This window comes from Leisingera sp. G5_S3_59_S7 (assembly GCF_054968485.1).
The window spans coordinates 1-56668 of sequence record NZ_JBQKUH010000020.1 but is presented as its reverse complement, the minus strand read 5'-3'; the positions used below and the strand labels follow the sequence as shown (position 1 = coordinate 56668).

Genomic DNA, 56668 nt, shown 5'->3' with positions numbered 1-56668 from the left:
AGATGCTGCGGCGGCGGCTTTGGCATGAATTGGGCCGCCCGTCCCGGGTGCCCGAGCATTTGGAATCCATCCGTATTGATACCCCGTCATGACCCGGGCGCGCGCCGGATGCCGCCAGTTGGCACGCGTCAGTCAATGGCCATGAGATGCTGTGACAGGGCCTGCGCCCCTGGGCCTTATGCCAGGTTCGCCAGCTCACGTGCTGCCTTCTGCAAGCATGGCAGAAAATCCGTCAGGTCCTGCAGGCTGCGACGCTGCACCGGTGCGTGGACCGAAAGCGTTGCAAGCAGCCGGCCGCGGGCGTCCCGCACGGGGACGGCGACGGCGACCATGCCGTCAATGAACTCTTCGTCGTCGGTGGAATAGCCGCGGCCGGCAATTGCGCCCAACTCCGCGGTGATCGCGTCCGGATCGGTGCAGGTCTTACCGGTCACCGCTTCCAACGGGCGGGCGCGCAGAACGGCCTCCAGCGTGCTGGGCTTGAGGGTGGAAAGGTACATCTTGCCGCTGGCGGTGCAGTGGAAGGGCACCTGGGTGCCGATCGGCAGCTGAATGCGCAGCGGCCACTTGGTTTCCACCCGGTCCAGATAGGTCATCCCCTCGCGGTCGGGGGTGGCAAGGTTGCAGGTCTCGCCCAGCTCTTCGGCGACACTTTTGAGGATGCTGAGGCGGCCGGTGCGCAGGTGTTCGGACGACACGGTGTTGAGCGCCAGCTGGCGCAGGCGGGGGCCGGGGCCGTAGGCCCGCCCGTCCAGATCGCGCTGCAGGAAGCCTTCCGCCTCAGCCGTCTGCATCAGCCTGTGAACGGTCGGCTTGGGCAGGCCCATCGCCTCGATCATCTCAGCCGGTTTCACCGCAACGCCGCGGCAGGCGACCTCCTCCAGCAGCACCAGAAGGCGCAGGTTGGTGGGGATCTGCCCCTCATTCTTGTCCAGCGTACCCGCTGCCATCGCCGCCTCACCGCTATTTATCGGGCAGCAGCACCAGGGCGAATTCGGGAACCAGAGAGACCAGGACCCAAACGCCGATCAGCGCTGCAAGGTAAGGGACCGTATAGCGAAGCAGCCGGAAATACGGAACACCGGTCACACCCGATGCGACATAGAGGTTCAGCCCGTAGGGCGGGGTGATGAAGCCGATGGAGGCGCCGACCAGGAAAATCACCGAGAAATGGATCGGGTCGACCCCCGCGGAGGCGGCGATGGGGGCCAGGATCGGCGCCAGGATGATGGTGACCGGCAGGCTTTCCAAGACCATGCCGGAGAAGAAAACGATCACCATCGAGGTGAACAGCACCGCGTGGTAGCCGCCCATCGAGGTGACAAACCCCCCGATCACCTGCTGAGCACCCAAGAGCGACAGGATTTGCTGCATGACCACGGAGATCGCAATCAGCGGCGCCAGGATTCCGGTGATCTGGGCCGAGCGCACCACGATCCCCGGGATTTGCGGGATGGTGAACCCTTCGACCACCAGCATTTCGGCATAGGATTTTTCTTCCCATGTCTTGCCGCTGCGGGCGCCGGTGATTTTGGTGACCACCCAGGACAGGACACCCGCGATAACGCAGAAACCGACAGTCACGCCCGCCGCCTCGGTGGGGGAGAACTTGCCGGTGTAGATGCCCCACAGCACCAGCCCGATGGCAAAGAAGCCCAGCCAGGCGCCGAAGGCGGTTTTCAGGACCCGGTTCAGCTGCAGCGGGATCAGGAAGCCCCAGCCGTTCTTGCGGCAGATGACCCAGCAGGCCAGCTGCATGCCGATGACCATCATCGCGCCGGGCAGGATGCCGGCCACGAACAGATCCGAGATCGGCAGGTTCATCAGGAAGCCGTAGACAATAAAGATGATCGAGGGCGGAATGATGATGCCGACGGTGCCGCCCGCCGCGGCGGTGGCGGCCGAGAACCGCTCGTCATAGCCGCCTTTGACCATTTCGGGGTGCAGCATTGAGCCGATGGTGGCTGTTGTCGCCGAGTTCGAGCCCGAAATCGCGGCAAACAGCCCGCAGGCGCCCAGCGAGGCCATCGCCAGCCCGCCCCGCATCCAGCCGAGGCAGGCATAGGCAAAATCCGAAAGGCGCCGGGCAATGCCGGACTGGTTGATCAGGTCGCCGGTCAGGATGAACAGTGGCATCGCCAACAGGGCAAAGCCCTTGTTGAACACGTTGAGAAGCTCGGCGCCCATGTTGTCGAGCGTCAGCCCCAGCACAAAGGAGCAGCCGATCACCCAATAGCCGATCACCAAAAGCACCGGCACCCCCAGCATGAACAGGAAGGTGACCCCAATCGAGATCAGCGTGACCCAGGTTCCCGTATCCATTACACATCCCCTCCGATCACGGCCTGTTTGATCAGCGGCGCGCCGCTGCGGTAGTTGCGGATGTCGTCGCCCAGGTTTTCGAACACCCGGGCGATCATCAGGACAAAGGACATCGGCGCGGTGATCAGGAACCACCATTGCAGCACGCTGTCGGTGCCCAGCACGATCTGGAAATTCGACGCCGACAGCGCGGTCAGCCGGGTGGTGGTGACAAAGACGATGACGGCAAAGCCGAACCACAGCACCGCGTCCAGTGCAAGGCAGCCCATTTGCGCCCAGCGGGGCATGATGGTGCGGAATTCGGAAAAGCTGAGGTGTGTCCGCAGCCGCACGTTAAAGGCGGCGCCGAACCAGGCCATGATCATGAACAGCAGGGGCGGGATGGTCGTGGACCAGGGCTGCTGGTTCTTGAACACGAAGCGGTCGATCACTCCCCAGAAGATGATGAAGGCAATCGCCAGGTAGCTCCACACCATGATGGAGCGCTCCAAGTGCCGGTCCAAAAGCGGCACCAGGCGGTAGACCAGCATCACCAGCAGGCCGCCAAGCGCGGCGGCAACGGTGCCCAGCACCCAGGCGGCATTGCTTTCCAAGGCATTGCGGATCTCCCAGCTGTCCTGGGACGCGAAGGCGCTGATGATGGCGCCGATGTCCGACCAAAGCTGCATCTGTTCCTCCCCTCATTGCCGCTGTGACCCCGCCGGATCAGCCCGGGCAAACAAGGCCGGCGCGTGCCTCTGGCGCCGGCCCTCTGCTCGCGGTTCAGGCCTGTATCAGCCCTTCCACCAGCGGCGCGGCTCCACGTTTTCGGGCTTCATGTCCTTTTCGACTTCGCGCGCGATGGTGTAGATCTCCTGATAGGTGTCGATGCCGCCGGCCCATTTGTTCAGGCGGTCGCGCCACTGTTCCCACAGCTGCGGCTGGAACTCGGGTGAGCACATTTCCTCGGCCATGCGGATTTCGCTGTCCGGCAGGAAAGCCGGGCGCACGCCGTTCTCCACAAAAATCGTGCCGGGCAGCTGCGGGTCGCTGAAACCAACGGTCTTGACCAGTGCCGCCTCGTTTGCGGCCTGCACATGGGCCTGCGCCCAGTAGGCGCTCTCCATCACTGCGTCCTGCAGGTAGCCTTCGAGGCCGTCAAAGACCTTGGCCGACATTGAGGTGTGCTCGGTTCCGCAGAAGAACTTGAGGTCGACCGACTGCGAGACCACCGGCGCCATGTTGGCATAGGCCACGGCGGAGGCCCAGGTTTCGGCGCCGTCGATCAGGCCCTGTTTCAGCCCGTCGAGGGTCTCTTCCCAGGCCACCGGCACCGGGTTCAGGTTCAGTGCCTTCATGGCGATCCGGCCCAGCTGGGTGCCGGTCACCCGGTTCTTGGTGCCGAACAGCTGTTCCAGTTTGGTGATGGTCGGCTGGTCCTTGTATTTCAGGCCCAGCTGGATGCCGCGCAGCTCGCAGTGGCTGAACAGGAACTTCAGCCCGTGGCGCTTCTCCAGCGGGTCGCGCAGGATTTCCTGGCTCTTGGGGTGATAGAGGAAATGGTACTGCGAGGCGCGGCCCGGGAACATGAAGGCATAATCCAGCACGTTCAGGTAAGGCGCGCCGCCAGCCGAATTCTGGGTCGATGCGGCGTAAATGTCGACGATGCCCTGCTGGGTTTTCTCCACACAGCTCAGCTGGCCGCAGATCTGATTGTCGCCGATGAATTCAATGCGGATTTCGCCGTCGGTGCGGGCCTCCAGGTCACGGGCGAATTCCAGCGCCCCTGCCCGTTCGATCAGCAAGTTGCGCGCGTTAAAGCCCGAGGCGCCGAACTTCAGCGTGTGCTTGGCGGGCTTGGCATAGCGCTTTTCATATGTCGATTCCGCCGCCGAGGCGAGATTCGCCAGGCTCATCGCGCCGCCAAAGCCGCCGGCGGCCAGCTGTGTCGAGCTCATCCCGTAAGTCCCTGCCACACGGAACAGATCCCGCCGCGAGATGCGGCTCAATTTGTTGGTCAGCCCCATAATTTTCCTCCCTAACATCAATTATTGAGACGTTTAGTATCAAAAAACGCTAGATCAATTTGCACATCCTGTATAGAAGTTTTTTCATCGAGGGATCGGGAGGGACGGTTTTGGAGGCGGATTTCATTGTCATCGGCGCAGGGTCGTCCGGCTGTGTTGTCGCAAACCGGCTGAGTGCGGATCCGCGCAGCAAGGTGGTTCTGCTGGAGGCCGGCGGGCGGGACATAAATCCCTGGATTCATATTCCGGTCGGCTACTTCAAAACCATGCACAACCCGTCCGTTGACTGGTGTTACAAGACCGAACCGGATCCGGGTCTCAATGGCCGTTCGATCGACTGGCCGCGGGGCAAGGTTCTGGGCGGGTCATCCTCGCTGAACGGGCTTCTTTATGTGCGCGGCCAGAAAGAGGACTATGACCGCTGGCGCCAGATGGGCAACGAAGGCTGGGGCTGGGAGGATGTGCTGCCATTGTTCAAGCGCTCCGAGGATCAGGAGCGCGGCGCTGATGAATATCACGGCACCGGCGGGCCGCTGGCGGTCTCCAACATGCGCATTCAGCGCCCGATCTGCGATGCTTGGGTCGCCGCGGCGCAGGAGGCCGGATACCCATTCAACCCGGATTACAATGGCGCCAGGCAGGAGGGCGTCGGCTATTTTCAGCTGACCACCCGCAACGGCCGCCGCTGCAGCGCGGCGGTGGCGTTTCTGAAACCGGCGCGGAGCCGGGCCAACCTGCAGATCATCACCCATGCCCTGGTGGAAAAGATCAACCTGGACGGGCGCCAGGCGACGGGCGTCACCTATCTGGACCAGGCAGGCCGGCGGCAGACCATTACAGCGCGCAAGGAAGTCATCCTGTCTGCTGGTGCGATCAACTCGCCGCAGACCCTGATGCTGTCGGGAATCGGACCAGCAGCGCAGCTGAAGGCCAATGGAATTGAACCTCTGGTCGATTTGCCGGGCGTTGGCCAGGGGCTGCAAGACCATCTGCAGGCGCGGCTGGTTTACAAGTGCAACGAGCCGACGCTGAACGACGAGGTGCGCAGCCTGTTCAATCAGATGCGGATCGCATTGAAATACGCGCTGTTCCGGGCCGGGCCGATGACCATGGCCGCGAGCCTTGCAACCGGCTTCATGAAAACCCGGCCTGATGTGGCCACACCTGATATTCAGTTCCATGTTCAGCCCTGGTCGGCGGACAGCCCCGGCGAGGGGGTCCATCCGTTCTCGGCCTTCACCATGTCGGTCTGCCAGCTGCGCCCCGAAAGCCGCGGCGAGATCCGGCTGAACGGGCCGGACCCGGAGAGCTATCCGAAAATCATACCCAATTACCTGTCGGCGGAGACCGATTGCCGGACTATTGTGGATGGTGTGAACATCGCCCGGCGGATTGCCCGCCACAGCCCGTTGTCCTCCAAGATTGCGGAAGAGTTCCGGCCCCATTCCAGCCTGGAGATGGAAGACTATGACGGCACGCTGGACTGGGCGCGCAGCAATTCCGTTTCGATCTACCACCCGACGGGAACCTGCAGGATGGGCCAGGGCCCGGACGCAGTGGTGGACGCCGGTTTGCGGGTGCATGGGGTCCGGGGGCTGCGGGTGGCCGATTGCTCAATCATGCCGGAAATCGTCTCCGGCAATACCAATGCGCCTGCGATCATGATCGGGGAAAAAGCCAGCGATCTGATCACCCAATAGCTGTTTCACTCTGCCCCGGAGCTATGCCTGGCCGTTCAGACCGCTACCGGTCAGTCCTGCCGCGTGTTCAAGAAGGCTTCATCTGCAATTTTCATTTAGCCCTCTGTTCTGCCGGTACGCGATCATGGCTTTCCGACGCTGCGCCCGCTCAGGACCGGGCGGCGGACCGGGCCGGACAGGGCGGGCAGGAAACCCGCGACGAAGGCCAGCCATCCCGCACACCAAAGCAGCGCTGCGGCAGTTATCAGGGTTTCGGCATGCGCAGGAAAAAGGGGAACCGCCAACCGGACCCACGCCGTGAGCCAGACCAGAACAACCCCGGCCTTGAATCCGGAACCGGCCCGCATTGTCCCGTCCGGGGCGTGGCAGGCGGCCCGCCCGGCAATGGCCATGATCAGCCCCGGCATGGCCCCGATGGTAATCGCGTGGACAGCCGCTGCCATTGGGTAGCCGGAAAAGCCAAGCCCGGCGGCCCCGATGGCCAGCGCGCCAAGCGGCAGCCAGAGAAAAGCCATGTGCTGCGCTGCCAGCAGCGGATTGCGAAGCGTCGCGCAGGTGCGCCAGCCCTTCATGGTCCAGAGCATTGTCACCGCTGACGCAATCAATGCTGCATGGGCCGCGCCGGAAAAGCCGGCCAGTGTCAGGACCACCACCAGTGCCAGCAGCCCCTGCGGCAAGAAGCACAGCCGCGTCCAGCCCTGCACCGGCGGGCCTGAATAGCCCTGCTGCGCCAGCCAGTTGCGCGTAAATGCAGGGACCGCTCGCGCGCCGGCGCTGAACATCAGCAGGATCAGGCCGGTCAGGATAATCCGGGCAAGCGCAAGGCAGCCCCATATATCGCCGGCGGCCGCTCCGGTCAGGAAAACGGCTTCGCCGGCGCCCAGGGCTGGAACTGCCGCGGCCAGCCCCAGCTTGCGATAGGCCTTGGCTGCGGCAATCTGCCGGCAAAGGAAGACGGAGAGGCCAAGGAAGAAAGCCGCATTGAGCAATAGCGGCACCGCAAACGGCAGCGCTTCGAAACCGGCAGTTGCGATCCGTGCCAGGACCCAGGCCAGCGTCAATGCCTTCAAACCTGTGCCGCGCAATGGCGGCTGCGCGGTCCAGCCGGGCAACGCCGTCAGAAGATAGCCGCCGATTGCCGCGGCGGTGAAGCCAAAGATCAGCTCATGGACATGCCACAAAACGGCAGTCGGAAAAGCCGGGGCAGGCAAGCCCAGTCGGACGCCCAATGGCCACCAAGCCACAGTCAGCAGTGCGCACAGGAACGCAGACAGGAAAAGCGGGCGGTGCGGCGCGTCCCAGAACGCGCTGAAATCCCGCCCCGAAATCAAGCCGAGGCCGGATCTGCGGACCAGGAGGCTCCGCACGGCCCTGTCAGGAACCCGTCGCTCAGCCGGATGTCCGGCGAGATTTTCCGGACCTCGCTGGCAAGAGCCCCGCGGGGCGACTCTCCGTTCAAACGCGCGCGGTAGGCTTGGCAAAGGCCGGAAAACCCGTGCGATTGCGGTGACAGGCGCAGGGCGGAAACCCCCGCTGCGGCCAGGGCCTCGATGTGGTAGTCCGCGCAGGCATAGCTGTCCGACAGGGTCTGCACGCCGTTCATGGCCATAAAGGGCTGACCCTCCAGCGTGCGCACTTCCAGCCCGTCCGGGTCCGCTTCGCAAGCAAACTGGCAGTTGTCTTTGGTCCGCTTGTGCAGGCGCGCGTGATAGCAGCGCCCGGATACCGCCAGCGGCAGCCGGCCATGGCCCCAGACCTCAATGGCTACACCCAGCCCGCTTGCCGCCCGGGCCAGCGTCTCAACCGAGGCGAGCGGCAATTCCGGCGGCAGGCAGACGCGTTTGGCCCCCAGCGACGCCAGCCAGGCCAATGTCCCCTCGTTATAGACGTTTATCAGCGGCCCGACGTGAAAACCGGTGCCCTGGGGCAAATTCGCCAGCGCTGTCAGGTCGTTGATTTCAACCGTCACCCCCATTTCCGCCAGTTCTGCGGTCAGCTTGCGCTCGCGCTTGAGGGTCACCAGCGCCAGGCTGGTCAGCACTGCCTCCTTGCCTGCATCAGCCAGGGCAGCCAGCGCCTCCGGGATGCGGTCCTGATAGAATGGCAGGCGTTTGGAGCACACCAGCTCACCCAGGACGACCCGGTCAACGGGGGTTCCGGCCAGTTCGCGGTAGAACGTGCTCCATTGTTCGGCCGGCCAGAAGAATTGGTTCGGCCCGACAGTCAGTTCCATGCTGTTATCTCCAGGTCTTCTTGTAGGCGCCGGTGGTCATGGCCTGACCCTCGGACAGGCGCGCCAGCATCCCCTGCGGCAGCGGCTGGCCTGCCTCCAGCGCATCAACGGCGGCGCGGAAGTTGCGCACGACTTGCGCCACATACGACTTGGAGCGCTGCCGCCCTTCGATCTTCAGCGCCGTGACACCGGCCTTGTGCAGCTGCGGGATCAGTTGCTCGGCATTCAGGCTTGCCGGGTCTTCAAACAGGTGGCCGGTTTGGCCGCCGGCGGAAAAGCAGCCTTTGCAGAGTGTCGGATACGGGGCAGGCTCATCCTTTGCCGCACGGTGGATCGTATATCCGCCAAGCTTGGCATCCAGCGCGCCGTTGTCGTTGTGATACTCCACATGGCTGGCGGGAGAGCAGACGCCGTTCATGTTCGGTGACAGCCCGGTCGCATAAGAGGACAGCGAACAGCGCCCCTCAGCCATCACGCACAGGCCGCCAAAGACGAAAACTTCGGTCTCGGCCTCTGTTTCGGCATTGATGGCGGCGATTTCCGGCACCGAGAGAACCCGCGGCAGCACCACCCGTTTCACACCAAAGGTCCTGGCATAGTAGTTGATAATGTCCGCATTGGCGGCGGCGGCTTGCACAGAAAGATGCAGGCGCAGGCCGGGGTGGGTGCGCGCGGCATAGTCCAGCAAACCCGGGTCGGCCAGGATGACGGCATCGGCTCCGGCGTTTTCGGCATCGTCGATGGCGCGGTGCCAGACAGGCTGATCGCCTGCGCGCGGAAAGGTATTGACCGCCACCAGGACCTTGGCGCCATGGCTGTGGGCAAAGGCCACGCCGTCGCGCATCTCGCTGCGGTCGAAGTTCAGCCCGGGAAAATTGCGGGCGTTGGTCTCGTCGTTGAAGCCGCAATAGACAGTATGCGCTCCGGCTTTGACCGCGGCCCGCAGCGCGGCGGGCGTGCCGGCCGGGCAGACGATTTCCATCACCATGCCGCGTCCTCCGCTGGACGGGCCAGGCAGACACCTGTGCGCCGCCCGGCAAACCCCGCGGCCTGCAGCAGAAGGCCGGAAAACGGCCCGGACATGGCAGCAATCTCCTGGGAAATATCCAGCTCAGCGTCATCCACGGCATTGCGGAGGGCCAGCGCCGCAGCGGTATCGCCTTCGATCACAAGATCACGCGAGAAAAACAGGGCGTCCCCGTCATAGGCACCGTGGACCAGTCCCAGCAGCGCTGCCAGCGGGCCGGAAATCCGGGCGGCTCCGTCACAGCTGCGGCGTGTGGCGCGGACCGACGGGAGGCCATCGTTCGGATCAAGGCAAAGAACAACGGGCAGGTCGGTGGGATCCAGGACAAACCGCGTGCGGCTGTGCTCTCCCAAGCGGCGGAACAGGCCGGGATGGCGCCTGGCGATACGGCGCGAGCAGGCCGTCAGCGAAAGGGACAATGGCCCGAGGGGCAGTATTCGCAGCAGGCGCGCAAGCGCTGCGGGACATTGGGGGATCCGGGTTCGGGTCAACAAAGAAATCCTTTTCCGCCGGTTACTTCGGTCGCTGGTGTGTTCTAGGCCCCGGTCCGCCGCCCAAGTTTGTCGTGCGTCAAATTCGCGGTGCGAAACTCTGCTAGGGCTCAGCGGAATTCAGCCTTGGAGCAGTCCCGTTCGCACGCATCCGCCATATCCCAGCCTGCGCCATTTCCTCGACTGGTGCGCTGCAACCGGCCAGTTCCGGCGGGTTCCGGATCCGGTTTCCGTGCGCCACCGGATGACGGCAGTGCACCGCGCAGTGCTGGAAGCCGGGGGGCCGGTGCTGCAATTCGACCGTCCGGTTTTGGACGATGGCCGGATTTCGGACATTCCGGTTGTGGCGAACCTCTTCGGGACCGCTGACCGGGCGGCCGCCGGGCTGGGGGTCTCTCAATCTCAGCTGGACGATCTGGGGGCCTTTCTGGCTGCGCTCAGATCGCCCGCCCCGCCCGATGGCCTGCGGGATGCCCTGTCGCGCTGGCCCATGCTGAAGGCGGCGCTGGCCGCCCGGCCGAAGATGGTGAAAACCGCGCCGGTGCAGGCCGTCATCCATGAGGGGCCGGAGGCCAGCTTGTCAAACCTTCCGGTGCAGACCCATTGGCCCGGGGATGCGGGGCCGCTGATCACTTGGCCGGTGGTGATCACCCGCCCGCACGGCAGCGCCCCGGAAAACGTCAGCAGCTATAATGCGGGCGTGTACAGAACCCAGGTGCTGGACCGCTCGCAGCTGATCATGCGCTGGCTGCCGCACCGCGGCGGCGCCGCGCATCACCGCAGCTGGGCAAGGCAGGGCGAACCGATGCCGGCGGCTGTGGTTCTGGGCGCAGACCCGGCCACGCTGATGTCCGCTGCGCTGCCGTTGCCGGAGACCGTGTCGGAACTGGCCTTTGCCGGGGCCCTGGGCGGCGCCCGGCCGCGCTTGGCCGCCTGCAAAACCATTCCCCTGATGGTGCCTGCCGATGCAGAAATCGTTCTGGAAGGCTGGGTGTCTCCGGATGAAACAGCGCCCGAAGGCCCCTTTGGCGACCACACCGGGTATTACAATCCGGCCGAGCCCTTTCCCGTCATGCAGGTCAGCGCGGTAACCTGCCGTGAGAACCCGATTTACCTGTCCACCTACACCGGCCGGCCGCCGGATGAACCCGCCATCATCGGCGAGGTTTTCAACCGGCTGGCGTTGCCCGCGATCCAAGCCCAGATACCTGAAATTCGCGACCTTTGGCTGCCGCCGGCCGCCTGTTCCTACCGCATTGCCATTGTCAGCATCGACAAACGCTACCCGGGCCAGGCCCGCAGGGTGATGATGGCGCTTTGGGGGATGCTGCCGCAATTCAGCTACACCAAGATAATGATTGCAGTGGACGCGGACACCGACCCGCGGAAATGGGACGACATCGCCTGGGTTCTGGCCACACGCATGGATCCGTCCCGCGATGTCATGATCCTGGAGAATACACCTATGGACTACCTTGATTTCGCGTCCCCGCAACCGGGATTGGCCGGCAAGATCGGCATTGACGCCACAACAAAAACCGGCAGCGAAACAAGCCGTGAATGGGGGCAGGTCATGCAGGGAGCGCCGCAGGACCAGGCCTTTGCCGCCGATTTGGTTGCCCGTTTGATGCCGGACTTGAAGGGGTGAGCGTGCGGCGGGTAGTGCTGGGCGTTTCGGGCGCCTCGGGGGCAATGCTCAGCCTGGCAGCAGCGCGGCATCTGGCATCAGCCGGAGTGGAGATTGACCTGGTGGCCAGCGCCGCCGCCAAGCGCACGCTGGCCGAAGAATGCGGCCCTGATGCAGTGGAAACGCTCATGGCCCTTGCCGCGCGCACCCACGCGGTCACTGACATCGGCGCAGCTATCGCCTCAGGTTCGGTTCCGGTGTCGGGGATGATCGTCGCGCCCTGCTCGATGCGCTCCCTGGCAGCAATCGCGCACGGGCTTGACGATAATCTGCTGACACGGGCCGCCAGCGTGCAGCTCAAGGAGCGCAGGCGGCTGATCCTGCTGGCACGCGAGACGCCGCTGACGCTTGCCCATCTGCGCAATATGGCCGCGGTGACCGAGATGGGCGCAATCGTTATGCCGCCGGTGCCTGCATACTATCTTGCCCATGCCACATTAGCAGAGGCCGCCAGCCAGACGGCTGCCCGTGCCGTTGACCTCTTGGCGCTGTCCGCCCCTCACGCGCAGGCCTGGCGGCCCAAGGCTGCAGGCTGACTGCCCGCTTGCCAGCGTGCGGCGGTCACCCGGCGGCTACTGCGCCGTCCAGCCGCCATCGACGGGGATCGACGTCCCCGTGACATTATGCGCCTCGCGCGCGCACAGCCAGAGCGCCAGCGCACCGATCTCGGAGGGGTCGGAGGTGCGGCGCGAGGGTTGTTTCTCGGCCAGGAGATCGGCGATCCCCGCAGCCCTGTCGCCGCCATGCAGGGCGGCGCGGGCCTGGACTTGCGGCTCGATGATTGCGGTTTCGGTCCAGCCGGGGCAGATGCAGTTGACAGTGATACCCCCCGTTTCGCGGCTGCCCTGGCCTGCGTATTCCAGCGCCGCGACCCGCGACAGCCCCACCAGCCCGAATTTCGACGCCACATAGGGCGCCTTGTTCACCGAAGCGACCAGCCCGTGGACCGAGGCAATATTGACGACGCGCCCGTATCCGCGCTCGGCCATTTTCGGCATCGCCAGACGCATCGTGTGAAAGGCCCCGGTCAGGTTGACGCCCAGAACCGCCTCCCAGGTGGCGGCGTCGGCCTCCGCCAGGGAAACCGTTTTCTGAATGCCCGCATTGTTGGCAAGAATGTCGGTGCCGCCCCATGCATCCATTTCGGCCATCATGGCTTCGACCGCGTTTGCGTCCCGCATGTCCGCATCGAAGAACCGCGTTTCCGGCGCGCCGGCAGCCGTGACTTCGGCCATTGCGGCCCGGGCCTGTTCCCGGCCGGCCAGCCCGTGCACTGCCACCCGGGCGCCCGCCCCGGCAAATGCTTTGGCCATAGCCAGCCCGATGCCCTGAACCGACCCTGTTACAAGTGCGGTCTTTCCGGTCAGATCAGTCATGTCTTTGCTCCTGTTGCTGCGCGGCGCGCAATTCGGTGCAGCCGCTCTGCGGGGGTCATGAACAAGCCTCCAGAATGGAGCAGTAATTGGCAACGCCCGATCCGCCCATGTTGAAAACACCCGCCAGGCCGGCGCCCGGTTTCTGCAGCGGCCCGGCCTGTCCGGTGACCTGCTGCGCGGCCAGCACATGCATGGACACACCGGTGGCGCCGACCGGGTGGCCCTTGGCCTTCAGCCCGCCCGACAGGTTCACAGGCAGGCTGCCGCCGGCCATCACGGTGCCCTCTGCCACCGCGCGGGCCCCCTGGCCGGCCGGGGCCAGGCCCATCGCCTCATAGATCATCAGTTCGGCAATGGTGAAACAGTCATGCACCTCGGCCAGGTCGAGGTCATTCACCCCGATGCCGGCCTGGTCATAGGCCATTTCAAACGCACGCGCCGCACCTGCAAGGCGGGTCATGTCCCGCCGCGACATGGGCAGGAAATCATTGACCTGGCAGGCGGCGCGGAACCCCGCCGCGCATTCAAAGCCGCCGCGGTCTCCGGCCACCATCACCAGCGCGGCGGCGCCGTCCGAAATAAGCGAGCAATCCGTCAGCCGCAGCGGCGCGGCAATCACCGGGTTCTTGTCGCTGGGCGTGTTGCAGAACTCAAAGCTCACGTCCCGGCGCATCTGCGCCAGCGGATTGGCCTGCGCGTTTGCATGGTTCTTGACGGCGATCCGGGCCAGCGTTTCGGACTGGCCGCCATAGGCCTGGAAATAACCGCTGGCGATCCGGGCAAAGATCTGCGGAAAGCTGACCCCGGCCTCCTCGGTCTGATACGAGGCGCCGGCCAGCGCCTCGGTCACCCCTTTGGTGTCAAGCGAGGTCATCTTCTCCGCGCCGATCACCAGCACAGTCCGGGCCGATCCTGCCCGGATCGCATCGCGCGCCGCATAGACCGCCGCCGAGCCCGAAGCACAGGCGTTTTCCACCCGGGTTGCAGGGGTGAACCGCAGGCGGTCATCCAGGCCCAGCACAAGCGACGACGCAAAGGCGTCCGGCACCATGCCGCTGTTGAAATGCCCCAGCCAGATGCCGTCAATCTCTGCCGGGTCGACACAGGCCATCTCAATCGCTTCCGCGGCGGCGGCCTGAATCAGCTCCTCGAAACTCTGATCCAGCGCACCGAATTGCGTGTGGCCCCAGCCGACTATTTTCGCGTCCATATCTGTCTCCCTTGACGTGCAGGCAGGCTAATTGTGTAACGATGGCCCCGCGATCCGTGTAATTACGTAATTTCCCATGAATGCCGACCTTGAAACCCTTGCCTTCGATCATGCCCCTATCGGCCTGGTTTACGCCGAAAACCGTTTGATCCGCCGCTGCAACCCCCGGTTTGCGCGCATGTTCGGCTACCGGGCGGAGGAACTCGCAGGGCGGTCTCTTTCCGTGCTGTACCCGTCGATGGAGGAATACCGGCGCATTGGCGACCTGGGCCTGCGCAAGATGCAGGGCACCGGCCAGTACGAAGATGAGCGCATCATGTGCCGCCGGGGCGGTGCGCATTTCTGGTGCCGGGTGCGGGGGCAGTCGCTTGACGCGGACAAGCCTTTTGCCCGGTCGGTATGGAGTTTTGCCGATATTTCCGAGCAGCGCCCGGTCACAGAGATGACAGCGCGGGAGCGGCAGGTGGCCAAAATGATGGCCGAAGGGCTCACCAGCAAGGAGATCGCGCGCGGGCTCGGCATCTCGCCGCGGACGGTCGAAGCGCACCGCGCCCGGCTATTGGATAAATTCGGCGCCCGGAACTCGCTGGAACTGATCGCGCGCATAACCGGGGTGCCGATTTAGAGTGCTTTGACTTCCGCGCCTGCGCGGCCTGGGCTCCGGCTTCCGGCCGGTGCCGCCCCGCAATCCAAGCGCAACCGCGATCGCATCCGCGGACGCGCTGTGCAAGGGCGGCCGCCGGCACGTTTTTTTGCGGCGCGCGGGCAGCCCAGGGGGCGTTCAGGCTCAGGCAGAAACTGGAACAAGTTCGGCGGCAAGCTCCAGCACAAGGCCGCTGACCGCCTGCCGGGCCTGTTCCTGCGATTTCTTGCCGCGCAGCTGGCGGCCAAGCGCGGAGCCGCGGGCAGAGGCTTCCTGTGCCAGCAGCAGCAATGCAATTTCCCGCAGCTGATGCATCGCCAGATCCGCCTCATCCTGCCCCAGCAGCTCTTCAAGCTTTGCCGGGGCTGTGCATCCGGCCAGCAGGTGCTTCAGGGCTGCTCCGTGCTTTGACGCCTCGGCCTGGGCAATGCAGATGTCCGTCATGCCCGCCATTTCGGATTGGAAGACCTCAACCGGCACAAAAGCGGTCTGCCGGGAGTAGCCAGCCTGCCGCTCGACATGAAGTTCCCGCTGTGCCGGGTCATAGGACACAACCAGACCCTCAATCGACACATCCGACGCCACCAGCTGCCCGAAGCGCTTGCGCAGGCTGAGCGCTTCGGCAAAGAGCACCAGCTGCAAAAGGCCGGCCTGCGGCAGATCGCAGGAAAGGCGCTGGATACCGCTGCGGCCGGCGTGCTTGTAGTTGAGCGCGAGCCTGGCACCGCCGTCCTGCCGCGCCTCCATCGAGAATATCTTTGCAGGCATGGCGCGCGTTATATGGAAGGCTGCGGGACCTTCAAGCGGCGTCCGGCTCGGCCTGCAGCGCTAAGCGGCCAGGCGCCTAAGGCCAGGCGGCGCAGGCGCAGCGGCGGCCGCTGTGTCTGACCGGCGCCGGGTTGATGCAGAGCAAGGCATCCCGCCGCAGATCCGATTACGCTTGGCAGGTATTGTAGATGACCGGGCGCGTGGCCATGCAAAAGAAAACAGGCGCAATATTTGCCGCTGCGGCCGTGCTGCTAGTGGCCGCCGCAATGTACCTGTTCGTTTCCGAGGACGGCACGGAGCTGCCGGAGGGCTTGGTTCAGGGTAACGGCCGGATCGAGGCCGAACAGGTGGAGATCGCCCCCGCAAGGGCCGGCCGGGTGGCGCAGGTTCTGGCGGCGGAGGGCAGCCTGGTTGCGGCGGGCGATGTTCTGGTGGTGATGGACACTGACGAGCTGTCGGCGGCGCATGACCGGGCCCAGGCCGAAGCCGCGCTGGCGCGCCAGACCAAGGCCGAGGCAGAGGCGCTGGTTGTCCAGCGCCAGAGCGAGCACCGCCGCGCCGAGCATGAGCTGGAGCGTGCCACCGCGCTTCTGGCCGGGCACAACATCTCCGAAACCGTCTTTGAGGAGCGCGACACCGCCCATCAGGTTGCAGAGGCGGTGCTGGGCGCTGCGCAGGCGCGGGTTGCCACCGCCGACGCCGGGATCGCGGCGGCAGAGGCCGAGGTGCGCCGGATCGCCGCGCAGATCGAGGACAGCACCCTGACCGCGCCGATGCCGGGCCGGGTTCTGTACCGGCTGGCAGAACCGGGCGAGGTGGTGGGCGCCGGCGGGCCGATCCTGACGCTGCTCAGCCTTGAGAACATCTATATGGAGGTGTTCCTGCCCGCCCGCGAGGCCGGTCTCCTGCCGATCGGCGCCGAGGCCCGCATCGTGCTGGACGCGCTGCCCGATTACGCCATTCCCGCAACCGTCACCTTTGTCTCGCCAGAGGCCCAGTTCACCCCCAAGCAGGTCGAGACCCTCAGCGAGCGCGAGCAGCTGGTGTTCCGCGTCCGGGTCCGCATCCCCGAAGACCTGGTGGCGGCGCGGATCGAGCATGTGAAGACCGGCCTGCGCGGGGTGGCAGTGATCCGGCTGGACCCGGACCAGGCCTGGCCCGAAGCGCTGGATCGCCGCATCCCGCCTGAGCTGTTCGAATGACCGCCGCGGCAGGAGGCCCTCCCGGCATCCGCATCGCGGAGGTGAGCCACCGCTACCGCAAGCATACCGCCCTGGACGCGGTCACGCTGGATCTGCCGCCGGGCCGGCTGGTGGGGTTCATCGGTCCCGATGGGGTCGGCAAGTCCACCCTTCTGGGCCTGATCACCGGCGCCAAGAAACTGCAGGCCGGGTCGATTGACGTGCTGGGCGGCCCGATCGGCAACGCCGCCCACCGGCGCCGGGTCTGCTCCGCCATTGCCTTCATGCCGCAGGGGCTGGGCCGCAACCTCTATCCGGAACTGTCAGTGCGCGAGAACCTGGAGTTTTTCTCGCGCCTCTTCGGCCAGGGGCAGGAAGAGCGCGAGATCCGCATTGCCGCGCTGCTCACCGCCACCGGGCTGGCGCCTTTTGCGGACCGGCTGATGGGCCGGCTGTCGGGCGGCATGAAACAGAAGCTGGGCCTGTGCTGCGCCCTGATCCATGACCCCGAACTGCTGGTGCTGGATGAGCCGACCACCGGGGTCGATCCGCTGTCGCGCCGCCAGTTCTGGGCGCTGGTCAGCGCCATCCGCAACCAAAGCCCCGGCCTCTCGGTACTGGTCTCGACCGCCTACATGGAGGAGGCGCAGAGTTTCGACTGGATTGTCGCCATGGACGCCGGGCGGGTGCTGTTCCAAGGCCCCCCGGAAGACTTGAGAGGCACCGCGCCCGATCTTGAAACCGCCTACCGGCAGCTGCGCGCGCAGGGCGAACCGCTGGACATCCAGGTCGCGGCGCCCGATCACCGGATCAGCACCGAACCGGTCATCACCGCCCGCGGGCTGACCCGGCGCTTCGGCGATTTCGTTGCGGTCGACAGCGTCGATTTCACCATCGGCCGGGGCGAGATCTTCGGCTTTCTGGGCTCCAACGGCTGCGGCAAGTCGACCACCATGAAGATGCTGACCGGCCTTTTGCCGATCAGCTCCGGCGCGGCGCAGCTGTTCGGCAAGCCGGTCGATGCCCGCAACCGCGCGCTGCGCCGCGAGATCGGCTATATGAGTCAGGCGTTTTCTCTTTATGGCGAGTTGAGCGTGCAGCAGAACCTGCAGCTTCACGCCCGCATTTTCGGGATCAAAGACCGCGAGGCCCGGGTCGCGGAACTGACCCGGCGCTTTGGCCTTGCGGCGCACAGCACCACCCTGGCCGCCGCCCTGCCCCTTGGCATCAAGCAGCGGCTGTCGCTGGCGGTTGCGGTGATCCACCGCCCGCGGGTGCTGATCCTGGACGAGCCGACCTCCGGCGTCGATCCGGAGGCGCGCGACATGTTCTGGGCGCTGCTGGTCGAGCTGTCGCGCACCGAGGGGGTGACGATATTCGTCTCCACCCATTTCATGGGCGAGGCCGAACGCTGCGACCGGGTGTCCTTCATGCACGCGGGCAAGGTTCTGGCCGAGGGCACCCCCGAAGAGCTGATGGCCGCCGAAGCGGCTGACAGCCTGGAGGAGGCGTTCATCTCCATCCTCAAGGCCGCGGACCCCCCTGCCCCGGTCGCCGCGCCGGAGACCGGCGTGCAGGCCGCCCGCGCCAGCACGGGCGGCGGCCTCGGGCGCGCCCTGGCCTATGCCCGGCGCGAAACGGTGGAGGTGCTGCGCGACCATGTGCGCCTGGCCTTTGCCTTCCTCGGCTCGGTGATCCTGATGCTGGTGTTCTGCTTCGGCATCTCGCTGGACATCGACGAGCTGGACTACGCCGCGCTCGACCTGTCGCAAAGCCCCGAAAGTCGCGCCTATCTGGCGGAAATCTCCGGCTCCCGCTACTTCCGCCCCACCCCGCCCCTGGCCAGCGCCGCCGAGGGCCGCAGCCGGCTGGTCTCGGGCGAGGTGTCGCTGGTGGTTGAGCTGCCGCCCGATTTCGGGCGCAAGCTGCGCGCAAATGAACCGGCAGAGGTGCTGGCCATTGTCGATGGCGCCATCCCGTTCAAGGGCGAAACGGTCGAGGGCTATGCCGCCGGGCTGCATCAGACATTTTTAAGCGCCCAGGCTGCCGCCAGCGGCACCCGCCAGCCCGAAATCGCCCGGATAGAGCCGCGGTTCCGCTATAACCAAAGCTTCGAAAGCATCGCCGCCATGGCGCCTGCGATGCCCGCAATCCTGCTGATCATGCTGCCCGCGGTGCTGATGGCGGTCAGCGTCGCGCGGGAAAAGGAACTGGGCTCGGTCACCAATTTTTACGTGACGCCAACCACCCGGCTGGAATTCCTGATCGGCAAGCAGATCCCCTATATCGTGATCGCCTATCTGAACTTCCTGCTGCTGACGGCGATGACCATCGCGGTCTTCGGGGTGCCGCTCAAGGGCGACCCGCTGCCCCTGGCCCTTGGCGCGCTGCTCTATGTCTGGGCCGCCACCTCCTACGGGCTGCTGATCGCCACCATGACCTCCAGCCAGGTGGCGGCAACCTTTGCAACCACTATCGCGTCGGTGGTGCCGACAATCCAGTTCTCCGGCCTGCTGCAGCCGGTCTCAACGCTGGAGGGCGGCGCCCAGACCATCGGCTCGCTGTGGCCGTCGTCCTATTTCCTGCACCTGAACGTGGGCGCCTTCACCAAGGGGCTGGGCTGGGAGGCGCTGCTGCCCGACATCCTGGCGCTGGCCTGCTTCGGCCCGGTGTTCACCCTGCTGGCCGCGCTGTCGCTGCGCGCGCAGGAGAAATAGATGCGGCGGCTGTCCCGCATATTCTGGCTTGGCCTCAAGGAGATGATGAGCCTGCGCCGCGACTGGGTGATGATGGCGCTGCTGGTCTGGTCCTTCACGCTGTCACCGGTGATGGAGGCAACAGGCGTGGCAACCTCAGTGAACAACGCCTCGATCGCCTTTGCCGACGAGGACAACTCGCCCCTGTCCCGCAAACTGGCGGAAGCGTTCTTTCCGCCGGAATTTCAGCCCGTGGTGCAGGTCGCCCCCGGCACCGGCGCCGCGCGGATGGACGCGGGCGATTTTCTGTTTGTGGTGGCGGTGCCGCCCGGCTTCGAAAAGGATCTGCGCGCCGCCCGCGGGCCGGAAATCCAGGTGCTGGTTGATGCCACCGCGATGGAGCAGGCAGGCATCGGCGTGCAGTACATCACCAGCATCCTCAGCAGTGAAATCCGCCGCTTTGCCATCGGTGCCGATCTGGCAGAGCCGCAGGCCCTGGGCATCATCATCCGCAGTGCCTTCAACCCCAACCGCGATACCGTGCGCTTTGCCGGCATCAACGCGCTGATCGGCCAGATCATGTGGCTGACCACGATCCTCACCGGCGCCGCGATGATCCGCGAGCGCGAGCACGGCACCATTGAGCATCTGCTGGCGATGCCGCTGTCGCCCTTTGACATTGCAGCGGCCAAGATCTGGGCCAACGCCACTGTGGTGCTCGCCGGGGCAGCGCTGTCGCTGGCCTTTGTGATGCAGGGGGTCCTGGGCATCCGCATAGCCGGGTCCACGCTGCTGTTTCTCTGCGGCACGGCGCTGTTTCTGTTCACAGCCACCGCGCTGGGGGTGTTCCTGGCGACGGTGGCGCGCTCGATGGCGCAGTTTGCGCTGCTGGTGATGCTGACCATTCTGCCGATGCTGATGCTGTCGGGCGGCGAAACCCCGGTGGAGAGCCAGCCCGCCTGGCTGCAGGCCATCACCACTTTCCTGCCCTCGCGCCACTACATGGCCGCCAGCCAGGCCATCGTCTTCAAGGGCGCAGGCTTTGAAACCGTCTGGCCGGAATTCCTGTGGATGGCGCTGCTGGGCGCCGCGCTGCTGGCCACCAGCCTGCTGCTGTTCCGCCGCTCGGTGGCGCACGACAGCTAGCGGATCACAACCACGGTGCAGGCGGCGTGGCGCACAACCCGCGCCGCCGTCGATCCCAGGAAATAGTCCTGCAGCCCGGGCCGGTGCGACGCGATGACGATGCAATCGGCGCCCTGCTGATCGGCATAATCGGTAATCGCGCGCCCGGCATGGCCGGTGACAACCACCGCCTTGACGTCTTTCACCCCGCCCAGATCGGCCTTGAGCGACGCCAGCATTTCGTCATGGGTATGTTCCAGCAGACCTTCCGGCAGCTGCTGAACCACATATCCGGGAATGGCTTCGGCCACGGTGAGCGCGGTGATCTTGCCGCCGCTGTCTGCCAGCAGCCGGGCGGCCTCCATTGCAGCGGCGGTGTTGGCGCCGTGATCCGGTGCGATGGGCACAAGCACATTCTTGTACATCATGTTCCTCCTCAGGTGGTTGCACAACGTTACGCCCGCGGCGTCCGGCCTGCATTGATTGAGGTTATCCGGCTCGGCGTAGTGCCTCCCGCCGCACAGCAATCGGTCCGGATCACGCCGGGAACAGGGTGTCCTGCACCAGCCCGGCCACCTGTCCGGCCTCGCCGCCGCAGGCGATCCGGGTCCAGCCGGCCGGGTCCGCGCTGCGCTTCAGCTGCGCGTGCAGCACATCCGCATCCGCATCCGAGGCATCGCCAGTGCGGGCGGCGATCCGCTGCTCCAGCACGGCAGGATCAGCATGCAGCCAGATGCCATCAAAGGGCACCCCCAGCCGCGCCGCCAGCGCCTGCGCCTGTTTCCGGTAACCCGCCTCCAGAAAAGTCGCATCAACGATAACGCTGTGGCCGGCGCGCAGGGCATGCTCTGCCAGATCCAGCAGCCGGGCGTAGACTTTTGCGGTGACGTCCGGGCCATAGCCTTCGGCCGGCAGCCGGTCCAGCGGGGCGGCGCCGAACAGCGCCTTGCGCTCCACATCGCTGCGCAGGTGCACCGCGCCGGGCGCGGGCCGCAGCAGCGGCGCGACGCGCGCGGCAACCGTGGTTTTGCCGGTGCCCGACAGCCCGCCAACCGCCACCAGCCTTGGCGGAGCGGCGGCAAGGCAGTCCGCCGCCAGATCCAGATAATTGCGGGCATCCCCGGCAGCCTCGTCGGAGCCGCTGCCGGCCATCCCCTGCACCGTGACCATCGCCCGGATCGCGGCCCGCAGCGCCATGAACAGCGGCAGCGCGGCCAGCCCGCCGAAATCCCTCCCCGCCTGCAAATAGCTGTTCAGCGCCGCATTCGCCTGCGCTGCCGCGCCCCGGTGCAGCAGATCCATCAGCAAAAAGCCAAAGTCATAGAACACGTCGCAGGTGCCCAGCCGCTCATCGAACTCCAGCGCGTCAAAGGGCACCGGCCTGCCGTTGATCATCACAAGGTTTCTCAGATGCAGATCCCCGTGGCACCTGCGCACATAGCCCGCGGCTGAGCGCTCCGTGAGACGCGGCGCGGCCTGCGCAAAGACCTGTTCGGCCCTGTCCAGAAATGCCTCCACCCTGCCGCGGCCCAGCACCGGCTCCATGCCGTCAAAGGCCTCCCGCAGCTCATCTATGATCTCCCGGATCAGCACGGCGCCGTCGGCACCCCGCCTCTCCGCATCCGCATGATAGGCGGCCACCGCACTGCCAAGCCGGGCGGCCAGATCAACGGTCAGCCCGCCGGCATCGGCGATACGGCTCAGCTCCGCCTCCCGCGGGAACCGGTGCATCCGCAGAACGTACTCGACCGGAGCCCCCGCGCCGTCCAGCGCCAGCCCCCCCGAGGCGTCGCGGGTCACCGCAACCACCCGGTCATAGATTTCGGGGGCTGCCGGGGCATTGAGGGCAAGCTCGCGCTCCAGCACGGCCTTGCGCGCTTCAAGCGATGAGAAATCCAGATAGCTGTAGCGCACCGCCCGCTTGATCTTGAACGCCAGGCCGCCGGTCAGGAACACATGGGCGGAGTGCGTCGTGACCACTTCAACGGGCCCGTCAGACCCATAGGCTGACGGGCTGCTCAGAAAGGCCACCGCTTCGGCCTGCTGGGTTTCTCCCGGATGCATTGGCTTACCCCCGTGGCAGATTAGCAGCGCCGCCTTCCTGCCGCCTTGAGCAAGGTCAAGCGGCGGCGGTACGGGCTTGGCAAAGACGGCACTGCCGGATCAATGGGCAAACAGAACCGGCAGGTCTGTCTGTTCGATCATCGTCCTGGTGGTGCCGCCGAACACCGCCTCGCGCAGGCGGGAATGGCCATAGGCGCCCATGACCACCAGATCCGCCCCGGCTTCCCGCGCCCGGTCCTGGATAGCGCGGCCGACATCATGCCCGCTGCTGAGAAATTGCGAGACGGTCACAGTGCAGCCGTGGTGGCTGAGCCATGCCGCGGCATCCGTGCCGGGGTCCTCGCCGTCCCGCTCGTCTGTCAGATCCGGGTCAAAGCACCCGATGACAACCTCCTGCGCGCGGCGCATCCAGGGCAGCGCCGCATGGGCCGCGCGGGAGGCGGCCAGGCTGCTGTTCCACGCCAGGAAGATGCGGCTGCAGCTTGCAAACGGCGCGCTGTTCAAGATCACCGGAACCGGCGACTGGAACAACAGGCCGTGCAGCGCCTCCCGGAAGACCCCGTCTTTTTCCCTGACCCCCCCGGCGAACCCGGCAATGTCGCAGGACATGGCGCGGCGCGCGCACAGCAGCCGGATTTCGGCACCCGCAGACACTGCATACTGAACGTCGCCGGAACAACCGCTTTGGGCCAGCAGCCCGTTAATTCCGGCGGCCCGGGTTTCTATCGCCGATTTCGACTCCGCGAACCGGTCAACCCAGTCCGCCGGCATCGCCGCCGAGCCAAAGGCGGTTGCGCCGGACATGAAGTAGGGCCGGGCAGGCAAAGTCTCCAGCAGCAGGCAGGCCAGATAGGCGTCCTGTGTCCGGGCGGCCTCGGCTGCGGCGGTGACCGCCGCATCGCTGGTGTCTCTGCTGAGCACGATAAGAGAGGTTTTGCGTTGCATGGCGGGCCTCCGGCAAATGGATCGCGGCAGGCGGGCATGCACACCGCGCCAGTCAGTAGATCAGGTCTGCACGCGGATGCCATGATCCCGATCAATCAGGCCCCCGATCATTCAGGCCCCGATCATTCACGCCTGTGCGACGGCCCCCCCCTGCTGGCGGCGGCTGGCGAAATAGCGCAGCGTCTTCAGGATCTCGGGCACCAGCAGGATGGGCAGCACCAGCAGGCCGATCAGCATCCACTGGTCGCTTTGCAGCGGCACCGTGTGCAGCAGCGCCTGCAGCGGCGGCCAGTATACCGCCGCCACCTGCGCCCCGATGGTCACCGTTAGGGCGGCCAACAGGAACGGGTTGGTGAAAAAGCCGATCCGCCAGCACGGCAGATGCAGCGAGCGGAAGGCAAATACGCTGGCTTTTTCAAAAATGACCATGGCGGTAAAGGCGGCGGTGCGGGCCAGATCCTCGTTGCCGTCCAGGAGGTGCAGGAAAAGCCACAGGCTGGCGAGCCCGGTATAAAGCCCCAGCGCCAGAATGGTCAGCAGGCCGGCTTTCCCCACAATCGGCGTGTCTTTCCTGCGCGGGGGATGCTCCATCTGATCCGGCTCGCCCTTCTCCAGCCCCAGCGCCACCGCCGTCACCCCGTCGGTGACCAGGTTCATCCACAGAATCTGGGTCGCCAGGAAGATCAGCGGCCCGCCGATCAGGATGTTGATCAGCAGCGCAATGACTTCGCCAGCATTCGAGGACAGCAGGTAGCGCACGAACTTGCGCACATTACCGAACTGCCGCCGCCCCTCGCCGATGGCCCGCACGATGGTGGCGAAATTGTCGTCCAGCAGCACCAGGTCAGAGGCATCCTTGGCCACATCGGTCCCCCGCACCCCCATTGAAACACCAATGTCGGCCTTCTTGAGCGCTGGCGCGTCATTCACACCGTCGCCGGTCATCGCCACAATCTGATGCTGTTCCTGCAGCGCCGACACGATCCGCATCTTGTGGGCAGGCCGGGTGCGGGCAAACAGCACCTCCCCCTGCAAAAGCTGGCTCAATCCGGCGTCTTCCAGCGCTTCCAGCTCATCGCCTGTGACCGTCCTGGCAGGCGGCAGGCCCAGCTGGCCGGCAATCGCCTGCGCGGTCAGCGGGCTGTCACCGGTGATCATGATCACCCGGATCCCGGCGGAGCGGGCCGCGTCGATCGCAGGCCGCACCTCGGGCCGCGGCGGGTCGATCAGCCCGGCCAGCCCCAGGAAGGTCAGATCCTCTTCGGCAATAACCTCCCCCCGGGCCGCGCCTGCGGCCAGGCCAATCACCCGCAGCCCCTCCCCCGCCATCGCCTCATAGGCGGCAGTGATGGCATCGGCCTCCCCGGCGCCCAGGCTGCGCGGGCCGTCCTGGGTCATCACATGGCTGCAAATCCGCAGAACCTGCTCCGGCGCGCCCTTGGTCAGGACCTTGGCCCCGCCACTGCGGCTGCGCACCAGCACGCTCATGCGCTTGCGTTCGCTGCTGAAGGGGATTTCCGCCAGCACGCTGTCCGGCGGCGGCAGATCCGCCCAGCCCTTGTAGCCCAGGGTGACCAGCGCGCCCTCGGTGGGGGCACCGGTCATCTCCCAGTGATCGCCTTCGCGGTGCAGGCTGGCGTGGGTGCAGGTCAGCCCGGCCTCCAGAATGGCGGCCAGCACAGCATCCTCCTTGGCACCGGTGACCGCGCCGTCATAGGCGATATGGCCGGCCGGGTCATAGCCGGTGCCCGTGACCTGATAGACACGGTCCAAGGTCCAGACCTGCGTCACCGTCATCTTGTTTTCCGTCAGCGTGCCGGTCTTGTCGGTGCAGATCACCGACGCCGCCCCCAGTGTCTCCACCGCCTGCAGACGGCGGGCCAGCGCCTGCTGGCGCACCATCGCCGCCGCCCCCAGCGCCAGGGTGATGGTGACCACCGCGGGCAGCCCCTCGGGCACCATTGCCACCGACAGCGACAGGCCGGTCATGAACATCTCGGCCACGTCGCGCCCCATATACAGCCCAAGCGCCAGAATGGCGCTGGCAATCGCCAGGGCGGCAAATCCCAGCTGCCGGGCCAGGCGGCCCAGCTGCACCTGCAGGTTGGTCTTCTTCAGGCCAACCGAACCCGTCAGCGAGGCGATCTTGCCGAATGAGGTCTGCGCGCCGGTGGCGGTCACCTCCGCCAGCGCCCGCCCGGCGGCCACCACGGTGCCGGCGTGAACCTCGGCGGCCTCCGCGCCGGGGGCCTTGTCGATGGGAACGGATTCGCCGGTCAGGGCGCTTTCATCCACCCGCAGCCCGGCGGCCTCCTGCACAATTGCATCGGCCGGGATCCGGGCGCCGGCCTCCAGAATGACAAGATCGCCGGGCACCAGCTCGCGCGCCGCAATCAGCCGCTCGCGCCCGTCACGCAGCACCAAGGCCTGCGGCGACAGCATGCTGCGCAGACTCTCCAGCGCAGTTTCCGCCCGCCATTCCTGCACGAACCCCAGCACCCCGTTCAGCGCAATCACCAGCCCGATCGCCAGCGTGTCGGCATATTCGCCCAGGGTAAAAGCGATGATCCCGGCCACGATCAGGATCACCACCAGGAAATTGCTGAACTGGCGCAGGAACACCCGCAGCGGCCCGGCCCGCTTGGCCCTCGGCAGCTCGTTCCAGCCGTATGTGCGGCGGGCGGCCTCTGCCTCCTGCTGTGTCAGCCCGGTCAGTGCCAGGCTGCTGCCTTGCTGTTTGGTGTCTGCCATGCGTTCCGCCCTCTGGCCCCCGTCAACGGCAGCCGATTTCAGGCACCCCTGTCAACTGTCCGCGTCAACCGCCGGTTTCACGCTACAGAACCTGCCGCGCCTTTGGCCATGCGGCGTTTGATGCCCGCCCCGCGGGCAGCCCGTCAAACCGCGCTCAGCAGCCGCGGCAGACGCTGGTCGAACCCGCGCTTCACCGTCGCCGCCAGGGTTTCGGGGAAGCCCTCCGGCATCTCCGCCAGCGCCGCGGCAAAGGCCGCCTCCCCCTGCGCGGCAATCTGGCGGAATATCTCCCCGATCTGCGCGCGCGAAAAGCCCGCCGCCAGCCCGGTCTCCGCAAAATGCCGCCCGGCGATGTCCGAGACCCGGTAATGCCGGTTCTTGCCCGCGCGCATCGCCAGCTTCATGTCCTTGGCCTGCAGCTGCCCGGCCTCCAGTGACGGCTGCACCGTCAGCACATCGTAAAGCGGCGTCAGGGTAAACCGCCCGCCCGGCATCAGCGCAATGCTGAAGTTCTTGGCATGGCCGTCCGTCGCGCCGATCAGCCAGAACAGGACTGCCGCCTTGAAGAAATTTGCCCGGTCGCGCAGCGGCTCGTCGCTGCCTTGCAGCAGGGCGCAGATATCGGCGATGCCGGGGCCGCCCTCGTTCTGGTACTTGCGCGCCGGCGGCACCGACAGCGCCTGGCAGCAGTCCTCCTGCGGCAGCCGCAGCAGCCGCCCGTCGCGCGTCCGCAGCCGGTCGAAGCGTTCGATCACCAGCGCCTTGGTGCCCGCAAACTCCGCAATCTCTGTCCGCGCAACCGGCAGGCCGAACCCCGCCATCAGCCGCAGGCAGAAATGCTCGTTCTCGATGCTGTCTGTCAGGTCCATGCCATTGGGCAAAGTGCCGATCGCCGACTTCAGAATATGCGTGGTCGGCGTTGTGCCGGCCGGTTCGATCCATTGGCCGTCCTGATACAGCAGCGCGGTCTTCTCCTGCGCGCCCGCGACCGAAATCCGGAAATCCCGCTCCCGCCGGATGCCCAGCGGCGTCCGCCCCAGATCGCTCAGCAGCGCGGCAATCTCCCCGTCGGTCAGCGGCTCGCCCGTCAGGGTGCCGCTGTCCTGCGGCAGCTCGCCTTCGGGCAAAAACTGCAGCGCCCCCACGCAGTCGCGCCCGATCCGCGCCAGCAGGCTGTAGGCGTCCAGCCCGTCCGCGCCGACCCGTTCGGCCACCCGGCGGCGGATGCCGTCATCGTCGGGCAGCAGGTTGTCGAACACCGCAATCACCGGCGGTCCCGCATAGCGGTCCGGACGCAGCGGCAAGGACCGCGACACCGGCAGCGCGTTCTCCCACGCCAGCCACTCCGGCGCATAGACAAAGCCAAACGCCCCGTCCGGCGCGCGGTAAAACTGCCCCGTCCGGCGGCCGTTCATGTAAACATCCAGCGGCGTATAGGTGCGCTTGCGCCCCATCAGAAGATATCCTCCAGATCGCCGGGCCGCATCTTGCTGCGCGGCGCGACGCGCAGTTCCAGGTCAAGCGCCGCCAGCAGGTCAAACACCGTCTCCAGCTTGGCACCGCTGCTGCTGGTCTCGATGTTGGACACCGTGCGCTGCCAGACGCCCGCGCGCGCCGCCAGCTCGCCCTGGGTCAGCCCCTGCGCCTTGCGCGCATTGCGCAGAACGGTGCCGATATCCTTGGGAGTGCGGGCAATCTGATCCATGAGGAGGCTCCTTTCCCGGAGAATATGATCAATGGATCATATTCCGTCAATATGCGCTGGGGATCATAAACCATAAATATACTGCTAAGATCATAAATCGCACTTATTATCTATAGATCATAACGGGCGGCAGCACGCGCCGCCAGCATCCGCCCCGCAGCGCGCGCCTGAACCAGCAGCGGAACCAAACAGCTGGCTGCTGCGTTGACCTGCCATGATAAAAACGCTGCTGCGGTTCCTGGTTCCCCTGCTTCTGATCGCTGCGCCGCTGGCGGCGCAGGAAAAAAGCGGCTGCGACAGCAGCCGCTGGTATTGCGTCTCCGGCCTGAACACGGGCCTGCCGCAGCCCTCCACGCTGATCAACCGCGAAACCCCCCGCGCCACCATCGAAAGCCTGATTGCCGCCGCCCGCGAAGACGCCTGGACCGAGGCCGCGCATCTGCTCGATCTGTCCGGCATTCCCGAAGTGCAGCAGCTCGCCGCAGGCACCGGGCTGGCGCGGCAGCTGGAAACCGTGGTCAGCCGCAAGACGGTGATCGACTGGGATATCATCCTCGACCGGCCCGACGCGCTGGACGCGCGCGCCTCCTCCGACCGGGCCATGGCCGGGGAGCCGCGCAAGTCGCTGCTGCTGTGGACGCTGGAGCTGGACAACCGCCCCGTGGCAATCCGGCTGAACCGGATCAAGCCGGAAGACGGCGCCGCTGTCTGGGTGTTCTCCCGCCAGACTGTCGGCAACATCCCGGCCCTGTTCGCCCGCTTCGGGCCGGGCCGGTTTGAAAAGATGCTGCCGGACGCGCTCAAGGAAAATGCCGCCTTCGGCTTTAAATGGTGGGAGGTTCTTGGCCTGCCGCTGCTGCTTGCGCTTTCGGCTGGCGCCGGCTGGCTGGTGTGGAAGGGCATGGGCTGGGCCGCCCGCAAGGCCTCGCATCAGGTTGTCACCGACACCCTGCTGTCGATCCGCGGCCCTGCCAGTATCGGCAGCGCGACGCTGGTGGCGCTGGCGATCGGCTCCTATGCCTTTGTGTTTTCCGGCCAGATCAGCACCGTTCTGCCGCCGCTGGCCTGGCTCGGGCTGGCCGGCTCAGGCCTGTGGCTCGCCATCAACAGTGTCGAGGCGGTTCTGGACCGGCTCACCTCCTTTGATGAAACCGACCTGACCCAGCGCCAGGAGGATCACAAGCGCACGATGGCCACCCGGCTCGCCGCCGCCCGCCGCGCCTTTGTGGTGGCTGCGGTGCTGATCGGCGGCGGTATTTTCCTGAGCCAAAGCAACATCTTCCAGAACCTCGGCTTTACCATTCTGGGCACCGCCGGTGCCCTGACCCTGATCCTGGGCTTCGCCGCCCGCCGGGTGCTGGGCAATATCATCGCCTCGCTGCAGATCGCGCTCAATCAATCCGCCAAGATCGGCGACCGGATCGTCTATAACGACTACCTCTGCCACGTGGAGCGGATCAATTTCACCTACGTGCAGCTGCGCGACTGGGACGGCACCCGCCTCATCGTTCCGGTGGAGGAGTTCATCTCCACCCCGTTTGAAAACTGGACGATGAAAGAGCCCAAGATGCTGCGCATCATCAAGCTGAAATGCGCCCATAATGCCGATGTGGACGCGCTGCGCGAGGCGTTCGACGACATCGTCGGCAAGCTGGACAAGGAAGAGCTGGGCGATCCCGATGACGCCAAGGTGCGGGTGGCCGGGCAGGATGTGTTCGGCAAGGACGTCTGGTTCGCCCTGCCCTGCGCCGACCCGAATACGTCCTGGGATGTCGCCTGCAAGGCCCGCGAGATGATCATTGCGGCCGGCAACCGGATTGCCGAAGAGCGCAATATCGACATCTTCCCCGAGGTCCGCCCGGCAGAGGCCGCCTAAGCCGCCCCCTGCCCCGCCTCCCCTGCCTGAGCTGCCGGAAGCGCCAGCCCGGCCCGTTCCCGCGCCGCCGCCAGGTCGCTGCGCAGCAGTTCGCGAAGCTGGACTTGGGCGGCAGGGTCCGGCGTGCGCAGGATATGCGCCGGATGCAGCGTCAGCAGCACCGGCACCCCCTGGCGGCCGGTCTCCACCGTGCCACGCCGCGTCATCAGCTTGCCGCCGTTCCCGGTCAGGGCCAGCGCCGCGGTGGCGCCTATCGCCACGATCAGCCGCGGCTTCACCAGCTTAACTTCGGCATCGAGCCACCACCGGCACCGCTGCACCTCGCCCGCGTCCGGGCGCTGATGCAGGCGGCGGCGGCTCTGGGGGCGGAACTTGAAATGCTTCACCGCATTGGTCAGATACACCGCCTCCCGCGCCACCCCGGCTTCGGCGGCAACCGCGTCCAGCAGCTGCCCGGCGGGGCCGACAAAGGGCCGCCCGGTCAGATCCTCGCGGTCGCCCGGCTGCTCCCCCACCAGCATCAGCGCCGCATCCTGCGGGCCCTCGCCCGGCACCGCCTGGGTCGCTGCGCCATGCAGCGGGCAGCGGGTGCAGCCCGCCAGCGCCGCCGCCAGACCGTCCTGCGGCCCGGCCCAATGCTCCGCCGCCGCCTGCTCTGCCGCTGCCTGCACCCGTGCGGTGCGGGCGGGCGGCAAAGTCGGCGCCGCCTCCGCCATTGCCCGCGCACGGGCCGGCGCGGTGGCGATCAGCTCCGGTATCGCCGCCGTCTCAGGCATGTTGCGCCAGTACTTCTTGGGCATCTCCGACTGCATCGCCTTCACCTTCAGCCGCGCCGGGTTGAAGATGTTGCGGAAATACGTCAGCCACAGCCCCTCGCTCGCATCCTCCGGCAGGCCGGGCTTGGGCGCGCCCGGCTCAAACCGCAGCACGCCGCCCTCGAACACCGCGCAGACATCCGGCGTCAGGATGCGCCAGTCCATGTCCCCGAACCGGCGGGCAAAGAACGGCGCCGTCGGCTCAACCGTGCGGTGCTCCGGCTCGAACCAGGCGGCAAAGCTGCGCCGCGCCGCCTCCGGGCTGCCGGTCTCGCGGAACCGGACAAAGGCCTTCATCTTGTGCTGGCAGCGGTGCACTGCCTTTTCCATCCGCCGCAGATGCGCCAGCTGCGCATCGCCCCGGTCGCTCATCAGCTGGGGCGAGTCCCTCAGCCGACACAGAAACGCATAAAGCCGGTCAAACCGCGCCGGATCCGAATGCCAGGCGACACTCTCCGCCAGGCTCACGAAACTCCGCGGCACCGCCACCGGGCGCGCCGGCGCGGGCGGCGCTGCAGCCGTGTCAAACAGCCCCGCCTCCGCTTGCGCGCCGCAATGCCAGCGCAAATCCTCCGGCGGCACCCCGGCACTCAGGTAACCGCGCGCGGCGTCCCGCCAGGCAGCCGCGGTGCCGATGGAGGGCAGGCGCACCACCTGCATCAGAACAGGCTCAGCTGCTGGGGCGGCGGCGCAAAGCGCGCCCGCAGATCCGCCGTGTCCGCCAGCGCCCCCGGCGTCCAGCCAACCGCGGTGATAAAGGGCCGCGCCTTCTTCAGCAGCGCCCCCATCCGCTGCAGGTCTTCATAGCGCAGGGCGCGGTGCCGCCGGGTGCTGAGGATCCGGTTCACGGTCCGCACCCCGAACCCCGGCACCCGCAGCAGCTCCTCGCGGCTGGCCCGGTTCACATCCAGCGGAAACAGCCCCCGGTGCGCCAGCGCCCAGGCCAGCTTGGGGTCGATCTCCAAATCCAGATTGCCGTCCGGCGCCGCACTGGTGATCTCCTCCACCCCGAACCCGTAAAACCGCAGCAACCAATCCGCCTGATACAGCCGGTGCTCCCGCACCAGGGGCGGGCTGACCAGCGGCAGCCGGGCCGAGGCATCGGGGATCGGCGAAAACGCCGAGTAATAGACCCTGCGCAGCCCGTAACTGCCATAAAGCCGGGTGGACTGCCCCAGGATCACCGCATCGCTGGAGCCATCGGCCCCCACAATCACCTGCGTTGACTGCCCGGCAGGCGCAAACCGCGGCGGCCGCTTGCCGGTGTGGCTGCGGTCCTTGGCGGCCTCGCCGCGCAGCCTAACATCGGCCATCGCCTTGCGGATCTGCTCCGGCTTCTTCTCCGGCGCGTGCTGGCGCACCGAGGCATCGGTCGGCAGCTCAACATTGATCGACAGCCGGTCTGCCAGCCGCCCGGCCTCGGCAATCAGCTCCGGCGCCGCGTCGGGGATCGTCTTCAGATGGATATAGCCGCGGAAATTCTCCTCCTCCCGCAGCTTGCGGGCGATCTGCACCATGTCCGACATCGTCGCATCGGGCGAGCGGATGATGCCCGAGGACAGAAACAGCCCCTCGATATAGTTGCGCCGGTAGAACTCCACCGTCAGCTTCACCACCTCATCCGGCGTGAACCGCGCCCGCGGCACGTTCGACGACACCCGGTTTATGCAATAGGCGCAGTCGTAGATGCAGAAATTGGTCATCAGGATCTTCAGCAGGCTGATGCAGCGCCCGTCCGGCGCATAGGCATGGCAGATCCCTGCGCCCGTGTTCGACCCCAGACCCTTGCCATCGCGCGAGTCGCGCTTGCTGGACCCGGAGGAGGCGCAGGAGGCGTCGTATTTTGCCGCATCGCTCAGAATCGCGAGCTTGTCTTGAACACTCATCTTGGACATATGTTCTTATAATGTTCTCATTCCCGGATTGACAAGGCCACGCCCCCGCAATGAACGGAATTCCGCCGGGAACCCAAGCGGGGGGTATTTGCGTTTCCTAAGTATGGGCCTCGCCATTCTGGGAATATGCACGCTGCTGGTCGTCATTACCGACTTCCTGCTGACGACTGTTGCAATCACCGACCGCAAGCTGCCGTCCAGATGGATTTCGCGGGGCAGCTGGCAGGCGCTGCGCAGACTTCTCCCGCACACGGCGGGCGGACGCACCGTTATCGGCCCGCTTGTCATGTCGTCCATCGGCGCTTTCTGGATTGTCAGCACCGCCCTGTCCTGGCTGCTGATCTTCCAGGCGTCCCAGTACGCGGTGGTGTACTCAGACACCGGACAGCCAGCCGGTTGGCTTATGGACCTCGGATACGTCGGCGAGGCACTGTCCACCCTTGGCGGCGGCAACAGCCAGCCCGGATCCGCGGGCTGGGAACTGACGACTGTCCTCGTCGGGGTCAACGGCATGATCGTGCTCACCCTCTCGGTAAGCTTTGTCCTGAACACCACCCAGACCGTTGCCGCCGGGCGCGCGTTCCTGGCCCATTCGGCGGCCAGCCGGGACTTGGCGGGCGAACCCGCCAGCGACCTCAAGCCGCTCGCGGATCTTGTCGCCTCGCTGAACAGCGTTCCGCACGCCCTGTATTACTCCTCCCCGGACCCCGCCCTGCGTCTGCCGGAAGGCCTGGAGCAGTTCGCCGTCAACTGGCTCGAGCACAGAGGAGACCTGCGCGGCCTGCGCACCATCCTGAACGGACTGCCGAATTTTGAGGTGCCTGACGAAGCGGACGACCGGGAATTCCTGACCCGCCTCCGGGACTGGTCAGCGGGGTTCACCTTCTGACCGCTTTTTTCTGACCGCCCTCGCGGCGTGTGGGGGACAACGCCCAGGCCCCCTGCCCCGCGGGAACTTTTGCCCGGCGGTCTGCATTACCCTCCTATGATTGCAGCCAGTTTTGCCTTTGCCGCCCTGTTTGCCGCCATTCACCTGTCCATCGGGTGGATGACCTTTCTCGACCGGACCCCCCGAAGCAGGTGGCTGTCGGCCGCAGGCGGGGTGGCCGTCGCCTACGTGTTCCTCCACATCCTGCCGGAGCTCGCCGCCCACCAAAGCATCTTCTCCGAAGAGCTGGAGCTGTCCCCCGCCAAGGCCGAGGAGGCCGTCTACCTCTCGGCGCTTGGCGGTCTGGTCCTGTTCTACGGTCTGGAAAAACTGGTCAAAAGCGCCCGCCGCAAAGACACTGCCGGCGGCCGGGGGACAGCACCCGGCAGCGGTGATTTCTGGCTCCACACCGGCTCCTTCGCGCTCTACAACCTGATCACCGGCTATCTGCTCACCAACCGTGAAACCGCGGGTGCCTGGTCCCTTCTGGCCTACGGGGTGGCCATGTCCCTGCATTTCGTCACCACCGACTTCGGCCTGCGCCAGGACCACAGCCACAAATACGACCGCACCGCCAGATGGATCATCGCCGGCGCGGTGCTGGGCGGCTGGGCGCTCGGGGTGAGCGTGCATCTGCCGGAGCTCTGGCTCGGCTTCCTGTTTGCCTTCCTGTCCGGCGGCATCATCCTCAACGTCCTCAAGGAGGAGCTGCCGGAGGAGCGCGACAGCCGCTTCTGGCCGTTCGCCGGCGCCGCACTGGTCTGCGCCGCCGCCCTTCTGGCCGCATAGCAGGGGACGGCCGCGGGGAACCATTCCCGCCGCCCCGCGTTGAGTCCGTGCCGCCCGCGCAGCTGCCAAAACGTCCCGCGGCAGCCCGGCGGCCGGCCATTGACAAGGAGGATCCCATGACCAAGCAGCAGCCGAAACACGATGTCATCGAAGGTCTGAAAGGGTCGGAACAGCACCACCCGCTGAAGAACCAGCCCGGCGAAAAAGGCGACCCGGACCACACCGATCCGAAGTCCGGAAAGTCCGAAGCCAAGGACAAGGACAAAGACGAAGACTGACCCCGCCGCCCCGCGCGGCCTGAACTTCTGACCCTGGGCGCCGCCGCGAACCCGCTTCGCGGCCCGGCGCCCGGCCCCTTCCGCCCCTCCTCGATCCTGCCAACTATAGAAAACGCTTGCACGAATCCCGCTCTTTGGCCAATAGTCACGGAAAAGAGGCGGTAAACGCCAATTTCCGTGAACACGCCAGGCGGCAAAGACACGGGTAAAAGGCAGAGCGGCGCAGATGGCAGGCACAAGGGCAGATGGATCATACATACACACCTGAGGATCTCAATGCGGTGATCCGCCAGCATTCCGAATGGATTGCCGCCCAGCTGCATGCGCAGCGTGAGAGCCTGTTCCCCCCGAATGCCTCCAAGACGATGCGCAAATTCACCTCCGGCGAGGCCGCGGCCCTGCTCGGGGTCAATGATTCCTACCTGCGCAAGCTGCATCTGGACGGCAAGGGCCCCTCGCCCGAACTGACCGCCGGCAATCGCCGCCAGTACTCTGCCGAGGACATCCAGGAACTGCGCGAACTCTTGGAAAAAACCGCCCGCAAGCCCGGCGACTACCTGCCCGGTCGGCGGGTCAGTCCGGAGGGCGGCGAGGGCTATGCCGATCACATGCAGATCATCGGCGTGATGAACTTCAAGGGCGGCTCCGGCAAAACCACCACCTCCGCCCACCTGGCGCAGCGGCTGGCGCTTAAAGGCTACCGGGTGCTGGCCATCGACCTCGACCCGCAGGCCTCCCTCACTGCCCTGCACGGCGTCCAGCCGGAGTTCGACCTCAAGGACGGCGGCACGCTCTACGACGCCATCCGCTATGAGGACCCGGCCCCGATCGCCTCGGTGATCCGCAAAACCTATATCCCGAATCTCGACCTCATCCCCGGCAACCTCGAACTGATGGAGTTCGAGCATGACACCCCCCGCGCCCTGGCGCAGGGCAGCGCCGGATTGTTCTTTTTCCGCGTCAAAGAGGCTCTGTCACAGGTCGATTCCGACTATGACGTGGTGGTGATCGACTGCCCGCCGCAGCTCGGCTTCCTCACCATGTCCGCACTCTCCGCCGCCACCGGCGTGCTGGTCACCATCCACCCGGAAATGCTCGACGTGATGTCGATGTCGCAATTCCTGCGCATGACCGCCGATCTGATGGACGTGATCGCGCAAAGCGGCGCCGACATGAGCCACGACTGGATGCGCTACCTGCTGACGCGCTACGAGCCGTCGGACGCGCCGCAGAACCGCATCGTCGCCTTCCTGCGCACCATGTACGGCGACAAGGTGCTGAACGCGCCAATGCTGAAATCCACCGCGATTTCCGACGCAGGGCTGACAAAACAGACCCTGTACGAGGTCGAACGCAGCGCCTTCACCCGCTCCACCTATGACCGCGCGGTCGAAAGCCTGAACGCGGTCAACGATGAAATCAGCCAGCTCATTCAGGAAACCTGGGGGCGCTCATGACCAGCAGCAAGAAATCCCGCCTCTCGATGCTCGACAGCCTGGCTGCGGCCGGTGCTCCGTCGGCCGCCCCTGCCCCGGCCGCCTCGATGATGTCCAGCAACCGCGCCCTGCGCTCGGCCCGCGACGCGGTGGATTCGCACCGGGTCTGGGATCTCGAGCCGCATCAGATCGAGGACACCCGCGTCCACGACCGGCTTGACCCCAGCGATATCCACGACCTGCGCGACGCGATTGAGGCAAACGGCCAGACCGTGCCGATCCTGGTGCGCCGTCACCCGTCGGAGGCCGACCGCTATCTGCTGGTCTACGGCCGCCGCCGGCTGGAGGCGATCCGCGCCTCCGACAAGGTTACCAAGGTCCGCGCCCTGGTCGCCAGCCTGGACGATGACGCCGCCGTGCGCGCCCAGATTTCGGAGAATATGGCGCGCCGTGACCTCTCTTTCATCGAAAAGGCGCTGTTCGCGCAGGAGCTGGTGGAAAACGGCTTCGGCAACCAGTCGCAGGTTGCCGAGGTGCTGACCGTCACCAAATCCTCTGTCTCCATGGCCATCGCCATTGCCGAGGCGATCGGCCCCGACCTGATCCGCGCCATCGGCCCGGCCCAGGGCATCGGCCGCCCCCGCTGGGACGCGCTGGCCAAGGCGATCGCAGACACCGGCGCAGACCGTGACGCGCTCATCCGCATTGCCGAAAAGGAATACACCAGTTTTGCCGTCGACGCGGTGACCGAAGGCTCGGAGGCTGCAACCGCCGACCCCTCGGTGCTGGCGTTTGAGGCGGTGTTCAGGGCCGCGGTCCCCGCCGCTGCCCCGCAAGACGCCAAGCCCGCGAAAAAAGCCCGGACGCTGACGCAGCCGCTCACCGTCGATGGCCGCCGCAGCGCCACCCTGCGCCGCACCGCCAAGGGCGTCAGCCTGGAACTCCCCGGCGGCAGCTTTGCCGACTGGCTGGAGGCCGAGGCCCAGAATGTGATTGAAGAGCTTCACGCGCGCTGGCAGTCGCGCGGCGAAGAGTAATATAAAACAATAACTTAGGAGGCACAGAGCAGGCAAAAAAGAAGGCCCCGCAAAGACGACGCTCCACGAGACCAACTTGTTTCTAGCACCTTCAAGTTAGTGGCCGGAGCCGACAACCGCAAGTCCAATGTGATTCGCGGGCCGCTGTTTTTTTGTCTTTCGTGATGATGACATGGGATATATGCCCCTCACGCCTTTCGGGCGAACGGTGGATGCTGTCCTGCTGAAACACCAGCAGACCGCCGCTGACGGATCTTCTATACTCAGCACCGTCAGCAAATGGGACGCGCTGCGCGAGCTGGCTGCCAGCCGCAAGACCTATGGTCTCAACGACCGCGACCTCTCGGTGCTGCAGGCGCTGCTCAGCTTCCTGCCCGGCAAGGACATTGAACCGCAGCCCGGCGTCACCGTGGTGCACCCCTCCAACCGTGCAATCTGCGAGCGGCTCAACGGGATGCCCAATTCCACCATGCGCCGCCACATGGCCAAGCTGGTCTCAGCGGGCCTCCTGGTCCGCCGCGACAGCCCCAACGGCAAACGCTATGTGCGCCGCTATCAGGGGGACCGTGTCGCCTACGGCTTCGACCTCTCCCCCCTCGCAGTCCGCTTTGCCGAGTTCTCGGACGCAGCAGCGGCTCAGCGCGCTGAGGAGGCCCGTATCAAGCAGCTGCGCGAAACCGTCAGCCTGATGCGCCGCGACCTGTTGAACCTCGCCCTCTGCGGCGCTGCGGACTATCCTGAGGCCGCTGTCTGGAACCAGTTCCACGACCTCGCCCATCTGACCGCCCGCGACCTCCGCCGCAAGCTTGGCGCGGAAGATCTGGAAGCCCTCCAGGCCCGCCTCGCCGCCGCTCTGGCTGAGACGAAGCGCCTGTTAGAACCTGTCTTTGCAGAAGAACCGGGCACCAGTGACGCCCGAAATGAGCACCACTATCAGAATTCAAAGAAAGACTCATTTGAATCTGAACAGACCGTTACGGCAGCGCACGCAGGGGCTACGGAATCGAAGGACGAAACCGGGTATGCTGAGAAACGTTCAGCAGACAGGTCCGTGCACCGTGAAACCCCGCCCCAGCCGCCAAAGGCCCCTGCCCCCAGCGGACCAAGCCTCCCGCTCCGCCTGATCCTAGCCGCCTGCGGTGAGATCCAAGGCTATGCCGGTGGCACCATCCGCCACTGGGGAGACCTCCTGCGCGCCGCCGATACCGTGCGCCCGATGATGGGAATCTCCACGGCTGTCTGGGAAGAAACCAAATCCGCCATGGGCGCTGCAGAAGCCGCAACCGTGGTCGCCGCCATGCTGGAACGGTTTTCGGATATCCGCTCCCCCAGCGGCTATCTCCGGCACCTCAGCGCCAAGGCGGTATCGGGACGCTTCACCAGCGCGCCCATGGTCATGGCCCTCACCCGCCGCGGGGCGGCAGCATAGTTCACAGCTGTGAACTCCCCGCAGCAGTCCCGGCTGCTATGATCCGGATCAACCCGCCGCCGCCTGCGGCATGGCACACTGCGGACGCAATGGCGCGGGGAGAGCTGTGGCATGGAATACAGGGACTACTACAAAATTCTCGGCGTCGCACCGGATGCCGAACCCGGCGAGGTCAAGCGCGCCTTCCGCAAACTGGCGCGCAAGTACCACCCGGACATCAATGAAGGTGCCGAAGCAGAGGCGAAGTTCAAGGACGTGAACGAAGCCTACGAAGTGCTCAAAGACCCCGAGCGCCGCGCCGCCTATGACCAGCTGGGCACACCCGGGTCCGGATCCCAGGACAGCTTCCGCCCGCCGCCGGGATGGGAGGGCGGGTTTGAGTTCACCGGCGGCGGCCCGGAGCGGGCGGAAGCCTTCAGCGACTTCTTCGAGTCCCTGTTCCGGCGCCGGGGGCAGCCATTTGACCGGCCCGGTGCAGACCAGCACGCCCGCCTGCAGCTGGACATCGAGGACGCCTACCGCGGGGCAACCCGGGTTCTGGCGCTTCGGGTGCCGCAGGCGGCGCCGGATGGCTCGGTGCAGCTGCAGGATCGCAGCATCACGGTGCATGTCCCGAAAGGCATCCTCGAGGGCCAGCACATCCGGCTGCCGGGTCAGGGCCTGGCGCCGCTGGGCGGAGGGGCGCCGGGGGATCTGTTTCTGGAGGTCAGCTTTGCCCCGCATCCGGTGTACCGGGCGGATGGCAGGGATCTGTATCTGGACCTGCCCGTGGCCCCCTGGGAGGCTGCGTTGGGCGGTAAGGTTATGATGCCCACGCCCGATGGCAAGGTCGCGCTGACCGTGCCTGCAAATGCCCGCAGCGGCCAGAAGCTGCGGCTGAAGGGCAAGGGGCTGCCGGGCACGCCGCCCGGGAACATCTATGCCACGCTGAGGATCGTGAACCCCAAGGTGACAACGGAGGAAGCGCGCAGGGTCTTTGAGCAGATGGCCCGGGAGGTGCCGTTCAACCCGCGTGCCGGTATCGGAGGATAGACGCATGAAACCCGCAACCGCAAAAACTGCAGTTGTTGTCAGCCTGTCGCTGGATGAGCTGTGCCGGTTTTGCCAGGCCGACAGAAATTGGGTCATCGAACTGGTCGAACACGGGGTGCTGGAGCCCGAAGGGGCCTCAGTCCAAAGCTGGCAGTTCCACAGTGTGAGCATTGCCCGCGCCAAGAAGGCGCGGCGGCTGAACCGGGATCTGGGCGTCAACGCCGCAGGGGTGGCGCTGGTGCTGGATCTGCTGGCGGAACGGGAAGAGATGCTGCGGCGGCTGGCCGTGCTTGATGACCGCTAGCGGATGTGCTGGAGCCTGGAAGCCTCGGCCGTGATGGCGGCTGCCGGGACCGCCGCGGCGGTGGTCTGCTGGCGGCAGGGCCAGCCCTTGGCGGTCTGGGGCGCGCTGGGGTACTTCACGGTGATGGAGGTGCTGCAGATTGCGGGGTACCTGAGCGTCGATGAGTGCAGTTCAGCTGCGAACAAGGGTTCCACGCTTCTGTCCTATCTGCATATCGCCTTCCAACCCATTGTAATCAATGCCTTTGTTCTGGAATTGGTGCCCAGTGCCGTCCGGCGGCGCTGCCGGGTCTGGGTGCTGGCCCTGAGCTGCGCTGCGGCGGGGGTTATGCTGCTGCAGCTTGTGCCGCTGCCCGCCTTGGGGAGCTGCGCGCCGGGGGCGCCGTTGTGCGCTGAGGTGCTGTGCACCGTGTCCGGAAGTTGGCATATCGCCTGGAATGTGCCCTATAACGGGCTGCTGGTGCCGGTGGACCGGGCGTTGGGGGTGCAATCCGGCTTTCCGGCTTACATGGCGGCGGTGTTCCTGATGCCGCTGGCCTATGGGGCGTGGCGGTTTGTGCTGGTGCATGTGCTTACCGGGCCGGTGCTGGCCTGGATGCTGACCAGCAACCCCAATGAGATGCCCGCCGTCTGGTGCCTGTTTTCCATCGTGATCCTGTGCATCGGGCTGAGCCCCTGGGTGCGCGGTGCCGTTTCAACCAGCAGTTGGTGGGGCGTGCGGGTTTGACGGCGGGTTGATCCTGATCACTGCGCCGGGAACTGGCTTGCGGTATTCTGAAATGCGGGGAGACGCAGAATGCGTGCAATGGTTTTCCATAAGGCAAAGGAGCCGCTGCGGCTGGAGGAGATTGCCGAGCCGGAACCCGGACCCGGGGAGGTTCTGATCCGGGTCGAAGCCTGCGGCGTGTGCCGCACCGATCTGCATATCTTTGACGGTGATTTATCCGGCCCCAAGGTGCCCCTGATCCTGGGGCATGAGATTGTCGGTCGTATCGCGGCCCTGGGCCCGCAGGCTGAGGGGCTGGAGATCGGCCAGCGGGTGGGAGTGCCCTGGCTGGGGGCCACCTGCTGCCACTGCCGCTATTGCCGGGAGGGGCAGGAGAACCTGTGCGATGCGCCGGAGTTCACCGGCTATACCCGCAACGGCGGTTTTGCCGAGGCCTGCGTGGCGGATGCGCGCTTTGTGTTTCCGCTGGGCGGCGGCGATCCGGTTGCGCTGGCGCCGCTGCTGTGCGCCGGGCTGATCGGCTATCGCAGCTACCGCATGGCGGGGGCGGGCCTTAATATCGGGCTGTACGGGTTTGGCGCTGCGGCGCATATCCTGACGCAGCTGGCGGTCTGGCAGGGCCGCAAGGTGTTTGCGCTAACGAAGCCGGGCGACAGCGAAGCGCAGGCGTTTGCCCGCAGCCTGGGCGCGGCCTGGGCGGGCGGGTCTGATGAGCTGCCGCCGGAACCGCTGGATGCGGCGATCCTGTTTGCGCCCGTGGGCAGCCTGGTGCCTGCCGCCCTGAAGGCCGTCCGCAAGGGGGGCAGGGTGGTCTGCGGCGGCATCCACATGAGCGACATTCCCGCCTTTCCCTATGCCGATCTGTGGGGCGAGCGGCATATTCTGTCGGTTGCCAATCTGACCCGGCAGGACGGCGAGGACTTCCTGCCGCTGGCCGCCGAGGCGGGCGTCGCCACTGAACACCGGGCCTATGCGCTGGACGAAGCCAATCAGGCGCTGGAGGACATGCGGCAGGGGCGGCTGCAGGGGGCTGCGGTTCTGGTGCCCTGATCCCGGAAAAAGGAGAGCGCAATGGCTGGAAATCTTGGACCGGACCCTTTGACGGCGGCGGAGCTGCGGCCTGCGCTGCCCTCTGCAAAGCTGCGGTTCACGCTGACGGATGAGCTGGACGGGGCGCAGGAGTGGCTGGGGCAGGACCGGGCGGTGGATGCGATCCGGATGAGCGCCACTGTCCCGCATGAGGATTTCCATGTCTTTGTTCTGGGCCAGCCCGGCAGCGGCCGCCATGTGATTGCCCAGTCGATCCTGGCCGGGATCGCGAAGGACAGGCCGGTCGCTTGCGACTGGGTTTATGTGAACAACTTCGAACAGCCGCATAAGCCGGTGGCAATCCAGCTGCCGCCCGGTTCGGCCAGCCGTCTGCGCAAGATGATGGAAACGCTGGTTGATGACCTGGCCAACCAGATCCCGGCGCTGTTTGAGTCCGAGGATTACCAGACCCGGCGCCGGACCATCGAAGAGGATTTCTCGGCTGAGCATGAAGGCGAGATGGCGGAAATCTTTGACGATGCCCGCGCCAGGAATGTCGCCATCCTGCGCACGCCGGTAGGGTTCAGCTTTGCCGGGCAGCGCGACGGGAATGTGCTGACGCAGGAGGACTTCGAGGCGCTGACGGATGAGGAGCGGGAGGAGCTGGAGGCCGCAATCGACAGCGTGCAGCAGCGGATCTCTGACGTGCTGAAATCGGTGCCCCGGCGGGAAAAGGAGCACCGGCGGCAGGTGGAGCAGCTGAACTATCAGCTGGCTGCGCGCGGGGTGGATGAGGCGATCCGCGAGGTGCTGGACGCCTTTGCCGGCGAGGCGGAGGTGCAGGCGTATCTGAAGGCGGTGCGCAGCGATCTGGTGGAAAACGCCGAGCTGTTCCTGATGGGCGACAGCGACGATGCCGCCGGCCCGTTTCCGGTGGCGACCAGCAAGCGGTTCGAGGAGCCGCAGTTCCAGCGCTACCGGGTCAATGTGATGGTCTCCAACGGCAGCAGCGGCCAGGGCGCGCCGGTGGTCAAGGAAGAGCTGCCGACGATGGCCAATCTGATCGGGCGTATTGAGTATGCCTCGGAAATGGGGGCGCTGATCACCAATTTCACCATGATCAAGCCGGGTGCGCTGCACCGGGCCAATGGCGGCTATCTGGTGCTGGACGTGCGTCAGGTGCTGAGCGAGCCGCTGGCCTGGGACGCGCTGAAGCGGTGTTTGCGGACCGGGGAGATCGCGATCTATTCGCCGGGCGAGCGGCTGAGTCTGGTGTCGACCGTCTCGCTGGAGCCGGACCCGGTGCCCTTGCGCATGCGGGTGGTGCTGATCGGGGAGCGGATGCATTACTACCTGCTGTCCGCTTTGGACCCGGATTTCCTGCAGCTGTTCAAGCTGGAGGCGGATTTCGACGATCATCTGCGGCTGGAAGAGAGCGGCGCGGTTGAGGGCTATGCGCAGCTGATTGCGCGGCTGGCCCGGCGGGCCGGGACCCGGCCGCTTGATCAGCCTGCAGTTGAAAGCGTGATGCGCGAAAGCATGCGCCTGAGCGGGGATACTGAGCGGCTGACGCTGAATTTCAGCCGTTTGTCGGACCTGCTGCGGGAGGCGGAGTTCTGGGCCGGCAGCGGCGGCAGCGCCCATATCGGGCCGCAGCATATCGAAAAGGCGGTGGCGGAGAAGGAGCGCCGGGCCGGGCGGGTGCGGGAGCTGGGGCTGGAGACGATCCGGCAGGGCACGGTGATGATCGACACGGACGGCGCGCGGATCGGCCAGATCAACGCGCTGTCGGTGTTGCAGATCGGCGATTACAGTTTCGGCAAGCCGTCGCGGCTGACGGCGCGGACCCGGCCGGGCACCGGCAAGCTGGTGGATATCGAACGCGAGACTGAGCTGGGCGGGCCGATCCATTCCAAGGGGATGCTGATCCTGCAGGGCTATCTGGCGGCCACCTATGCCACCCGCGCGCCGCTGTCGCTGTGGGCCAGCCTGGTGTTCGAGCAGAGCTATGGCGGGGTGGAGGGCGACAGCGCCTCGGCGGCGGAGCTGATTGCGCTGCTGTCGTCGCTGGCGGAGGTGCCGCTGGACCAGTCCTTTGCGATCACCGGGTCGGTGAACCAGTTCGGCGACATTCAGGCGATTGGCGGGGTGAACCAGAAGATTGAAGGGTTCTTTGACGTCTGTGATGCCCGCGGTTTGACCGGCCGCCAGGGGGTTCTGATCCCGGCCGCCAATGTGCGCAACCTGACCCTGCGCCAGCGCGTCGTCGATGCGGTGGAGGCGGGCCGGTTCCGGGTCATTCCGATGACCAGCGTGACCGACGGGCTGATGGTGCTGACCGGGCTGGAGGCGGGCGTGCGGGGGGCGGACGGGACCTATCCTGAGGGCAGCCTGAACCGGCGGGTGGAGGACCGGCTGCAAGGCTTTGCCGACATCCGCAAGTCCTTTGCAAAGGAGGCTGGCGGCGATGCGGAATGATGCGGAAAACGCGGGGCAGGGGGGCCGCGCCAGGGTGATCCTGGGCGCCAGCTGCTATCCGGATGCGGAGGCGGCGCTGGCGCTGGCGCTGGATCTGGCCCGCCAGCTGGGGGCGGAGCTGCACGGGGTGTTTGTGCGCGAGACGGCGGTTCTGGCCGCGGGCTATGCGCATTCGCGGGTGGTGACCTATTCCGGGCAGCGGGAGACCGGGCTGACCGCGGGCGCGCTGGCCCGGGCGTTCCAGGCCGATGCCCGGCGGTTTGAGGGGCTGCTGGCGCGGCGGGCCAAGGCAGCGGCGCTGGTCAGCTCGTTCCGGGAGGCCGAGGGCCATCTGCAGGAGGAGCTGCGCCGCTCTGCGGCGGCGGGCGACATCCTGATTTCCGGGTTCAAGCCGATCCTGACCGCGGCGGGCTGCATCGCCGTGATCCTGGCGGAAGGGCAGGCGGTGCCGGGCTTTGCGCTGCGGCTGGCGCGCAGCGTTCGCAAGCCGCTGGTGGCGCTGGTGGCCTGCGCGCCGCAGGCGCAGCCCGGTTCCGCGGCCGCGTCTGCCGGGCCGCCGGGCGATGTGGCGGAAACCCGGCTGTGCGCAGAGCCGGCGGTGCTGCTGCGGCAGCTGGAGCATATGAGCCCGGCAGCGGTGATTGTGGCGGCGCCGCTGGCAGGGCTGCCGCCGCCGGCCCGCATCCAGGAGGCGGCGCGCTGCCCGCTGGTCCTGCGCAGCGGCGGCTGAGGCAGCTGCGATGGCCGAGCGGGCAGGGGGGGATTGATGCAAATCATTTCGGCGTGCCGCAGCGGGCCTAGACTGGCGGCGGCACGGGACACCGTGAGGGGAGAGCCATGGAGACCAATTGCCTGCCAAAGATGGACATGAGCGACAACACCACCGGCTGCTGCCCCAGATTCAAGCCGCAAGGGTGGGACGGCCGCCATCTGCATTTCGAGAACAAGCCGTTTGTGCGGGCCAAGACGCGCAGCCTGCTGCATATCCCGCTGAACATGGGAACCGTCTTTGCGCGGGTGCAGAAGCATATCGGCGACGCCGGCGCGCAGGACCCCGAGGGCTATCTGGTGCTCAGCCGGGATCTGTCCCAGTCGGAAGCGGAGCATTTCTTTGCGGTGACCGGCCGGGTGCCCGGCGAAGAAATGCGGGAGATCACCGGCGATTTCCTGACCCGGGTGTTCGAAGGCCCTTACCGCCGGGCCAGGGACTGGGTGCATGACATGGAGGTTGCCGCCGAGGCGGACGGCAAGACCGCGGGGCGCATCTTTATGTTCTATACGACCTGCCCCAGATGCGCCCGGGCCTATGGAAAGAATTATGTCATCGGCGTTGCCGAAGTCATTTAACGCGTCACGCAACGGGAGGTGGCCATGCAAGACCCGGAACTGGAAATCCTGATTGAACGGCTGGAAAACCAGTCGGATCTGACCCTGGCGGATTTTGACGGCGTGCTGCATGCGCTGGCGTTTCTGCTGCCGGATGCGGTGCCGCGTGATGAACACGCCGCGCAGCGGATCGGCACCGCGGATGGGGCCATGCATGTGGCCGACGATGCTTTTCCGGATTGGGACGTGCATATCCGCGGCCGCGCCTATGGCAAGCACGGGCGCTGGCACTGCACCTTGCGGGAAAACGATGCCCGCGACAGCGATGCGGCCATTGGCCTGGGCCAGTCGCCGGTTCTGGGCCAGGCCATCCTGGCGGCGGTGCTGCGGCTGGCGATGATCCTGAAAAAGGACTGAGCAGATGCGGCCCGGCCCGGCAGCGGGGAAGGAAGGCTGATGTCCCGGATTCTGACAATCACACTCAACCCGGCGGTCGATCTGGCAACCTCGATAGAGCGGGTGGTGGCGGGTCCCAAGCTGTATTGCAAAGCGCCGCGGGTGGACCCCGGCGGCGGCGGGGTGAATGCGGCGCGGGCGATCCGCAAGCTGGGCGGCGAGGTCACGGCGCTGGTGGCGGTTGGCGGCGCCATGGGCGAGCAACTGCTGCAGCTTCTGGTGGCGGAAGACGTGCTGGCGGTGGCGGTGCATGTGCCCGGCGAAACCCGCCAAAGCTTTGCCGTGACGGATGAGACCACCGGCGAACAGTTCCGTTTCAGCGTTCCGGGCGAGACGATGACGGCGGATGACGGCGCCCGGCTGCTGAGCGCGATTGCGCAGGCGGCGCCGCGCGATGGCTATGTGGTGCTGAGCGGCGGTGTGACGCCGGGGCTGGCCGATGATTTCCCGCATCAGGTGCTGGCGGCGATTGCGCCGCGCACAGACCGTCTGGTGGTGGATACCTCCAAGGCGGCGCTGGCGCATCTGCTGGCATCGCCCGGCAGGCCCGTGCACCTGCTGCGGCTGGACCAGCGGGAAGCGGAGCAGGCGGCGGGGCAAGCGCTGCCCGCGGTCGCGGACAGCCTGGCGTTTGCCCAGGCGCTGATTGCGCGCGGGGTGGCGGAAATCGTCGTGGGCGGGCGCGGTGCCGAGGGGTCGGTTCTGGCCACGCGGGAGCAGCGGTTTTTCTGCCGCGCGCCTTTGGTCGGGGTGCAAAGCAAGATCGGGGCAGGGGATGCCTTGACCGGTGCGCTGACGCTGGCGCTGTCGCGCGGCGCGGCGCTGGATCAGGCGCTGCGCTGGGGGGTGGCCGCGGCCAGCGCCACGGTTGCAACCGAAGGCACCGCGCTGTTTGAGCGCGGCGCGGTGGAGGCGCTGCTGCCGCACTGCGAGGTTCAGGCGGTTTAGCCTGCGTCTTCGGCCTTGGCGGCGTTGCGCAGGACCTGCACAAAGCTGTCGGGCGTGACTGAGATGCTGTCGATGCCGAACTCCACCAGGCGGCGGGCATAGTCCGGGTTGTTGCTGGGCGCCTGGCCGCAGAAGCCGACCTTGGATCCAGCCTTGTGCGCCTCGCGGATCACCGTTTCGATCATCCACAGCACTGCCGGGTCGTCCTCGCGGAACAGGTTTGCCAGCGCGCCGGAGTCGCGGTCGATGCCGAGTGTCAGCTGAGTCAGGTCGTTGGAGCCGATGGAAAAGCCGTCGAACCGTTCGGCAAATTCCGCCGCGCGCAGGACGTTGGAGGGGATTTCGCACATCACATAGACCTCCAGCCCGTCCTGGCCGCGTTTCAGGCCGTGCTCTGCCATCACTTCCAGCACCTTGTCGGCCTCTTGGGGGGTGCGGCAGAAGGGGATCATCACCACCACGTTTTTGAAGCCCATCTGCCCGCGCAGCCGGGCAATCGCCTGGCATTCCAGCGCGAAGCCGTCGCGGTATTCGTCCGAGTAATAGCGGGAGGCGCCGCGGAAGCCGATCATCGGGTTTTCCTCGGCAGGTTCAAAGGCTTGCCCGCCCAGGAGGTCGGCGTATTCGTTGGTTTTGAAATCACTCATCCGGATGATCACCGGCTTGGGGTGGCAGAAGGCGGCGATCCGCGACAGGCCGCGGGCGAGGCGGTCAACGAAGTATTCGGTCCTGGGGCCGTAGCCTGCGGTCAGCGCCTCGATCGCGGCGCGGGTTCCGGGGTCGGTCACCTGATCGAAGCGGGCCAGCGCCATGGGGTGGACGCGCACCGCGTTGCTGATCACGAATTCCATCCGGGCGAGGCCGACGCCGTCCACGGGCAGCCGCCACCAGCGCAGCGCGGCGCCGGGGTTGGCGAGGTTGAGCATGATTCGGGTTTTGGGGCGGGGCAGGCCGGCCAGCGACTCTTCGGTCACGGCGATCTGCGACAGGCCCTCGGTCACCACGCCCTGTTCGCCGCCGGCGCAGGAGACGGTGACGTCCTGCTGGTCGTGCAGAACCTCGGTGGCGTTGCCGCAGCCGACGATGGCGGGCAGGCCCAGCTCGCGGCTGATGATGGCGGCGTGGGAGGTGCGGCCGCCGTGGTCGGTGACGATGGCGGCGGCGCGTTTCATCACCGGCACCCAGTCCGGGTCGGTGGTGCCGGTCACCAGCACCGAGCCGTCCACGAAGCGGTCTATGTTATCGGCGCTTTCGATGATCGACACCCGGCCTGCGACTGCGCCGCTGCCGACGCTGAGCCCGGTCAGCAGCACCCGTCCCGGATCCGTTACCGCATAGGAGCGCAGGGTGCCGGCCGCGGCGCGCGACTGCACGGTTTCGGGGCGGGCCTGCACGATGTAGATGCGGCCGCCGGCGCCGTCGCGGGCCCATTCCATGTCCATCGGGCAGCCATAGTGATCCTCGATCACCTTGGCCTGGCGGGCCAGCAGCAGGATATCGTCGTCGCTGAGCACGAATTGCGCCCGCTCAGCCTTGGAGGCGGGCACGTTGCGGGGGCTGCCGTCGCGGTCCTGGATCATCTTGACGGCCTTGGCGCCCAGCCGCTTTTCCAGGATCGGGGTCAGGCCTGGAGTGTCCAGAAAGGGTTTGAAGACCTGGTATTCGTCCGGGTCCACCGCGCCCTGCACCACGTTTTCGCCCAAGCCCCAGGCGGCGTTGATCAGGACCGCACCGGGAAAGCCGGATTCGGTGTCGATTGAGAACATCACCCCGGCGCCGCCGGTGTCGGCGCGCACCATCTGCTGCACCCCGACCGACAGCGCCACCTTCATATGATCGAAGCCGTGGATGCGGCGGTAAGTGATCGCCCGGTCGGTGAACAGCGAGGCATAGCATTTGCGGCAGGCCTCCAGCAGGGCCTGCTCGCCGCGCACGTTCAGGAAGGTCTCCTGCTGGCCCGCGAAACTGGCCTCCGGCAGGTCCTCGGCGGTGGCGCTGGAGCGGACGGCGACGGGCACGTCCGGCTGCCCTGCCGCGACGCTGAGGCTGCGGTACTGGGCAAGGACCGCCTGTGCGGTGCGGGCAGGCCAGTCCCCGCCTAGGATCAGGGCGCGGATCGCCTTGCCTGCCTTGGGCAGCGTGGTCCGTCCTGCTGCCAGCGCGCCAAGCTCCTGGCGGATCCAGGCTTCAAGCTTGTTGGCGGTCAGGTAATCGCGATAGGCATCGGCGGTGGTGGCAAACCCCGGCGGCACGCGGATGCCCTTGGCGCCAAGCGCCTGGATCATCTCTCCCAGAGAGGCGTTCTTGCCGCCGACGAGGCCGGTGTCGGTGCGTTTCACCTTGTCAAAGCTGATCACGGGCGGGGCGGAATGGGGCATCTGCGGTCTCCGGTCCTGGGCGGGCCTGTCCATAATGCCATGAATCCCGGCAGGCCGATTGATGCCGCTCAATCCACGCAGGCTGAGCGGCTGATAGGGTCGCCCCCGTTCAGTGTTGCGAGTGTGAAAGGTGAGCGGGATGGAAAATGTCGAACGGCTGCTGAAGGGTACGGTGGAGGAACTGGACCGCCTGCTGAATGCCAAGAACGTTCTGGGCGACCCGATCGAAAAAGGGGAGGCGACGGTCATTCCGATTGTCAGCTACGGGTTCGGCTTTGGCGCCGGCGGCGGCGCGGATACCAAGACGGGCGAAGGCGCGGGCACCGGCGCGGGCGGCGGCATCAAGCCGCTGGGGGCCATCATCATCGACCAGCGCGGCGCGCGGGTTGAATCGGTGCAAGGCGCGATGACAACGCTGGCGGCGGTGCTGGGCGATGCCGCCGGAAAGGCCATTGACACGGCGGCGCAGACGGCCGGGGCGAAAGGCGGGAAGGGGCAGGGCTGACCGTGGCGGGGCTGGGCACAGCTTTGGCCGTGCTGCTGGCGGCGCTGCTGGGCCTGATCGTTCTGGTGCTGGTCCTGCCGCTGAGGATCGAGCTGGTGCTGCGCAAGGAGGCGGGGCTGGTGTTTTCCGCTGCGCTGCGCCCGCTGGGCGGGATCGGCCCGCGGATCCGGCTGTCCGGCAGGCGGAAACCGCCCGCCGCACCCAAGAAGCCAAGCCGCAAGCGGCGGTATGAGCCGCGCAGGATTGTTCCTGCGGCGGGGCGGCTGGCAGCGGCGGTGCTGCGCCGCATCCGCATCCGCGCCCTGATCCTGGACGCGAAATTCGGGTCGGGCGACCCGGCGGAGACCGGGCAGCTGTATGGCACGCTGGCGCCGCTGGTGTACGGAACCGCGCCTGCCCGGAGGCTGCAGGTCAGCCTGGAGCCGGTGTTTGGCCGGGCCGTGCTGTCCGGCCGGGCCGAGCTGGACGTGTCCGTGGTTCCGGCGGCGCTGATCGGGCCGGCGGTCCGGTTCGGCTGGGACGCCTTCGGGCCGGTCCGGTGAGCTGGGTGGTCGACCCGCCGGTGAGGGCCGGGGCGCGGGCCTTTGCGGCGGTGTGCCGGATCGCACGGTCCGGCCATGGCAGTGCGGCGGTGGCCGCCTGCAGCGGCGGGAAGCGGCCTGTGCTGATCCTGATTTTCCACCGCGGCGCGGTGACGGGCGCGGGGATGGATGGCGAAAGCTATACCGCTGCTGAGATCAAGCAGCGGTTTCCGCAGGCCATCGCCAGAACGCAGGCCCGGCTGGAGCGGACAATGCAGGGCCAATAAGGCCGGGCGCCGCATCATCCGCGGGGTTGCGGACAGGTCCGGCTAGTCCGCCTGCACCGACTGCAGATAGGCAATGAGATTTGCCAGCGGCAGACCGGTCATCATCGGCTGGCCGCTGGGCAAGGCCAGCGCGACCTGCTGATCGGAGTCCAGAACCGGGCCGAACAGCGGCATTTCACCGCCGTGGGCGAGCACCGGCGCGCGGCCATCCACCTGCCGGGCGACGGCTTCCAGCGGAAAGGTGCCGCCGTTGCGGGCGGCCAGCCGCGTCAGGTCCGGTGTTTCGATGGCCAGCATCTCTGCCATCGGGCCGGTGCCTGTGGCGTCCCGGCCATGGCACTGCCAGCAATAGGTCCGGTAGAGATCCCGCCCGTCCTGCGGGTCCGGCTCCTGCGCGCTGGCGGCGCCAGCGGCTGCACATATCAAAATCATCGCGCGAAAGAACACCAGAATCCTCCTCCTCTGCCGTGGTCCTTGTTGCGGCGAGTATAGGAGCCGCCGCCGGGGCGCGGCTTTAACCTGCCTCAAGTTCCTGCTTTGAGGCCGTGCTGCCCCGCCTGCCAAAGGGGCGGGTCTCAGTCCGGACCGGGATCCAGCTCTGCTTTCTCAGTCTTGCGGCGGGGGCCGGGACTGCTGTTTTCCAGCAGGTTCAAGTGCAGGCGTATGCGCCACAGGTGGTAGGACACCCTGTGCAGCCAGCGGACCGCATCAAGCCGGGTCCAGGCGGTTTCGTCCGGCAAGGTGCCCTCCGCCGCCTCGGAGATCAGCCGGTCGCGTTGCGAGCTGCGCTGCGCCCGCGTGATGCGGCGGACGCGGTCGAGCGTTTTTTCGCAGTCCTCAGGGCTGGTGACGTTCTCGAAACCGGCGGTTGCCAGGGCCAGCAGGCCGGTGAGGCGCCGCAGCCGCCCGTCGTTCGGCAATTCGCTGATCCTGTCGGTTTGCGTGCAGCGGTACAGCAGCCGGTCCAGATGATCGAGGATGTGGTACATGCCCTTGATTTCGGCAAACTCCGCACTGGCATTGCCGGACAGTTCGATCTTGTCGAGGTAGGTGCTGGTTTCCGTGACGGCCGCGGAGATGTGGCCCCACTCGTAGCCGCTGCTGCCCGGGACGGGGGCGCCGGTGAGTGTTCTGAGGTGGTGGACGGCGGCGGCCGTGATCCGGTTCACGGCCACTTTGGCGGCGGCGGTTGCGGCTGCCGGATCGCGCAGGATCAGATGGCCCAGCGATTGCGTCAGCGCCGCCCCGCGGTCCGGGACCAGAAACTCGATCAGCCGGGCAAACGGGCGCGCGAAGGGCAGGATCAGGATCACGCCCAAGAGGTTGAAGATGCTGTGAAAGGCGACCAGCGCGGTCAGCGGCTGTGCGGACCCGTGCCAGTACGATACCGCGGCAGCAAACGGCCCCAGCAGAAAGAACGCCATGACGCCCGTCATCAGGTTGTAGATCACATGCGCAACGCCGGTGCGCCGGGCCATGGTGCCGCCGCCGAGCGTCGCCAGAACCGCCGTGAAGGTGGTGCCGACGTCCATGCCGATGACCAGCGCCGCGGCCTGCGGGAAATTCACCGCTCCGGCGCTGAGGGCGGCCAGGGCGGTGGCGACGCCGGCGCTGGAGGATTGGGTGACCAGGGTGATCAGCACGCCGAGAGCCACCAGTTTCAGACGGCCCGCCCAGCTGTCGGAGGGGAAATCGGCGGGGGTGACGATGCCCTGGAAGGCCTCAAGCCCGGATTTCATCTGTTCGATGCCGATGAAGATCAGGCTGAAGCCCGCCAGCGCCTGGCCCAGATAGGAGACCTTGCGTTTGCCGGAAAGGGCCAGCAGCGCGCCCAGCAGGATCACCGGCAGCATGGCCTGGCCGAGGTCGAGCTTGAAGCCCAGGATGGCGACCAGCCAGCCGGTCATGGTGGTGCCGATGTTGGCGCCGAAGATGATCCCCAGCGCCTGCGGAAAGGTCAGCAGCCCGGAGGCGACAAAGCCGACGGCGGCGACGGTTGTGGCGCTGGAGGACTGGATCGCCGCGGTGGTCACCGCGCCGGTTGCCGCGCCGGTTGCGGGGGTGGAGGTGAACCGGCCCAGAATGCTGCGCAGGCGGGCCCCGGCAAGTGTCTTGAGACCGCCGGTCAGCAGCAGCATGCCGATCAGAAAGAGGCCGATGCCGCCAAGCGCCGGCAACACATTCCAGTACATCTGAAACAGAGTGCCAGAATCGCTGCGGCTCAGCAAATCCGGCGCCTGCCGCCTGATTGATGCGGGTTATAGCGGCGCGCCCGCTGCCGGGGGAACATGGGGCCGGGAGGATGCCATGCAGGATGACCGCAAGACAGGGCAGGAGGGCCTGGGCGCCGGGGGGATGTTGGCTGCGGGCGGCGAGGGCAGCCGTTGGGCCGGAACCGAGAAACTGGTCAGCGGCCTGGATGGCGGGCTGAACATCGCGCATGAGGCCGCGGACCGCCACGCCGCCGCGGGCTATGGCGCGCAGACGGCGATCCGCTGGCTGGGCAAGGACGGCAGCCGCCGCGAGCTGACCTATGCGGAGCTGGCGGCGCTGTCCTCAAAGTTTGCAAACCTGCTGCGCGGCCACGGGCTGCAGCGGGGCGACGGTGTCTCCTCTCTGATCGGGCGGGTGCCGGAGCTTTATGCCTGCGCCCTTGGCACGCTGAAGGCGGGGATGGTCTATACGCCGCTGTTTGCGGCCTTCGGGCCGGAACCGGTCCGGACAAGGCTGGACATCGGGGGGGCGCGGGTGCTGGTCACCACCGCGGCGCTGTACCGGCGCAAGATCGCGCCGCTGCGGGATCAGCTGCCCGCCCTGAAGCTGGTGCTGGTCACCGGTGAGGAGGCGCCCGAGGGCTGTGTGGCGCTGGGACCGGCGCTGGAGCGGGCAGGGGACAAGTTCGAAACGGTGCGCACCGCGGCCGAGGATCCGGCGCTGGTGCATTTCACCTCTGGCACCACCGGCAAGCCCAAGGGCGTGGTGCATGTGCATGGGGCGGTGGTCTATCACGCCTATTCGGGGCGCATCGCGCTGGGGCTGGAGCCGGGCGCGGTCTATTGGTGCACCGCCGATCCCGGCTGGGTCACCGGCACCTCCTATGGCATCATCGCGCCGCTGGTGAACCGGGTGACGATGATCGTGGACGAGGCCGAGTTCGACCTGGAGCGCTGGTACGGCATCATCGGGCGCGAGCAGGTCGAGATCTGGTATTCCGCCCCCACCGCCATCCGCCTGATGATGCGGGCAGGCGCCGCAGCGGCGGCGGCGTTCGATTTCTCCTCGCTGACGTTCCTCGCCAGCGTCGGCGAGCCCTTGAACCCCGAGGCGGTGGAGTGGAGCCGCAAGGTGTTTCCGCACCCCTTCCACGACAACTGGTGGCAGACCGAAACCGGCGGCATCATGATTGCCAACCTGCCGGGCATGGAGGTGAAGCCCGGCTCGATGGGCAAGCCGCTGCCGGGCATCGTGGCGGCCATTCTGAGAGAGGACGATGGCGGGCTGGCCGAATGCGGGGCAGGGGAGACCGGCGAGCTGGCACTGCGCCCGGACTGGCCCTCGGTGATGCGGGGCTACCTGCATGAGGAGGAGCGGTTCAAGAAATGCTTTGCCGATGGCTGGTACCTGTCGGGCGATTTGGCCACCCGGGATGCGGACGGCTATTACTGGTTCGTCGGGCGCAAGGATGATTTGATCAAGACCTCCGGCCATTTGGTCGGCCCATTTGAGGTGGAAAGCGCGCTGATTGAGCATCCGGGTGTGGCCGAGGCGGCGGTGATCGGCGTGCCGGATGCCGCCGCGGGCGAGATCGTGAAGGCCTATGTCACGCTGAACCCCGGCTATGAGCCGTCCGAGGAGCTGGAGCGCGAGGTGCGCGGCCATGCGCGCAAACGGCTGGGGGCGGCGGTGGCCCCGCGCAGCGTGCTGTTCCGCAACACCCTGCCCAAGACCCGCTCCGGCAAGATCATGCGCAGGCTGCTGAAGGCGCGCGAGCTGGGGCTGCCGGAGGGCGACATTTCGACATTGGAGAGCGATGAGACATGAGCACCCAGGGAAAAACCCGCCTTGACCGCGGCCATGTGCGCGACCTGCTGACGGCGATGATGCGGGTCCGCATGTTCGAGGACGCCTGCGCCGAGCTGTACACGCAGGAGAAGATCCGCGGGTTTCTGCATCTTTACGACGGCGAGGAGGCGGTTGCCGCGGGCGTGATCCCGCTGCTGGCGGAGGGCGACCGGGTTGTCGCCACCTACCGCGAGCATGGGCACGCGCTGGTGCGCGGGGTTTCGATGGATGCGGTGATGGCGGAGATGTTCGGCAAGGCCGAGGGCTGCTCCGGCGGGCGCGGCGGGTCGATGCATCTGTATGATGCGGGGACCAATTTCTATGGCGGCAACGCGATTGTCGGCGGCGGGCTGCCCTTGGCGGCGGGGCTGGCGCTGGCCGACCATATGCGCGGCGATCCGCATGTCACCGCCTGTTTCTTTGGCGAGGGGGCGGTGGCCGAAGGCGAGTTTCACGAGGCGATGAACCTGGCCGCCCTGTGGGGGCTGCCGGTGCTGTTTGTCTGTGAAAACAACGGCTATGCCATGGGCACGGCGCTGGGGCGCAGCGAGTCCGAGACCGATATCAGCGCCAAGGCCGCCGCCTATGGGGTGGCGGCCGAGGTGGTGGACGGGATGGATGTGGTGGCGGTTGAGACCGCGGCGCGGCGGGCCTTGGCAGCGATCCGCGAGACCGGCAAGCCGGTGTTCCTGGAGTGCCGCACCTACCGGTTCCGGGCGCATTCGATGTTCGACGCCCAGCTCTACCGGGACAAGGCCGAGGTCGAGGACTGGCGCAAGCGCGGCCCGATTGTCCGCTTCCGCACCTGGCTGCTGGAGGCCGGGCTGATCCACGAGGAGGAGATCGCCGCGATCGAGGCGGAGATCGAAGGGGAGATCGCAGCGGCGGTGCAGTTTGCCGAAGACGCATCGTGGGAGCCGGTGGAAGACCTGACGCGGCATGTCCTGGGACCGCAGCCCGGTCCGGTTGCGCCGGCGGCGCCCGGCGGGGAAACCGAAATGGTCAGCTACCGGGAGGCGGTCCGCGCGGCGCTGCGCGATGCGATGACGCGCGACGAACGGGTGTTCCTGATGGGCGAGGATGTGGGCGCCTATGGCGGCTGCTATGCGGTGTCGATGGGGCTGATGGAGGAATTCGGCGAGGCCCGCATCCGCGACACACCGCTGTCGGAATCTGGTTTCACCGGCGCCGGGATCGGCGCGGCGATGGCGGGGATGCGCCCGGTGGTGGAGCTGATGACGGTGAACTTCTCGCTGCTGGCCCTGGATCAGATCCTGAACACCGCCGCCACCGTCCGCCACATGTCCGGCGGCCAGTTCGGGGTGCCGCTGGTGATCCGAATGGCCACGGGCGCGGGCAAGCAGCTGGCGGCGCAGCACTCGCACAGTCTGGAGGGGTGGTATGCCCATATCCCGGGGCTGAAGGTGCTGGCCCCGGCCACCGTCGAGGATGCGCGGGGGATGCTGTGGACGGCGCTGTGCGATCCCGACCCGGTGCTGATCTTTGAAAACGTGATGCTTTATAACCGCGAGGCGGCGCTGAGCAGCACCGCGGGGCCGGTGGATATCTCCAAGGCCGCAGTCCGCCGCGAAGGCAGCGATGTCAGCCTGATCACCTATGGCGGGTCGCTGTTCAAGACGCTGGAGGCGGCGGAGGCGCTGCAGAGCGAGGGCATCTCGGCGGAGGTGATCGACCTGCGCAGCCTGCGGCCGCTGGATGATGCCACGATCCTGGCCTCGGTCGCCAAGACCCGCCGCGCCGTGATCGTGGACGAAGGCTGGCGCTCCGGCTCGCTGGCGGCGGAGATTTCGGCGCGGATCATGGAGCAGGGGTTCTGGACGCTGGACGCGCCGGCCGGGCGGGTCTGTTCGGCAGAGGTGCCGATCCCCTATCCCAAGCATCTGGAAGATGCGGCGATCCCGCAGGTGCCGGCCATCGTGGCGGCGGTGCGGGCGATGATGGGAGCGGCGTAGGATGGGTCTGTTCACAATGCCCTCGCTTGGCTCTGACATGGAGAGCGGCACGCTGGCGGAATGGCTGGTGGCGCCGGGTGATACCGTGGCGCGCGGCGATGCGGTGGCGGTGGTCGAAACCCAGAAGGGGGCGATCGAAATCGAGTGTTTCGAAGCCGGCACAGTGCAGGAGCTGAAGGCGCAGCCGGGCCAGGTGCTGCCGGTGGGGGCGCCGATGGCGGTCATTCTGG

At 66.6% G+C, this 56668-nt stretch carries 52 protein-coding genes (1 of these 52 cut by a window edge); 30 read left to right on the top strand and 22 right to left on the bottom strand.

What is annotated here, in order from left to right; translation table 11 throughout:
• A protein-coding gene (locus tag ACTRWG_RS11075) for an MBL fold metallo-hydrolase (protein WP_027233759.1) crosses the window boundary here: on the top strand, positions 1 to 92 show its 3' portion. 1291 nt of this gene lie to the left of the window's left edge; only the last 92 of its 1383 coding nucleotides appear in the window; its start codon lies off the left edge, out of view; its stop codon occupies positions 90 to 92.
• Positions 93 to 176: 84 nt separating this feature from the next.
• Here ACTRWG_RS11075 and ACTRWG_RS11070 read toward each other — a convergent pair whose 3' ends face one another.
• The 4 genes from ACTRWG_RS11070 to ACTRWG_RS11055 form a co-directional block, all read right to left on the bottom strand.
• A complete protein-coding gene (locus ACTRWG_RS11070; RefSeq protein WP_027233760.1) occupies positions 177 to 950 on the bottom strand; it encodes an IclR family transcriptional regulator in 774 nt (257 codons plus the stop codon).
• A gap of 13 nt (positions 951 to 963) precedes the next feature.
• On the bottom strand, positions 964 to 2322 hold the full coding sequence (locus tag ACTRWG_RS11065; RefSeq protein ID WP_027233761.1) for a TRAP transporter large permease: 1359 nt from the start codon (positions 2320 to 2322) through the stop codon (positions 964 to 966).
• Positions 2322 to 2990 (bottom strand): TRAP transporter small permease, encoded by a 669-nt coding sequence (locus ACTRWG_RS11060; RefSeq protein WP_027233762.1) that lies wholly within the window; start codon positions 2988 to 2990, stop codon positions 2322 to 2324. Before ACTRWG_RS11060 ends, ACTRWG_RS11065 begins: the two co-directional genes overlap by 1 nt.
• A 105-nt stretch (positions 2991 to 3095) precedes the next feature.
• Complete coding sequence (locus ACTRWG_RS11055) at positions 3096 to 4328, bottom strand: TRAP transporter substrate-binding protein (protein WP_462829321.1); 1233 nt, start codon at positions 4326 to 4328, stop codon at positions 3096 to 3098.
• Between the two features lie 110 nt (positions 4329 to 4438).
• On the opposite strand from ACTRWG_RS11055, the gene ACTRWG_RS11050 reads away from it, so the two are divergent.
• Complete coding sequence (locus ACTRWG_RS11050) at positions 4439 to 6028, top strand: GMC family oxidoreductase (RefSeq protein WP_027233764.1); 1590 nt, start codon at positions 4439 to 4441, stop codon at positions 6026 to 6028.
• Between the two features lie 122 nt (positions 6029 to 6150).
• Here ACTRWG_RS11050 and ACTRWG_RS11045 read toward each other — a convergent pair whose 3' ends face one another.
• Genes ACTRWG_RS11045 through ubiT form a run of 4 tightly spaced genes read right to left on the bottom strand, consistent with a single transcriptional unit; the run spans position 6151 to position 9779 of the window.
• Positions 6151 to 7395, bottom strand: a complete 1245-nt coding sequence (locus ACTRWG_RS11045; RefSeq protein ID WP_084299339.1) for an NnrS family protein — start codon at positions 7393 to 7395, stop codon at positions 6151 to 6153.
• Positions 7356 to 8261, bottom strand: a complete 906-nt coding sequence (ubiV, locus tag ACTRWG_RS11040; protein ID WP_027233766.1) for a ubiquinone anaerobic biosynthesis protein UbiV — start codon at positions 8259 to 8261, stop codon at positions 7356 to 7358. The genes ACTRWG_RS11045 and ubiV overlap by 40 nt, the downstream gene beginning before the upstream one ends.
• A gap of 4 nt (positions 8262 to 8265) precedes the next feature.
• Positions 8266 to 9243, bottom strand: coding sequence for a ubiquinone anaerobic biosynthesis protein UbiU (gene ubiU, locus ACTRWG_RS11035; RefSeq protein WP_027233767.1), 978 nt, complete (start codon positions 9241 to 9243; stop codon positions 8266 to 8268).
• Positions 9243 to 9779 (bottom strand): ubiquinone anaerobic biosynthesis accessory factor UbiT, encoded by a 537-nt coding sequence (ubiT, locus tag ACTRWG_RS11030; RefSeq protein ID WP_446027515.1) that lies wholly within the window; start codon positions 9777 to 9779, stop codon positions 9243 to 9245. Before ubiT ends, ubiU begins: the two co-directional genes overlap by 1 nt.
• 118 nt (positions 9780 to 9897) lie before the next feature.
• On the opposite strand from ubiT, the gene ACTRWG_RS11025 reads away from it, so the two are divergent.
• Both ACTRWG_RS11025 and ACTRWG_RS11020 read left to right on the top strand, forming a co-directional pair.
• Entirely contained in the window at positions 9898 to 11427 is a 1530-nt protein-coding gene (locus ACTRWG_RS11025; protein ID WP_027233769.1) for a UbiD family decarboxylase, read from the top strand.
• A complete protein-coding gene (locus ACTRWG_RS11020; RefSeq protein WP_027233770.1) occupies positions 11424 to 12002 on the top strand; it encodes a UbiX family flavin prenyltransferase in 579 nt (192 codons plus the stop codon). Before ACTRWG_RS11025 ends, ACTRWG_RS11020 begins: the two co-directional genes overlap by 4 nt.
• Positions 12003 to 12038: 36 nt before the next feature.
• Here ACTRWG_RS11020 and ACTRWG_RS11015 read toward each other — a convergent pair whose 3' ends face one another.
• Both ACTRWG_RS11015 and ACTRWG_RS11010 read right to left on the bottom strand, forming a co-directional pair.
• A complete protein-coding gene (locus tag ACTRWG_RS11015) occupies positions 12039 to 12842 on the bottom strand; it encodes an SDR family NAD(P)-dependent oxidoreductase (protein WP_027233771.1) in 804 nt (267 codons plus the stop codon).
• 55 nt (positions 12843 to 12897) lie between these two features.
• Positions 12898 to 14052 carry a thiolase domain-containing protein gene (locus ACTRWG_RS11010; protein ID WP_027233772.1) on the bottom strand — a complete coding sequence of 385 codons (1155 nt, stop codon included), beginning with the start codon at positions 14050 to 14052 and terminating at the stop codon, positions 12898 to 12900.
• Between the two features lie 76 nt (positions 14053 to 14128).
• Between ACTRWG_RS11010 and ACTRWG_RS11005 the strand changes: the two genes are divergently transcribed.
• Positions 14129 to 14677, top strand: coding sequence for a PAS and helix-turn-helix domain-containing protein (locus ACTRWG_RS11005; RefSeq protein WP_027233773.1), 549 nt, complete (start codon positions 14129 to 14131; stop codon positions 14675 to 14677).
• Positions 14678 to 14839: 162 nt separating this feature from the next.
• On the opposite strand, the gene ACTRWG_RS11000 is transcribed toward ACTRWG_RS11005, so the two are convergent.
• Complete coding sequence (locus ACTRWG_RS11000) at positions 14840 to 15463, bottom strand: hypothetical protein (protein ID WP_027233774.1); 624 nt, start codon at positions 15461 to 15463, stop codon at positions 14840 to 14842.
• Positions 15464 to 15669: 206 nt separating this feature from the next.
• On the opposite strand from ACTRWG_RS11000, the gene ACTRWG_RS10995 reads away from it, so the two are divergent.
• The 3 genes from ACTRWG_RS10995 to ACTRWG_RS10985 are packed head-to-tail and all read left to right on the top strand — an operon-like array spanning position 15670 to position 20486.
• The gene (locus ACTRWG_RS10995) at positions 15670 to 16665 is read left to right on the top strand and encodes an HlyD family secretion protein (RefSeq protein WP_027233775.1); all 996 of its coding nucleotides are present in this window, start codon (positions 15670 to 15672) and stop codon (positions 16663 to 16665) included.
• Entirely contained in the window at positions 16662 to 19361 is a 2700-nt protein-coding gene (gene rbbA / locus ACTRWG_RS10990; RefSeq protein WP_027233776.1) for a ribosome-associated ATPase/putative transporter RbbA, read from the top strand. Before ACTRWG_RS10995 ends, rbbA begins: the two co-directional genes overlap by 4 nt.
• Positions 19362 to 20486, top strand: a complete 1125-nt coding sequence (locus tag ACTRWG_RS10985) for an ABC transporter permease (protein ID WP_462829320.1) — start codon at positions 19362 to 19364, stop codon at positions 20484 to 20486.
• On the opposite strand, the gene ACTRWG_RS10980 is transcribed toward ACTRWG_RS10985, so the two are convergent.
• The 6 genes from ACTRWG_RS10980 to ACTRWG_RS10955 all read right to left on the bottom strand — a co-directional run bounded on the left by ACTRWG_RS10980 (position 20483) and on the right by ACTRWG_RS10955 (position 27930).
• Positions 20483 to 20890, bottom strand: a complete 408-nt coding sequence (locus tag ACTRWG_RS10980; RefSeq protein ID WP_259973188.1) for a universal stress protein — start codon at positions 20888 to 20890, stop codon at positions 20483 to 20485. The genes ACTRWG_RS10985 and ACTRWG_RS10980 overlap by 4 nt on opposite strands.
• 112 nt (positions 20891 to 21002) lie before the next feature.
• On the bottom strand, positions 21003 to 22529 hold the full coding sequence (locus ACTRWG_RS10975; protein WP_462829319.1) for a bifunctional aminoglycoside phosphotransferase/ATP-binding protein: 1527 nt from the start codon (positions 22527 to 22529) through the stop codon (positions 21003 to 21005).
• A gap of 99 nt (positions 22530 to 22628) precedes the next feature.
• On the bottom strand, positions 22629 to 23474 hold the full coding sequence (locus ACTRWG_RS10970) for a universal stress protein (RefSeq protein ID WP_462829318.1): 846 nt from the start codon (positions 23472 to 23474) through the stop codon (positions 22629 to 22631).
• A 126-nt stretch (positions 23475 to 23600) separates the two neighbouring features.
• Complete coding sequence (locus ACTRWG_RS10965) at positions 23601 to 26225, bottom strand: cation-translocating P-type ATPase (RefSeq protein WP_462829317.1); 2625 nt, start codon at positions 26223 to 26225, stop codon at positions 23601 to 23603.
• A 143-nt stretch (positions 26226 to 26368) separates the two neighbouring features.
• Positions 26369 to 27679: a type II toxin-antitoxin system HipA family toxin gene (locus tag ACTRWG_RS10960; RefSeq protein WP_462829316.1), complete on the bottom strand. Its 1311-nt coding sequence runs from the start codon at positions 27677 to 27679 to the stop codon at positions 26369 to 26371.
• The gene (locus tag ACTRWG_RS10955; RefSeq protein WP_027233781.1) at positions 27679 to 27930 is read right to left on the bottom strand and encodes a helix-turn-helix domain-containing protein; all 252 of its coding nucleotides are present in this window, start codon (positions 27928 to 27930) and stop codon (positions 27679 to 27681) included. The genes ACTRWG_RS10960 and ACTRWG_RS10955 overlap by 1 nt, the downstream gene beginning before the upstream one ends.
• Before the next feature lie 214 nt (positions 27931 to 28144).
• On the opposite strand from ACTRWG_RS10955, the gene ACTRWG_RS10950 reads away from it, so the two are divergent.
• Positions 28145 to 29806, top strand: coding sequence for a mechanosensitive ion channel family protein (locus tag ACTRWG_RS10950; RefSeq protein WP_036796755.1), 1662 nt, complete (start codon positions 28145 to 28147; stop codon positions 29804 to 29806).
• On the opposite strand, the gene ACTRWG_RS10945 is transcribed toward ACTRWG_RS10950, so the two are convergent.
• Positions 29803 to 31281 (bottom strand): UdgX family uracil-DNA binding protein, encoded by a 1479-nt coding sequence (locus ACTRWG_RS10945; protein WP_462829315.1) that lies wholly within the window; start codon positions 31279 to 31281, stop codon positions 29803 to 29805. The genes ACTRWG_RS10950 and ACTRWG_RS10945 overlap by 4 nt on opposite strands.
• On the bottom strand, positions 31281 to 32516 hold the full coding sequence (locus tag ACTRWG_RS10940) for a putative DNA modification/repair radical SAM protein (RefSeq protein WP_027233784.1): 1236 nt from the start codon (positions 32514 to 32516) through the stop codon (positions 31281 to 31283). Before ACTRWG_RS10940 ends, ACTRWG_RS10945 begins: the two co-directional genes overlap by 1 nt.
• 103 nt (positions 32517 to 32619) lie before the next feature.
• On the opposite strand from ACTRWG_RS10940, the gene ACTRWG_RS10935 reads away from it, so the two are divergent.
• From ACTRWG_RS10935 to ACTRWG_RS10865, 15 genes are all read left to right on the top strand, one after another.
• Positions 32620 to 33405: a hypothetical protein gene (locus ACTRWG_RS10935; protein ID WP_259973181.1), complete on the top strand. Its 786-nt coding sequence runs from the start codon at positions 32620 to 32622 to the stop codon at positions 33403 to 33405.
• A gap of 96 nt (positions 33406 to 33501) precedes the next feature.
• Entirely contained in the window at positions 33502 to 34233 is a 732-nt protein-coding gene (locus tag ACTRWG_RS10930; protein ID WP_462829314.1) for a ZIP family metal transporter, read from the top strand.
• A gap of 116 nt (positions 34234 to 34349) precedes the next feature.
• Positions 34350 to 34511 carry a hypothetical protein gene (locus tag ACTRWG_RS10925; RefSeq protein WP_154667618.1) on the top strand — a complete coding sequence of 54 codons (162 nt, stop codon included), beginning with the start codon at positions 34350 to 34352 and terminating at the stop codon, positions 34509 to 34511.
• 245 nt (positions 34512 to 34756) lie between these two features.
• Positions 34757 to 35968 (top strand): plasmid partitioning protein RepA, encoded by a 1212-nt coding sequence (repA, locus tag ACTRWG_RS10920; protein WP_462829313.1) that lies wholly within the window; start codon positions 34757 to 34759, stop codon positions 35966 to 35968.
• Positions 35965 to 36984: a plasmid partitioning protein RepB gene (gene repB, locus ACTRWG_RS10915; protein WP_462829312.1), complete on the top strand. Its 1020-nt coding sequence runs from the start codon at positions 35965 to 35967 to the stop codon at positions 36982 to 36984. The genes repA and repB overlap by 4 nt, the downstream gene beginning before the upstream one ends.
• Before the next feature lie 181 nt (positions 36985 to 37165).
• A complete protein-coding gene (repC, locus tag ACTRWG_RS10910) occupies positions 37166 to 38413 on the top strand; it encodes a plasmid replication protein RepC (protein WP_462829311.1) in 1248 nt (415 codons plus the stop codon).
• 111 nt (positions 38414 to 38524) lie between these two features.
• Positions 38525 to 39445 (top strand): DnaJ C-terminal domain-containing protein, encoded by a 921-nt coding sequence (locus ACTRWG_RS10905; protein WP_462829310.1) that lies wholly within the window; start codon positions 38525 to 38527, stop codon positions 39443 to 39445.
• A 4-nt stretch (positions 39446 to 39449) separates the two neighbouring features.
• Positions 39450 to 39749 carry a chaperone modulator CbpM gene (locus tag ACTRWG_RS10900; RefSeq protein ID WP_027233734.1) on the top strand — a complete coding sequence of 100 codons (300 nt, stop codon included), beginning with the start codon at positions 39450 to 39452 and terminating at the stop codon, positions 39747 to 39749.
• A gap of 3 nt (positions 39750 to 39752) precedes the next feature.
• Positions 39753 to 40475: a DUF5765 domain-containing protein gene (locus ACTRWG_RS10895; protein ID WP_027233735.1), complete on the top strand. Its 723-nt coding sequence runs from the start codon at positions 39753 to 39755 to the stop codon at positions 40473 to 40475.
• 69 nt (positions 40476 to 40544) lie between these two features.
• On the top strand, positions 40545 to 41525 hold the full coding sequence (locus tag ACTRWG_RS10890) for a zinc-dependent alcohol dehydrogenase family protein (RefSeq protein WP_462829309.1): 981 nt from the start codon (positions 40545 to 40547) through the stop codon (positions 41523 to 41525).
• 21 nt (positions 41526 to 41546) lie between these two features.
• Complete coding sequence (locus tag ACTRWG_RS10885; protein WP_462829308.1) at positions 41547 to 43982, top strand: Lon protease family protein; 2436 nt, start codon at positions 41547 to 41549, stop codon at positions 43980 to 43982.
• Positions 43972 to 44712 (top strand): hypothetical protein, encoded by a 741-nt coding sequence (locus ACTRWG_RS10880; protein ID WP_462829307.1) that lies wholly within the window; start codon positions 43972 to 43974, stop codon positions 44710 to 44712. The genes ACTRWG_RS10885 and ACTRWG_RS10880 overlap by 11 nt, the downstream gene beginning before the upstream one ends.
• Positions 44713 to 44819: 107 nt before the next feature.
• Positions 44820 to 45329 carry a hydrolase gene (locus ACTRWG_RS10875; protein ID WP_259973172.1) on the top strand — a complete coding sequence of 170 codons (510 nt, stop codon included), beginning with the start codon at positions 44820 to 44822 and terminating at the stop codon, positions 45327 to 45329.
• 24 nt (positions 45330 to 45353) lie between these two features.
• A complete protein-coding gene (locus ACTRWG_RS10870) occupies positions 45354 to 45725 on the top strand; it encodes a hypothetical protein (RefSeq protein ID WP_027233739.1) in 372 nt (123 codons plus the stop codon).
• Between the two features lie 39 nt (positions 45726 to 45764).
• Positions 45765 to 46712, top strand: a complete 948-nt coding sequence (locus ACTRWG_RS10865) for a 1-phosphofructokinase family hexose kinase (RefSeq protein ID WP_462829306.1) — start codon at positions 45765 to 45767, stop codon at positions 46710 to 46712.
• Here the strand turns inward: ACTRWG_RS10865 and ppsA are convergent.
• A complete protein-coding gene (gene ppsA / locus ACTRWG_RS10860; protein WP_462829305.1) occupies positions 46709 to 49090 on the bottom strand; it encodes a phosphoenolpyruvate synthase in 2382 nt (793 codons plus the stop codon). The two genes, ACTRWG_RS10865 and ppsA, sit on opposite strands and share 4 nt — an antisense overlap.
• Before the next feature lie 139 nt (positions 49091 to 49229).
• Here ppsA and ACTRWG_RS10855 point away from each other — a divergent pair, with 139 nt between their 5' ends.
• From ACTRWG_RS10855 to ACTRWG_RS10845, 3 genes are read left to right on the top strand one after another with little or no spacing between them, the layout of a single operon-like run.
• On the top strand, positions 49230 to 49595 hold the full coding sequence (locus ACTRWG_RS10855) for a GerW family sporulation protein (protein WP_036796735.1): 366 nt from the start codon (positions 49230 to 49232) through the stop codon (positions 49593 to 49595).
• Positions 49596 to 49597: 2 nt separating this feature from the next.
• Entirely contained in the window at positions 49598 to 50137 is a 540-nt protein-coding gene (locus tag ACTRWG_RS10850) for a DUF2953 domain-containing protein (protein ID WP_036796736.1), read from the top strand.
• Positions 50134 to 50403, top strand: a complete 270-nt coding sequence (locus ACTRWG_RS10845) for a hypothetical protein (RefSeq protein ID WP_027233743.1) — start codon at positions 50134 to 50136, stop codon at positions 50401 to 50403. Before ACTRWG_RS10850 ends, ACTRWG_RS10845 begins: the two co-directional genes overlap by 4 nt.
• 42 nt (positions 50404 to 50445) lie before the next feature.
• Here ACTRWG_RS10845 and ACTRWG_RS10840 read toward each other — a convergent pair whose 3' ends face one another.
• Entirely contained in the window at positions 50446 to 50835 is a 390-nt protein-coding gene (locus ACTRWG_RS10840; RefSeq protein ID WP_036796738.1) for a c-type cytochrome, read from the bottom strand.
• A gap of 143 nt (positions 50836 to 50978) precedes the next feature.
• Positions 50979 to 52595, bottom strand: a complete 1617-nt coding sequence (locus ACTRWG_RS10835; protein WP_036796740.1) for a Na/Pi cotransporter family protein — start codon at positions 52593 to 52595, stop codon at positions 50979 to 50981.
• A gap of 115 nt (positions 52596 to 52710) precedes the next feature.
• On the opposite strand from ACTRWG_RS10835, the gene acsA reads away from it, so the two are divergent.
• The 3 genes from acsA to ACTRWG_RS10820 all read left to right on the top strand — a co-directional run.
• Positions 52711 to 54444, top strand: a complete 1734-nt coding sequence (gene acsA / locus ACTRWG_RS10830; RefSeq protein WP_462829304.1) for an acetate--CoA ligase — start codon at positions 52711 to 52713, stop codon at positions 54442 to 54444.
• Positions 54441 to 56438, top strand: coding sequence for a pyruvate dehydrogenase (acetyl-transferring) E1 component subunit alpha (gene pdhA, locus ACTRWG_RS10825; protein WP_462829303.1), 1998 nt, complete (start codon positions 54441 to 54443; stop codon positions 56436 to 56438). Before acsA ends, pdhA begins: the two co-directional genes overlap by 4 nt.
• A gap of 1 nt (position 56439) precedes the next feature.
• The coding region (locus tag ACTRWG_RS10820) for a biotin/lipoyl-containing protein (protein WP_462829302.1) at positions 56440 to 56668 on the top strand (229 nt) is incomplete at its 3' end.

Coding starts and splice junctions, on each gene's coding strand:
- ACTRWG_RS11070 (WP_027233760.1), bottom strand. CDS start 950: ATGGCAGCGGGTACGCTGGACAAGAATGAGGGGCAGATCCCCACCAAC.
- ACTRWG_RS11065 (WP_027233761.1), bottom strand. CDS start 2,322: ATGGATACGGGAACCTGGGTCACGCTGATCTCGATTGGGGTCACCTTC.
- ACTRWG_RS11060 (WP_027233762.1), bottom strand. CDS start 2,990: ATGCAGCTTTGGTCGGACATCGGCGCCATCATCAGCGCCTTCGCGTCC.
- ACTRWG_RS11055 (WP_462829321.1), bottom strand. CDS start 4,328: ATGGGGCTGACCAACAAATTGAGCCGCATCTCGCGGCGGGATCTGTTC.
- ubiV (WP_027233766.1), bottom strand. CDS start 8,261: ATGGAACTGACTGTCGGGCCGAACCAATTCTTCTGGCCGGCCGAACAA.
- ubiU (WP_027233767.1), bottom strand. CDS start 9,243: ATGGAAATCGTCTGCCCGGCCGGCACGCCCGCCGCGCTGCGGGCCGCG.
- ACTRWG_RS11015 (WP_027233771.1), bottom strand. CDS start 12,842: ATGACTGATCTGACCGGAAAGACCGCACTTGTAACAGGGTCGGTTCAG.
- ACTRWG_RS11010 (WP_027233772.1), bottom strand. CDS start 14,052: ATGGACGCGAAAATAGTCGGCTGGGGCCACACGCAATTCGGTGCGCTG.
- ACTRWG_RS11005 (WP_027233773.1), top strand. CDS start 14,129: ATGAATGCCGACCTTGAAACCCTTGCCTTCGATCATGCCCCTATCGGC.
- ACTRWG_RS11000 (WP_027233774.1), bottom strand. CDS start 15,463: ATGCCTGCAAAGATATTCTCGATGGAGGCGCGGCAGGACGGCGGTGCC.
- ACTRWG_RS10995 (WP_027233775.1), top strand. CDS start 15,670: ATGCAAAAGAAAACAGGCGCAATATTTGCCGCTGCGGCCGTGCTGCTA.
- rbbA (WP_027233776.1), top strand. CDS start 16,662: ATGACCGCCGCGGCAGGAGGCCCTCCCGGCATCCGCATCGCGGAGGTG.
- ACTRWG_RS10985 (WP_462829320.1), top strand. CDS start 19,362: ATGCGGCGGCTGTCCCGCATATTCTGGCTTGGCCTCAAGGAGATGATG.
- ACTRWG_RS10980 (WP_259973188.1), bottom strand. CDS start 20,890: ATGTACAAGAATGTGCTTGTGCCCATCGCACCGGATCACGGCGCCAAC.
- ACTRWG_RS10975 (WP_462829319.1), bottom strand. CDS start 22,529: ATGCATCCGGGAGAAACCCAGCAGGCCGAAGCGGTGGCCTTTCTGAGC.
- ACTRWG_RS10970 (WP_462829318.1), bottom strand. CDS start 23,474: ATGCAACGCAAAACCTCTCTTATCGTGCTCAGCAGAGACACCAGCGAT.
- ACTRWG_RS10965 (WP_462829317.1), bottom strand. CDS start 26,225: ATGGCAGACACCAAACAGCAAGGCAGCAGCCTGGCACTGACCGGGCTG.
- ACTRWG_RS10960 (WP_462829316.1), bottom strand. CDS start 27,679: ATGGGGCGCAAGCGCACCTATACGCCGCTGGATGTTTACATGAACGGC.
- ACTRWG_RS10955 (WP_027233781.1), bottom strand. CDS start 27,930: ATGGATCAGATTGCCCGCACTCCCAAGGATATCGGCACCGTTCTGCGC.
- ACTRWG_RS10950 (WP_036796755.1), top strand. CDS start 28,145: ATGATAAAAACGCTGCTGCGGTTCCTGGTTCCCCTGCTTCTGATCGCT.
- ACTRWG_RS10945 (WP_462829315.1), bottom strand. CDS start 31,281: ATGCAGGTGGTGCGCCTGCCCTCCATCGGCACCGCGGCTGCCTGGCGG.
- ACTRWG_RS10940 (WP_027233784.1), bottom strand. CDS start 32,516: ATGTCCAAGATGAGTGTTCAAGACAAGCTCGCGATTCTGAGCGATGCG.
- ACTRWG_RS10935 (WP_259973181.1), top strand. CDS start 32,620: ATGGGCCTCGCCATTCTGGGAATATGCACGCTGCTGGTCGTCATTACC.
- ACTRWG_RS10930 (WP_462829314.1), top strand. CDS start 33,502: ATGATTGCAGCCAGTTTTGCCTTTGCCGCCCTGTTTGCCGCCATTCAC.
- ACTRWG_RS10925 (WP_154667618.1), top strand. CDS start 34,350: ATGACCAAGCAGCAGCCGAAACACGATGTCATCGAAGGTCTGAAAGGG.
- repA (WP_462829313.1), top strand. CDS start 34,757: ATGGATCATACATACACACCTGAGGATCTCAATGCGGTGATCCGCCAG.
- repB (WP_462829312.1), top strand. CDS start 35,965: ATGACCAGCAGCAAGAAATCCCGCCTCTCGATGCTCGACAGCCTGGCT.
- repC (WP_462829311.1), top strand. CDS start 37,166: ATGCCCCTCACGCCTTTCGGGCGAACGGTGGATGCTGTCCTGCTGAAA.
- ACTRWG_RS10905 (WP_462829310.1), top strand. CDS start 38,525: ATGGAATACAGGGACTACTACAAAATTCTCGGCGTCGCACCGGATGCC.
- ACTRWG_RS10900 (WP_027233734.1), top strand. CDS start 39,450: ATGAAACCCGCAACCGCAAAAACTGCAGTTGTTGTCAGCCTGTCGCTG.
- ACTRWG_RS10895 (WP_027233735.1), top strand. CDS start 39,753: ATGTGCTGGAGCCTGGAAGCCTCGGCCGTGATGGCGGCTGCCGGGACC.
- ACTRWG_RS10890 (WP_462829309.1), top strand. CDS start 40,545: ATGCGTGCAATGGTTTTCCATAAGGCAAAGGAGCCGCTGCGGCTGGAG.
- ACTRWG_RS10885 (WP_462829308.1), top strand. CDS start 41,547: ATGGCTGGAAATCTTGGACCGGACCCTTTGACGGCGGCGGAGCTGCGG.
- ACTRWG_RS10880 (WP_462829307.1), top strand. CDS start 43,972: ATGCGGAATGATGCGGAAAACGCGGGGCAGGGGGGCCGCGCCAGGGTG.
- ACTRWG_RS10875 (WP_259973172.1), top strand. CDS start 44,820: ATGGAGACCAATTGCCTGCCAAAGATGGACATGAGCGACAACACCACC.
- ACTRWG_RS10870 (WP_027233739.1), top strand. CDS start 45,354: ATGCAAGACCCGGAACTGGAAATCCTGATTGAACGGCTGGAAAACCAG.
- ACTRWG_RS10865 (WP_462829306.1), top strand. CDS start 45,765: ATGTCCCGGATTCTGACAATCACACTCAACCCGGCGGTCGATCTGGCA.
- ppsA (WP_462829305.1), bottom strand. CDS start 49,090: ATGCCCCATTCCGCCCCGCCCGTGATCAGCTTTGACAAGGTGAAACGC.
- ACTRWG_RS10855 (WP_036796735.1), top strand. CDS start 49,230: ATGGAAAATGTCGAACGGCTGCTGAAGGGTACGGTGGAGGAACTGGAC.
- ACTRWG_RS10840 (WP_036796738.1), bottom strand. CDS start 50,835: ATGATTTTGATATGTGCAGCCGCTGGCGCCGCCAGCGCGCAGGAGCCG.
- ACTRWG_RS10835 (WP_036796740.1), bottom strand. CDS start 52,595: ATGTACTGGAATGTGTTGCCGGCGCTTGGCGGCATCGGCCTCTTTCTG.
- acsA (WP_462829304.1), top strand. CDS start 52,711: ATGCAGGATGACCGCAAGACAGGGCAGGAGGGCCTGGGCGCCGGGGGG.
- pdhA (WP_462829303.1), top strand. CDS start 54,441: ATGAGCACCCAGGGAAAAACCCGCCTTGACCGCGGCCATGTGCGCGAC.